General features: G+C 45.1%; 38 protein-coding genes and 1 pseudogene (1 of these 39 running past the window's edge). 31 read left to right on the forward strand and 8 right to left on the reverse strand.

Annotated features, from left to right (window positions below):
• The first annotated feature begins 101 nt into the window (after positions 1–101).
• From MHI55_RS16445 to MHI55_RS16470, 6 genes are all read left to right on the forward strand, one after another.
• Positions 102–1619 (forward strand): histidine kinase, encoded by a 1518-nt coding sequence (locus MHI55_RS16445; RefSeq protein WP_257467833.1) that lies wholly within the window; start codon positions 102–104, stop codon positions 1617–1619.
• Positions 1619–3229, forward strand: a complete 1611-nt coding sequence (locus MHI55_RS16450; protein WP_101313837.1) for a response regulator — start codon at positions 1619–1621, stop codon at positions 3227–3229. Before MHI55_RS16445 ends, MHI55_RS16450 begins: the two co-directional genes overlap by 1 nt.
• 97 nt (positions 3230–3326) lie before the next feature.
• Entirely contained in the window at positions 3327–5558 is a 2232-nt protein-coding gene (locus tag MHI55_RS16455; protein WP_101313838.1) for an FAD-dependent oxidoreductase, read from the forward strand.
• Positions 5559–5575: 17 nt separating this feature from the next.
• On the forward strand, positions 5576–6784 hold the full coding sequence (locus MHI55_RS16460) for an SGNH/GDSL hydrolase family protein (RefSeq protein WP_101313839.1): 1209 nt from the start codon (positions 5576–5578) through the stop codon (positions 6782–6784).
• 307 nt (positions 6785–7091) lie between these two features.
• Positions 7092–12119 carry a hypothetical protein gene (locus tag MHI55_RS16465; protein WP_340386359.1) on the forward strand — a complete coding sequence of 1676 codons (5028 nt, stop codon included), beginning with the start codon at positions 7092–7094 and terminating at the stop codon, positions 12117–12119.
• 338 nt (positions 12120–12457) lie between these two features.
• Positions 12458–13345 carry a cation diffusion facilitator family transporter gene (locus MHI55_RS16470; protein WP_076253149.1) on the forward strand — a complete coding sequence of 296 codons (888 nt, stop codon included), beginning with the start codon at positions 12458–12460 and terminating at the stop codon, positions 13343–13345.
• 128 nt (positions 13346–13473) lie between these two features.
• Here the strand turns inward: MHI55_RS16470 and MHI55_RS16475 are convergent, their stop codons facing one another.
• Positions 13474–13944 (reverse strand): ferritin-like domain-containing protein, encoded by a 471-nt coding sequence (locus MHI55_RS16475; RefSeq protein ID WP_076253150.1) that lies wholly within the window; start codon positions 13942–13944, stop codon positions 13474–13476.
• Positions 13945–14050: 106 nt separating this feature from the next.
• Positions 14051–14491, reverse strand: a complete 441-nt coding sequence (locus tag MHI55_RS16480) for a CBO0543 family protein (protein ID WP_076253151.1) — start codon at positions 14489–14491, stop codon at positions 14051–14053.
• Positions 14492–14654: 163 nt separating this feature from the next.
• Here MHI55_RS16480 and MHI55_RS16485 point away from each other — a divergent pair.
• Positions 14655–14801, forward strand: a pseudogene (locus tag MHI55_RS16485) (hypothetical protein); the annotation flags it as partial.
• A gap of 26 nt (positions 14802–14827) precedes the next feature.
• On the opposite strand, the gene MHI55_RS16490 reads toward MHI55_RS16485, so the two are convergent.
• The gene (locus tag MHI55_RS16490) at positions 14828–16192 is read right to left on the reverse strand and encodes an alkaline phosphatase (RefSeq protein WP_076253152.1); all 1365 of its coding nucleotides are present in this window, start codon (positions 16190–16192) and stop codon (positions 14828–14830) included.
• Between the two features lie 352 nt (positions 16193–16544).
• On the opposite strand from MHI55_RS16490, the gene MHI55_RS16495 reads away from it, so the two are divergent.
• The 5 genes from MHI55_RS16495 to MHI55_RS16515 all read left to right on the forward strand — a co-directional run bounded on the left by MHI55_RS16495 (position 16545) and on the right by MHI55_RS16515 (position 23643).
• Positions 16545–18359, forward strand: a complete 1815-nt coding sequence (locus tag MHI55_RS16495) for a family 43 glycosylhydrolase (RefSeq protein ID WP_076253153.1) — start codon at positions 16545–16547, stop codon at positions 18357–18359.
• Positions 18360–18590: 231 nt separating this feature from the next.
• Positions 18591–18905 (forward strand): metalloregulator ArsR/SmtB family transcription factor, encoded by a 315-nt coding sequence (locus tag MHI55_RS16500; protein ID WP_036615511.1) that lies wholly within the window; start codon positions 18591–18593, stop codon positions 18903–18905.
• The gene (locus MHI55_RS16505) at positions 18902–21358 is read left to right on the forward strand and encodes an FAD-dependent oxidoreductase (protein ID WP_076253154.1); all 2457 of its coding nucleotides are present in this window, start codon (positions 18902–18904) and stop codon (positions 21356–21358) included. The genes MHI55_RS16500 and MHI55_RS16505 overlap by 4 nt, the downstream gene beginning before the upstream one ends.
• 254 nt (positions 21359–21612) lie before the next feature.
• Positions 21613–22431 (forward strand): helix-turn-helix domain-containing protein, encoded by an 819-nt coding sequence (locus MHI55_RS16510; RefSeq protein WP_076253155.1) that lies wholly within the window; start codon positions 21613–21615, stop codon positions 22429–22431.
• Positions 22432–22470: 39 nt separating this feature from the next.
• On the forward strand, positions 22471–23643 hold the full coding sequence (locus MHI55_RS16515) for an MFS transporter (RefSeq protein WP_076253156.1): 1173 nt from the start codon (positions 22471–22473) through the stop codon (positions 23641–23643).
• Positions 23644–23959: 316 nt separating this feature from the next.
• On the opposite strand, the gene MHI55_RS16520 is transcribed toward MHI55_RS16515, so the two are convergent.
• Complete coding sequence (locus MHI55_RS16520) at positions 23960–24769, reverse strand: AraC family transcriptional regulator (RefSeq protein WP_076253157.1); 810 nt, start codon at positions 24767–24769, stop codon at positions 23960–23962.
• Positions 24770–24904: 135 nt separating this feature from the next.
• Between MHI55_RS16520 and MHI55_RS16525 the strand changes: the two genes are divergently transcribed.
• Positions 24905–26326 carry a family 43 glycosylhydrolase gene (locus MHI55_RS16525; protein ID WP_076253158.1) on the forward strand — a complete coding sequence of 474 codons (1422 nt, stop codon included), beginning with the start codon at positions 24905–24907 and terminating at the stop codon, positions 26324–26326.
• Between the two features lie 122 nt (positions 26327–26448).
• Here the strand turns inward: MHI55_RS16525 and MHI55_RS16530 are convergent, their stop codons facing one another.
• On the reverse strand, positions 26449–27363 hold the full coding sequence (locus MHI55_RS16530) for an AraC family transcriptional regulator (protein WP_076253159.1): 915 nt from the start codon (positions 27361–27363) through the stop codon (positions 26449–26451).
• 216 nt (positions 27364–27579) lie between these two features.
• Between MHI55_RS16530 and MHI55_RS16535 the strand changes: the two genes are divergently transcribed.
• The 7 genes from MHI55_RS16535 to MHI55_RS16565 all read left to right on the forward strand — a co-directional run bounded on the left by MHI55_RS16535 (position 27580) and on the right by MHI55_RS16565 (position 37142).
• Positions 27580–28455 (forward strand): fumarylacetoacetate hydrolase family protein, encoded by an 876-nt coding sequence (locus tag MHI55_RS16535; RefSeq protein WP_076253160.1) that lies wholly within the window; start codon positions 27580–27582, stop codon positions 28453–28455.
• 21 nt (positions 28456–28476) lie between these two features.
• A complete protein-coding gene (gene gucD, locus MHI55_RS16540; RefSeq protein WP_036671416.1) occupies positions 28477–29943 on the forward strand; it encodes an alpha-ketoglutaric semialdehyde dehydrogenase GucD in 1467 nt (488 codons plus the stop codon).
• Between the two features lie 16 nt (positions 29944–29959).
• A complete protein-coding gene (locus MHI55_RS16545) occupies positions 29960–31936 on the forward strand; it encodes a YjhG/YagF family D-xylonate dehydratase (RefSeq protein WP_076253161.1) in 1977 nt (658 codons plus the stop codon).
• A gap of 62 nt (positions 31937–31998) precedes the next feature.
• On the forward strand, positions 31999–33615 hold the full coding sequence (locus MHI55_RS16550) for a glycoside hydrolase family 43 protein (RefSeq protein ID WP_083684768.1): 1617 nt from the start codon (positions 31999–32001) through the stop codon (positions 33613–33615).
• A 272-nt stretch (positions 33616–33887) separates the two neighbouring features.
• Complete coding sequence (locus MHI55_RS16555; protein ID WP_076253162.1) at positions 33888–35111, forward strand: sensor histidine kinase; 1224 nt, start codon at positions 33888–33890, stop codon at positions 35109–35111.
• On the forward strand, positions 35108–35755 hold the full coding sequence (locus MHI55_RS16560; protein ID WP_076253163.1) for a response regulator transcription factor: 648 nt from the start codon (positions 35108–35110) through the stop codon (positions 35753–35755). The genes MHI55_RS16555 and MHI55_RS16560 overlap by 4 nt, the downstream gene beginning before the upstream one ends.
• 112 nt (positions 35756–35867) lie before the next feature.
• Positions 35868–37142 carry a choline esterase gene (locus tag MHI55_RS16565; RefSeq protein WP_340386362.1) on the forward strand — a complete coding sequence of 425 codons (1275 nt, stop codon included), beginning with the start codon at positions 35868–35870 and terminating at the stop codon, positions 37140–37142.
• Positions 37143–37306: 164 nt separating this feature from the next.
• On the opposite strand, the gene MHI55_RS16570 is transcribed toward MHI55_RS16565, so the two are convergent.
• The gene (locus tag MHI55_RS16570; RefSeq protein WP_076253164.1) at positions 37307–37663 is read right to left on the reverse strand and encodes a DUF3221 domain-containing protein; all 357 of its coding nucleotides are present in this window, start codon (positions 37661–37663) and stop codon (positions 37307–37309) included.
• A gap of 158 nt (positions 37664–37821) precedes the next feature.
• Between MHI55_RS16570 and MHI55_RS16575 the strand changes: the two genes are divergently transcribed.
• The 3 genes from MHI55_RS16575 (at position 37822) to MHI55_RS16585 (ending at position 39651) form a co-directional block, all read left to right on the forward strand.
• Positions 37822–38124, forward strand: a complete 303-nt coding sequence (locus MHI55_RS16575; RefSeq protein ID WP_340386366.1) for an immunity 53 family protein — start codon at positions 37822–37824, stop codon at positions 38122–38124.
• Positions 38125–38165: 41 nt separating this feature from the next.
• Entirely contained in the window at positions 38166–38900 is a 735-nt protein-coding gene (locus tag MHI55_RS16580) for a hypothetical protein (protein ID WP_076253166.1), read from the forward strand.
• A gap of 376 nt (positions 38901–39276) precedes the next feature.
• A complete protein-coding gene (locus tag MHI55_RS16585; protein ID WP_076253167.1) occupies positions 39277–39651 on the forward strand; it encodes a DUF2750 domain-containing protein in 375 nt (124 codons plus the stop codon).
• A 196-nt stretch (positions 39652–39847) separates the two neighbouring features.
• Here MHI55_RS16585 and MHI55_RS16590 read toward each other — a convergent pair whose 3' ends face one another.
• A complete protein-coding gene (locus MHI55_RS16590) occupies positions 39848–40462 on the reverse strand; it encodes a TetR/AcrR family transcriptional regulator (RefSeq protein ID WP_076253168.1) in 615 nt (204 codons plus the stop codon).
• 176 nt (positions 40463–40638) lie between these two features.
• Here MHI55_RS16590 and MHI55_RS16595 point away from each other — a divergent pair, with 176 nt between their 5' ends.
• Positions 40639–41376, forward strand: a complete 738-nt coding sequence (locus MHI55_RS16595; RefSeq protein ID WP_076210575.1) for an SDR family NAD(P)-dependent oxidoreductase — start codon at positions 40639–40641, stop codon at positions 41374–41376.
• A gap of 131 nt (positions 41377–41507) precedes the next feature.
• Here MHI55_RS16595 and MHI55_RS16600 read toward each other — a convergent pair whose 3' ends face one another.
• On the reverse strand, positions 41508–42380 hold the full coding sequence (locus tag MHI55_RS16600; protein ID WP_340386369.1) for an AraC family transcriptional regulator: 873 nt from the start codon (positions 42378–42380) through the stop codon (positions 41508–41510).
• Between the two features lie 208 nt (positions 42381–42588).
• Here MHI55_RS16600 and MHI55_RS16605 point away from each other — a divergent pair, with 208 nt between their 5' ends.
• The 7 genes from MHI55_RS16605 to MHI55_RS16635 all read left to right on the forward strand — a co-directional run.
• Positions 42589–48975 carry a GDSL-type esterase/lipase family protein gene (locus tag MHI55_RS16605; protein ID WP_076253170.1) on the forward strand — a complete coding sequence of 2129 codons (6387 nt, stop codon included), beginning with the start codon at positions 42589–42591 and terminating at the stop codon, positions 48973–48975.
• Between the two features lie 274 nt (positions 48976–49249).
• Positions 49250–50962, forward strand: a complete 1713-nt coding sequence (locus MHI55_RS16610) for a histidine kinase (protein ID WP_076253171.1) — start codon at positions 49250–49252, stop codon at positions 50960–50962.
• Entirely contained in the window at positions 50959–52365 is a 1407-nt protein-coding gene (locus tag MHI55_RS16615; RefSeq protein ID WP_076253172.1) for a response regulator, read from the forward strand. The genes MHI55_RS16610 and MHI55_RS16615 overlap by 4 nt, the downstream gene beginning before the upstream one ends.
• A gap of 251 nt (positions 52366–52616) precedes the next feature.
• Positions 52617–54353, forward strand: coding sequence for an extracellular solute-binding protein (locus MHI55_RS16620; RefSeq protein ID WP_076253173.1), 1737 nt, complete (start codon positions 52617–52619; stop codon positions 54351–54353).
• A gap of 61 nt (positions 54354–54414) precedes the next feature.
• Positions 54415–55329: an ABC transporter permease subunit gene (locus MHI55_RS16625; protein WP_076253174.1), complete on the forward strand. Its 915-nt coding sequence runs from the start codon at positions 54415–54417 to the stop codon at positions 55327–55329.
• 13 nt (positions 55330–55342) lie between these two features.
• The gene (locus tag MHI55_RS16630) at positions 55343–56236 is read left to right on the forward strand and encodes a carbohydrate ABC transporter permease (protein ID WP_076253175.1); all 894 of its coding nucleotides are present in this window, start codon (positions 55343–55345) and stop codon (positions 56234–56236) included.
• Between the two features lie 22 nt (positions 56237–56258).
• Positions 56259–57671, forward strand: the 5' portion of a protein-coding gene (locus tag MHI55_RS16635) for an alpha-glucosidase (protein ID WP_076253176.1). The gene runs 216 nt beyond the window's last position; the window shows 1413 of its 1629 coding nt (coding positions 1–1413); its start codon is at positions 56259–56261; the stop codon falls past the right edge of the window.

The following is a 57671-nucleotide window of genomic DNA, read 5'->3' on the forward strand; positions in this document are numbered from 1 at the left end:
ATGACATTTTTTACACCAATCAAATATTAGACAAGGTTGACCAGTATTTTACCGTTAATTTTTCCTCTTTCCAGACGATTCTCTTCTCAGTTGAAACATCAGTGAAAGCCAACATTAACAATACCGAAGTGATTAAAAAGCAATTAAGGGAGCTGTATGAACTCAACAGTATTTATGTCAGTAATATTTATTTGATCAAAAGTGATTTATCCATTCTGGGTGGAAGTACACCTACTCGAATATTCGATGAACCTTTATCTGAAAGAGCACCTTTATTTGATGCGGCTGACAAAAATAGAAGGACTACCTTTGTTAGTGAACCTTACAAATCGAAGTATTCTGGCTGGACCGTTACGATGGTTCGATATCTGAACGGTGCTCCGTTTCCTATGGCCATTGCGGTTGATTTGGATCTAAATGCCATTGAAGAAACCTTGTTCAAGATTAATAAACAGGAACAAATGAATCTGGCTCTGATCACTGCGTCAGGTAAGATCATTGCCGGATTTTCTGAAAATAAAGGACCTCTGAATATTCAAGATCATTCTTTTTCGATCGGAGAGACGTCAGCGGAAGAAATTCTGGATACGACAGAAACAAACCTTCAACTGTTTACCAACGATGGTATTCCGGTCTCCCTTTTGAAAAAACCAACGGAGAAGTTCAACTGGACCATCATCTCGATCAACGATGAATCACGCTTAAAAGCAGCGTTGTCCAGATTGGAAACCTATTACCTCGAGCTGCTCGCTGCAGGTCTTCTTTTAAGTTTGTTCATTTCTTTTTTTGTTGCCAAATATATAAGAAAACCACTTTATACGCTCAAAACAAAAATGAAGCAGGTGGAACAAGGTATCCTCACAACGACTATAACGATTAATCGAAACGATGAGTTTGGCGATCTTTCACGGGCATTCGATCGTATGCTTCAGCAAATTGTTGAACTGATTCGCCGAGCTGAACTTCATAATGAACTTGAGCGGAAGCTGGAAATCCAAGTGTTACAGTCTCAAATAAACCCACATTTTCTGTATAACACACTTGGTTCAATCAGCAATGTGATACGTCTCGGACAAATAGAGAAAGTAGATGTGGTGATCGGGTCACTAATTTCATTATTGGAGTATGGGATAGACGATGCATCTGAGAAGGTTTCCCTACGCCAGGAATTACGCAATGTAGCGGACTATATCGAGATCCAGAACATTCGGTATAACCGAAACTTCCACTTGATTGAAGATATTGAAGCAGGACTGATGGATTTTCCTGTTTTTCGAATGCTGCTGCAGCCCCTTGTGGAGAATAGCATCTTCCATGGTTATAACGGAGGGGGAATTGAGGGACCTATTACGATTCATGCGTATAGGGAGGACAGCATCGTCATCATCGAAGTTGTTGATCAAGGCGAGGGAATTCCAGCTGATAAAATAAAGCATATTTTAATCTCAGAACCGAGTGAAGAAGAAGTAAAAAGAAAACGAATCGGGCTGAACAATATTCATGGTCGAATAAGACTCCACTACGGAGATCAATTCGGGCTGGATATCATTAGCATACCTAAGGAAATAACCCGTATACGCGCTGTATTCCCGGCAGAATTGCCAAAAGGAGATGCATAATGGGGAGAGACTATACCTGCTTCATTGTTGACGATGAAGACCTGATCATTCAACGATTGGAATTGTTTTTTAATGAACTCTCTCATAGGGATCGACGATTTGTTCTGGTGGGCAAAGCGAATAATGGGCTGAATGGGATCGAGGAGATCATAAAACTTAAACCGGATATCGTTATATCCGATATTGTAATGCCGCGTATGGATGGCATCTCCATGATTGAGGAGCTCAAGGCGGAGCTCCCCCATACCCAGTACATACTTCTGACCGCCTATTCATCCTTCGAATACGCTCAGCGGGCGATTCAAGCCAACGTATTGGAGTACATTGTAAAGGTTCCGCTGAGGGAAGCCGATTTGAATCGAGCGTTGGATAAGGCAGCCGGAATTTTAAATGAGTTTGAGAAAAAAGAAGCGGAATTTCACTCGTTAAATGTATCCGTGCTTGAAAATAAATACAGAGTCCGCAAGCAATTTTTTAACGAATTGATCCGAGGTGAAATTCCTTCTCATCGGGCATCGGATTTTGCCAATCGCATGCAGTTTCATTTCTTTCAAGCCAACTATTGCTGCTTCATCGTTGAGATGAATACGTACGAAAGTTTCCGAAACGAATACGCGGCCGCAGATCAAAACATCTTGAAGTATGCGATAACAAATATCATCGAAGAAACAGTGATGAATGGTAGCAGTGGCGTAGCTGCGGATCTGTCCGATAATCGTTTTATTGGCTTTTTATCTTGGGAAAATAACCGCAGTGATATGGAAACGGAATATGCTTGTTTATCCTTGGGAGGGCAGATCATCTCTCATTTGCATCAATATTTGAATAAAAGGGTATCTGTCGCTTTTGGTGGTCCGCACCGAGGCTGGGAATCGATCAAACAGGCGTACACGGAAGCTAAAAATGTGAGTGAGGATTTCTATTATCATACCGAAAAAGTTGTAAAAACACCGATGCATCGGTTCCAATACCATAATGACAAAAAAGCAGACTTTCAGAAGAAGCTTGCTGATTTTCTTATACGGCTGAAGAGGAAGATTTCCAAGGAAGAGCTGGATAATGCACTTGCCGATCTGTCGCAATTTGCTACGGACCATAAAATCCACAAGTCCATCATGGTGCCAATGATTAGAGACTTGTACAGAGACATTACCGTGAAATTTAAATCGGGGAATAAGATGGCCATGGAAGTTCCAGACTTCCCCATGGAATTTATGGCTTTTCAGGAGCAGCTCGCCTATATTGGCGACTTCACATTCGAATACGTGCATGCGGGCCAACTGTTACATCGTGCAGAAATTATGAGTGCTATGCATTATATAGAGACAAACCTGAAACAACGTTTAACGCTGGAGGCAATTGCGGAGGAAGTGAATCTAGCGCCGTCGTATTTTAGCAGCTTATTCAAAAAAACAATGAACGAAGGCGTGATCAGCTACATTAACCGTAAAAAAATCCATCTCGCCCTCGAGTTGTTAAACGTTCGAGATTATTCTTTATTGGAATTGTGCGAGGAGGTAGGTATCGTCAATGAAGGGTACTTTTGCAAACTTTTTAAAGAATATACGGGGGATACACCTAAGCAATATCGGATAAAAATGACACGGTAGGAATTCAAATAAGGATACAAAAAAATGTATGATTTTTTCGCGAAATCCTGTAAAAAAAAAGGGGTCAAAACCATTACCATGATAGGAGCATCTAATCATGGAGGTTATCAAAATGGAGCTTATGAAATCAGATGTAACCGTCATAGGTGGAGGAATTGCCGGGATATGCGCTGCCATTGCTGCCGCACGCCAAGGGTTGCTGGTTTCACTTATCAATGATCGGCCAGTTCTGGGTGGAAATGCGAGCAGCGAGGTCAGAGTTCACATTAACGGGTCGGCATATCTCGGAAACAGTCCATCCTATTATGCTCGCGAAGGCGGGTTGGTGGAAGAACTCAAACTGAAGATCTTTCATTATAATCCGTTATACAACAAAAAACTTATGCTTTCACTTTCGGATACGGTCTTGCTTGACATGGTTTATGATGAACCCAACATTTCTCTATTTCTGAATACATGTGTGCATGAAACGGGCATGGAGAACGGCAGAATTCAATGGGTGGAGGGCCTTCAATTGGCTTCCGAAAGAAAATTTCGTTTTGAAAGCCCAACCTATATCGATTGCTCCGGTGATGGAATTGTTGGATACCAAGCAGGTGCTCACTTCCGATGGGGAAGAGAGGCGAAGCATGAATACCAGGAGGAGCTCGCTCCAGAAGTGGCGGATCATTACACCATGGGTGATACGATTCTGTTTCAAGCCCGTGACGTAAACTATTCCGTTCCTTATGAAAGGCCAGGCTTTGCGTATGATATTACGAAGCTAGAGTTTTTTGATAGTATCAGAAAAGGATTAAACCATCGATCTTTTCCAAGGAAAATCAACGGGCTTGGCGGATTGTGGTGGCTGGAATACGGCGGACATATGGATATTATCAAGAATAATGAAGACATCGCGTTGGAACTGCGGAAATTGGTATACGGGATCTGGGATTATATCAAAAATAGCGGTGAGTTTGATGATGTAGACAACCTCATCCTGGATTATGTATGCCCGATTCCGGGAAAGCGGGAGTCGAGGCGGTTTATAGGGGAACACATGCTGTCTCAGAACGATATTACAGAAAAGACTCATTTCGAAGATGCGGTATCCGTCGGAGGTTGGTATATGGATCTGCATGCAAATAAAGGCATCTACGATGAAGGGCCGGCTACCGCGTGGAACTTTGTGCCGGGATTGTATAATATCCCTTTTCGCAGCTTATTTTCACGCAATATTCCTAATCTCATGTTCGCTGGCCGTAATATAAGCGCTACTCATGTGGCTTTTGGGTCTACAAGGGTGATGGCAACTTGTGGTTGTATGGGGCAGGCGGTAGGAACGGCTGCTGCGTTATGCGTAAAATATGATACAGACCCTGCGGCCATCGTCAAAGCGCATATGGGTGAGCTTCAGGCGCAGTTGCTTCGAGACGGGCAAACAATTGTAGGGCTTCAAGAGCCGCTAGATCCTTATTTCGTAGACGGATTAACGATTCGTGCCTCGTCTCAGCGAAGCTATGAACAACTTCATACAACCGAAGAGATCTTCTTGGAGAAAGCGTTATGTTTGGTCTTGCCGATTCAGACATCCGTGGCTGAAAGCGTGCAGATCAAAATTAAAAATAAATCCGAGCATTCGGAAACGTTGCAAGTGAAGCTGTTTGGCGGGGCTCGGAAGGAAAACTATATTCCCACCAGCGAGCTGAAGGGCTACAACTTGGTGATTTCAGCGGGTCACGATGACTGGATTACACTGGACCTCAGCCTCAAGAAGCCAGAAGACGACAAAATCTACATCGTATTGGAAGGTACGGCGAGCCTTGCCGTGTATGGCAATGAAGAGAAAATGACTGGAGCGGTGAGCTTCCTTTATAGACCGGAAGAGCCATCCAGGCTGAAGAAACTTAATAAGAGCATTTGCTTCAAAGATCTGATACCATCCCAGGATATGTATAATCCCGCGAATGTCGTCAACGGTTTCTCCAGACCTTATGGTCTGCCAAACATCTGGATTTCGGAACGTACGGAAGGACAGGAATGGTTGGAATTTGGTTTTGCAAGCCCCAAGAATCTGGATGAAATCCATCTTGTTTTCAATTCGCAGCTGAATTTGGAGCATTTCGATGATCCAATCGAGTCGTTGATTCAAGATTATGATGTGACTTTAACTTTGGAAGACGGAACCGAGAATGAAATTAAAGTCCGTGGGAATTATCTTTCATTGAATAAACATCAGGTGCATGCAGAAGGTGTAACCCAAATCCGGTTTGATTTCTGTGCAACGTATGGTTCGCCTTATTATGAAGTGTTTGCTGTGAAATTTTTTGCTCCTAAAAACGCTAAGTGAGGGCGGGTGAAGTCGTGATGAAGGAATTTTTCCCACGAAGAGGGCTACCTAATGTCATTCAGAAGTTGGAAAATGGGGAAACAGTAACAATCGTTTATTTTGGCGGCAGTAATACACGTTCGAAAGGATACAGGGTCATGACGGCGGATTGGCTGCGAGGACAATATCCCCATGCCGATATCCGCGCTGTGAATGCAGGCATTGATGGAACAGGATCGGACCTCGGTTGCGCCCGTTCAGAGACAGATGTGCTTCGTCATCAGCCTGATCTCGTATTTGTTGAATTCGTTGGCAACGATGGCGGAGTTCCCGAATCCAAGGCGCGGATCGAAGGCATTGTCCGACAGATTCGCAAGCGCAGCCGGTTTATCGATATCCTGTTTGTATATACGATCAAGGAGCGGGATTTGACCTCATTTCAATCCGGCGAATACCAGAAGGGCGCTCTTATGCAAGAGGAAGTCGCCGACTATTACGGTATTCCTTCGATTCATCTGGGCGTAGCGGTCAGTCAATTGGTTTCGGATGGAAAGCTTATTTTTACTTCAAGAGCAGACGTGTCCATCCCCGGAGCCGTTATTTTCACGCATGATTCGATCCATCCGACGATTCCCGAAGGACACCAGATCTACACAGACACCATCATTCGTTCGTTTGAGAAAATGAGCGAACTTCGAGATCACGTGGGAAAAGTCGAACATCACTTGCCGCAGGACCCCTTGGTCCCGGCCAATCCTTGGGAGTATGCAACCATGCTGCCACTGGATCGTCTTACTCATTTTTCCGCAGGATGGTCTTACATGACCTCTGATGATTTTCCTTTAGTGCGTGAGTATGATTGGTTGTTCCCCGGATTATGGCGAGCAGTTGATGCCGGAGAGGCGATCACAGTGGAGTTTGAGGGAACCCACATCGGCTTATTTGATATCGGGGGGCCGGATTCTGGCCGATTGAAGGTGTCGGTGGATGGAGGAGAACCCTTCCTTATTGATCGATTCACGCTCTACAACGATCATAATAGAAATCAATATATTTTCTTGCCGGAGCTACCAAATGGGAAACATACAGTTCGCTTCGAGATCGATCACGAGAAAACTGACAAAGCGGCCGTGTTTGAGGCAAGTGGCAATGAACGAGGTATGGAACATGTTCGGCAACATCCAGCTTGGTATGATCAAACCGTCATTCAGCTTGGAAAATTGTTATTGGTGCAGCCGCCTTTATAATTGATAAGTCCTCTTGGAACACTTGAAAGACCTATATTCTATCTGACTGCAACTGAGCAATCAATTAGGATGTAGGTTTCTTTTTTTACTTAAAATCGTATAAGAAATTCTTAAAATGAAAGAAATTTCACCGTCATGTAACATGCTAAGATAAAAACGACAGAGCGGAATTAGACAGAAGGGGAAGGTTAAGTGCTTTTTTACGATCATTAGAGCAAAAGGTAACTCATTTTTGGAAGCGTTATCATTTTAAGGAGAGGCTGTGAATTGTATGGTCAAAAGGAAGCTGTTTTTCTTCATCGTTTTCATGTTGACGGTCGTAGTTCCTTCCAGCCTGATCGGAATAAGGGCCGCTGATGCGGAGACCTTACCTTATCAGACGATTATCATCGATGACGGGAGTATCAAGATCAATGATGTTGTGACACCTGATGCGGGTAACGAGAACAATGGATATGTGGCTCCAAATTGGACTACAAGCACAGGGGTGAAGGGGTATGATCTTTCCAGCACCAAATATACGAGTACAGCAGGCAGAACGATAACATGGAATCCACGCTTGGAAGCAGGAACCGCGAAAATATCGTTCTATAAGCTGGATTGGGCGGATAAGGCTGATAGCAATGTAAAAATCGAAATTGTTCATAATGGAACAACGGATGTAGTCTTTATGGATCTAAGACCCTCATCTGGCGCTCCCGCAGGGTGGGTTGATTTGGGAGAGTACTATTTTTCTGGAGTTGGTGAAGAATTTGTTCAATTGACCCGGTCTACCGGCACCACAAACACGATCCTTACACGCGCGGATGCGGTTAAGTTCGAAGGAAATATAAAGCAGAAAGAGCCACATAAGACAATCATCATTGATGATGGGAGCCTCACAATTGATCATGTCGTTACGGTTGATTCCGGCAACGCTAATAACGGATTCTCCGCTCCATATTGGAGCACAAGCGCGGGAGTGAAGGGATACAATAATTCCAGTTCCAAATTTACAGACGCTGTAGGTAGAAGCATCACCTGGAATCCACGCTTGGAAGCAGGGACGGCGAGAATATCGTTCTATAAGCTGGATTGGGCGGATAAAGCAGATAGTAATGTGAAAATTGAGATTGTTCATAACGGGATTACGGATGTTAAGTTTATGGATCTAAGACCTTCGTCAGGTCCATCGGTTGGATGGGTGGATCTGGGGGAGTATGAGTTTAGTGGTGATGATAGCGAATTTGTCAGGCTGACTCGAACACAGCCTTCTACGGGTACAATTATTACGCGGGCCGATGCAGTCAAGTTCGAGGGGAATATCCGTCAACAGGCACCACCTTTGCCCCCGCTGCGGAGCCGCACATTAACAAATCTCAGTTACACAGAGAAAGGTAGCATCGAAAATGCAAACTACAAGGCAACCTTCTATGAAGCGGCATGGGATGGGGGAAAATCCATCGTTCGTGACATGTTCTACAAAAACACAGAAACAGGAAACTGGGAGCCAATAAATACTGTGGTGGAAAGACTTGAGGAACAATGGGTTTTATTGGATGGGAATGCGGGGAGCCGAACCAATTACTACGATACGATGAACAAACGCTGGATTACATTCGACGGGGTCCATTTTCCAGACAGCCAGACGGCGGTATTAACCGATGCTACGCATGGCAGTGATTACGATTTTGAAGTGAACTGGTCCATGGCAGGGGATAAACCAGATGTTTCTTTTGCCTTTACACCTCGCCGCGACGGCAATTATGTGATTGGATATCAGTCCTTCACAACAGAGGCAGTCTCGGGCATCAATGAAGTGTTAAATGGATTCAGGTCACATGCCAAAATGGTAGGTACGGTGGAATCAACAAGTTTAAGAGAGCTGAGCGCTCCGATGAGCCTGGTTGAGAAAAAAGATGGTTCAGGAAATCCATTAACGTATGGCGTATTTGTACCTTCGGCAGAGCTTCCGGTTGAATTTGAACCGACGGGAGGTGTTACGAAACAACGGCTTGGCATGAGCCTGGTTAACAACGAAGGCAGCGTGCAGCCAATTCTGTATGCGCCTCAATTAGGGACTTATTCGCAAATGACCGCAGAAAACACCTATCAATTTCATATGGGGCTAATCGCTCAAAAAAGCAATCTATATGAGTCCTACGTGGATATTCTTCGCAATGAGTACGATTATTCGGCATACCGGAAAAATGTGTCAGATCAATCGCTTACTGATGCGATGTTTAATATGATCGATTTGCTTAAAGTTGAGCCACAAGGGGACGACTCTGTGAATTATGTCCCATCACCCAGCGGGTGGTGGAGCCGTGCCAAGGGTTTTATTGATATCGAAAACGAGGATAGCGTCCGAACAAGCTCAAATGCGGTTCTTTTGGGAGCTTATTATTTGACTGGAGATGACCAGCTTTACGATACGAGAGCACTACCGTCCGTCCAGTATGGCGTATCACGAAATGGTATCGGTTGGTCGCCAACGCAGAAAAAAGTATACGGTGTGCCTTCGTTATGGAAAATGGCTACTCTGCCGTTTGATGTTTCAAGTGTCACCGCTGTTCACCAGATGATGGGAACTACAGCTGGTATTGGGGCGCTGGCACAGGAAGAATACCTCGTACGTGACCCGGATCAGAAAGACCGCGGGCCTGTTATTCAACCCCTGATGATGTATCGGATGACGGGAGATGCGCAGTATTTGCAAGCTGCGAAGGATGCAGCCGACAGTTATATCACGCAACATATCGATACGCCAGCATCCGTCGATGTGAGTAAAAATGAGTTCATTTATTATTATAGCAAGCTGTGGATGGAGATCTTGGAGCTATATGAGGAAACTCAGGATCCCAAATACTTGGATGCCGCCTATAAGGAAGCCAAACGCTATGCAACAATGTTTGTTGCTCGTCCAGTTCCTGAAGGTAACGTTACGATTCCTCAGCCGGAGACATATAATTACGCCGAGTCGTTCCATTGGCCGGAAAGTGGTAAATTTCAATATCCAAGACTCAAGCTTCCCGAAGATATTGCCGGAGGTGTTCAAGCGGAGCGTTGGCTTGTTTCACCGAGCGGATTGACGTTTGAAGCAGGAAGTACAACCGGTTATTATCGGATGAATGCTCAGGAAGCTCCGTTCATGCTGAGATTGTCGCTCTATACAGGGGATGAACTGCTGCAGGATATTGCTCATAATGCGGTTATTGGACGATATTCCAGTTATCCAGGTTATTATTATAAAGGCTTCGCCGTTAGCCAACTTGAACCGGACTTTCCTCTGGAAGGCCCAAGCGGGGCTACATCCATCTATTATCACCATATTCCGGGGCAACTCGGGCAAACGATGGATTATTTGATCAGCGAACAATCATTGAAATCAAACGGGAGCATTACGTTTCCTTCCGTATTTGAAACGAATTTTTTATGGTTCAAATATCACCTTTATGGGAATAAACCAGGTCAATTTTATGGTAACTCCGACGTTTGGCTTTGGATGCCCAAGGGGATTATTAAGACCAACCATCCTCAATTGAATTGGATAACGGGTGAGAGCGGGGATAAATTCTACATCGGATTAAGCAATGCATCGTCTGAAGAAGTTCAGACTCCGATTGAATTGAATGAACAGATCATTGGATTCAACCCGGCACAGGATTATACCGTAACGATCATCCGCGACAATGGCACACCAGAGCAAACGGTAATGAGTGGCGGAATCATTCAAACCACGGTTTCAGGCAAGGGCATCACCGCGATCATTGTAGAAGGACTTAACATTAATGTGCCGCTGCATCAGGTTAGAACGGCTGATACATCGGGTGCAAGCTATTTCTTTGATACCCACAGTCCAATTGATGCGGTTAAAGGCATGCTGATGGTTAAGCCCGACGAAACGGTTTATGATGCTTATGTGCAGGCCAAAACGACAAAACCAGCGACAATCCATTATTCCTTGGATGGCGGGGCCACGTACACGACCATCCCAGATACGATATACCCGATGGAATGGTCGATACGAGTGAATGATTTATCCCAAACTTTCACGTATTACGTGGAATCGGAGGGGAAACAGACCCGCAAGCGGACACTTTATCTGCCGGATCAGGTTTCGGAAACTCCAGTCCAACCCGATGGGCAGGATAGTTCAACCATCATCGTGGATAATACGGAGGCGGAGACAGAAGGCGTCTGGATAAGGGATACGACAGCTAACGATTATTATTATGATAACTATGTGTATGCCAAATCTACGACCGGCACAGCAACAAGCAAAATGAGATGGCGGCCTGAGCTGCCGGAAAGTGTCACTTACAGTGTGTATTACAAGATTCCGCAAATCACGGCTGCGAGTGAAAATTGGGCAACAAATGCCTCATTTACCGTTTATTATAGCGGAGGCTCCGAGACGGTGACAGTTGATGAGACAACAGCGAATGGTACTTGGGTGCACCTGGGGGATTATCCTTTTGTTGCAGGCGATAGCGGGTACGTGGAATTAACCAATAAGGCCAACAAGTCCAGAGTCGTTGCCGATGCAATCATGTGGGTGGACCCAAACAGGATACCGCAATTGGAGTCTGCTGTGATCCTGTCCGATCGGAACGAGCTGCAGATGACTCAAACCGCACAACTGAGCGTAACCGGCTATTTGGATAACGGTTTGATCGGTGATCTAACACATGCCGATGTACAGTATTTCGTTGATCGTACGGATCTGGCTGAAGTGAATAGCAGTGGGGTGTTGACCCTTCTTAATCTCGATGGGAACACGGATCACATTGAGGTATGGGCTACGGTCACGATTGACGGTGTGACCTTAACCACAGCACCTTTGAATATCACGATCAGGGACCTAACGGTTATCGTGGACAGTACAAATACAACAGGGTTATACACGACAGAAGGGTCGTGGAGCCAAAGCAATTTAGCCGGATACAAAATTGGGGTTAAATCCCGCTATTCAACAGTTCAAGGATCATCAGCAACGTGGAAAGGCGAGTTTCCAGAGGGGAAATATACGGTCTCGATCTACAAACTTGTCCATACGACAGCAAACGATAACAATGTCAAAGTGGAAGTGAAACATAAAACGGGTACCGAGGTCACCTATATCGATGCAACGGCCGGCTCATCGGGTTGGGTTAATTTGGGAACGTTCGACTTTACGGGTGACGGTAGCGAGTATGTCCGGTTAACCAGAGTTTCGCCTACCACGGTAGACCCGCCAACGCTTCCTGCGGATATGATCTATACGAGGGTTGACGCAGTTATGTTCGAACGGCATTCCGATGATTCGGAGCAGCTTGCCAATGAGCCGCCAGTTGAATCGACACTTTCTGAATAAGGGCAGTGATTTATGAATGGAAGTGGAACAACGGTAAGTGATGTTATACAAATTATTGTAAAATAACATAAAGAGCCGAGTGGATCAAAACGATCCATTTGGCTCTTTGTGTCCAAGTGCAAGAAAGTGTGGTTACAAGGGAAGGCAGTCGGCCACCTTCCTCTTACCACCCATTAATCACTTAAGTTTGCCAAATCCAACTTTTTTGGATGCTCGTAAAAAAATTGCCGCGTTCAGATTATGTTTCGTCACACTCAAAACGTTTCTCTAGACCCACACAAATCTTCAATGGTACCATCATACACGTGCTTGAATTGAAGATTGCAGGAGGATATCATGTGGATCAACTTAAATACGATAATTTAAAGCTGGGGGAGCGCGGAGCTATCATCAGCATTATCGCCTACATATGTTTGACCGTATTAAAACTGATCGTTGGCAGTATGGCCGGATCAGAAGCGCTCAAGGCGGATGGATTAAACAATGCCACCGATATTGTGGCCTCAATAGCTGTACTGATCGGTTTGAAGCTTGCCCAACGCCCAGCCGACACAGATCATACATATGGTCACTGGAGAGCAGAGACCGTTGCGTCACTTGTTGCTTCTTTCATTATGATGGCAGTAGGTTTACAAGTACTGTTTCAAGCCATTGGTTCTGTGTTTCAGGGTAAACATGAATCTCCGGATATCATCGCTGGGTACACAGGCATTTTCTGCGCAGTTATCATGTATCTGGTCTATCGCTATAACAAGAGACTTGCTACTCGTATTAAAAGTCAGGCAGTCATGGCTGCAGCTCGAGATAATATCTCCGATGCCTGGGTGAGCACCGGTACGGTCATTGGGATCGTGGGTTCCCAGTTCGGCCTCCCATGGCTGGACCCTGTAACGGCTGTCATCGTAGGTTTCCTGATCTGCAAGACCGCTTGGGACATTTTCAAGGAAGCCACACATCATCTGACGGATGGTTTTGATGTTGAACTGATTCAGGAGTACAAAAAAACGATTGCCGGAATTGACAGCGTAGAGACAGTTAAAGACGTGAGAGCGCGGAACTATGGCAATAACGTTGTAGTGGATGTTGTCATAACAGTTGATGCTGAGCTGGATCTTCAACAAGCACACGATATCTGTACAGACGTAGAGAACGAGTTAATGGAGGAACATGACGTATACACCGTTCACGTTCATGTGGAACCTGATACGTTGGAAGAGTGCATTTGATAGCAAGTTTATATAAGAGAGACTCAGCAAAGGAAAAAAACCAGTGAGCTTTACTCATTCACTGGTTTTTTGCTGATTTCAATTGTTCATCACTAAAAGAATACGCGCGTTATTTATCCCATACATGACTATCTCGGCAAATTGTAGGTAATCAGATTGTTATATTTATCCGCATGTTTCTGTTCGTCCAGGATGATTCCCCACACCGTGTCTTTATATATGCCATAAGGGAGACCAAACCATATTTTTCTATACTTTTCCACGGCGGCCAATTCACCCTGAAACGCCTTTTGCAGTCCGGCAAGATAAGAGGTGACCGTCTCAACCGGCTCACTGCTTACGCCCGTAATCTCCTGACCTGTCAGATCCTTGTACATGTGGCGGAACATTTGATTATGTCCGCGTTCATCATTGCGGATGCTCGTGATGATGGCAGCCTGATTGGCATCAGGTGACATCTGAATCAGTGAATCATAGAATATCTCATCATTTCTTTCTCCTTGAACAGCCGTTTTGATTAATTCAAGTGCTTCGGCTGATGATGTTGCCCATACCGGAGTAAAAGTGTACCTGTAACCATACGGATATGCCACATACATTACGAATCCCTCCAAGACAAATATGAGTTAAGATATGCACGTATGCCCATCAGCGTTAACCCATATCATCTGCCCTGCCTTATTAGTGGAAAGCTTCAGTAAAACTTCACTTGGTATACCTCAATATTTTACTGTAACCATAAGCAAGAACAAATGGCAGGAGGTATGACAAAAAGGTCCAAAGAATGTTCCATCCATTAAAATAAATGACATGCCCCATTATTTTGGCAACCCATTCGATTAATGTCAGCGACAATGATGCAACAAGAATCGCCAACCATGGCTTGGCGCCTTTTTCTGAAATCATATACATCATCAGGCAACCAGCGATCGGATAGACTCCAAGATCCATTGGAAGAGCAGCCAAGGATTGATTATGAGTATTCGGCAGAATATTCCAGAAGTAATTAAACCCGATATTGTTGATGGATGCTGAAATAGCCACACCAAGTGGATAATATAGAATAAGGATTGTAAAGTTCCGACGCAGAATCCATACACCCAATATAATGGGAATGACCATACCCAACAGAATGTTTCCTAACATGCCATTTTCCTCCAAAGCTTTGTTACTTCTGTAGTTTCACTATAAGCCGCATCAGCATTTATCGGATTTTTCTCACTTCAATACAAGTGGTGTTGTATAAGGTAACCAACTCCATGGGATATAATGCATATTAGCAAATTCGGAATAGGCGTACGCCTTACTCGAAGTGAATGGACAAGTTTCGGTCATGAAAAAAGAAAAGTATAGAACGGCTACGGTTAAGGATGTTCATAAAAAGGTAGAGTGGCATATCAATAAGGATTTTATGAAAAAAATCCCTTCTCTTCGGATGAAAGAAGAGAAGGGATGATCCTAAACTATTGAATTATTGTCGAATTATTGGTGCTTGCTGAGAATATCAAATATGATCTTGGCATTATCTGTGTTGTCGATCAAACCGGCGAAGCGATGACTTGCCGGACCGTAGGCATAGACCGGAACATCTTCACCTGTATGTCCACCTGTTGTCCAGCCGGTAAATGAACGGTTATCAATAATCGCTTCAATAGCATTATCAATCTTTGTTACATCCGCAGTTTGGGCTGCTTCTTTCACCGATTGAATCTCTTCAGGTTTCAACTCCAGTTTCAGATAACTTTTCAGTGTTTCTTCAACCGAAGCACCTTTTGCAATTTGTGCTGCCATGAAGTCAGGTGTACGCAGTGCAGCTTTGATCGGGTCTACGAAGAAGTTGTACTCTCCGTCTTTTCCAAGCGTAAGTCCACCTGTGGAGTGGTCGGCAGTAGCTACGACAAGTGTTTCACCGTCTTTTTTGGCAAAATCAATAGCTGCCTGAAATGCTGCTGCGAAATCATCCATTTCACTCATCGCACCAACGATATCATTATCATGTCCTGCCCAGTCGATCTGGCTGCCTTCGACCATTAGAAAGAATCCTTTGTCGTTCGAACTGAGGCGATCAATCGCTGTATTGGTCATCTCAGCCAATGATGGAGTTGCAGCAGTACGATCAATCAACTTGTCCAGACCTCCGTCCGCAAACAGTCCAAGAACTTGTTGATTCTTATCAGCGAGGAGAGAGGAACGATCCGTCACATAGCTGAATCCGGCCTTCTGGAACTCCTTCGTCAGGTCACGACCCTCGCGTACAAAATTGGATTTCCCTCCACCCAGAAGTACATCCACCTTATGCTTGCCATTAATCAACTCATCATAATAATCGTCCGCAATAGCATCCATATTTTTTCGACTGATATCATGGGCACCAAATGCAGCTGGTGTGGCATGAGTGATCTCCGACGTAGCCACGAGTCCGGTGGCTTTCCCGTTTTCTTTTGCCTGCTCAAGTACGGTTTTGACCTCCTTCTGCTCAGGGTCAACCGCAATGGCCGCATTGTAGGTTTTCACACCCGCCGACATGGCCGTTGCTGCGGAAGCGGAATCCGTTACATTTTGTTTATCATCATCCGGATAGGTCATTTGTGCTCCAACCAGATAAGGGTCGAATACGGTTTTATCCATGCCCTTTGTCGAAGGATCATCTTTCATATAACGGTAGGCAGAAGTATAAGAGCTCCCCATGCCATCCCCAATGAGGAAGATGATGTTCTTGATTTGTTTTTTCTCCACACTTACAGCTTGAACGGCACTTGCTTGTCCTGCAGACAAGAGAGTAGAAGCCGATACAGCCAGAGTCAGCGCTACCGCTGGTAATACTCTTTTGGATAATTTCACAATGATTCCTCCTCGTAATATCTCAACAACAAAAATGAATGCATGAATCTATATTCATTTGTTCATCATTAAGAAGATTAGCATTTATATGTAAATGAACACCAAGAACTTTGTTTACCAGAGGTAAAATAAACAAAATAAAGGGGATGTGATAATTCTTTGCAGGAGGAGCAAGTCAAACATTCCAATCAGGGCAATATATTTCCGGCGAAAAATTCACATGATCTGCAACATACGAGATTATAAAAATATACTCATTCTACTGTTTTTGAAGTATGATACAACATAAGTAGAACGCTTTCATTTTTATATTACTGTTAATATAAAATCAATTTCATTTTCAGGAGGCTCTTTACCATTGACCAAAACAACTCCAAAATATGATGGGTATCTCTTTGTACATTTTATTGGCGAACAACCAGACGGAGAGCAGGTTTATTTCTCCTATAGCGAGGATGGCCTTCACTGGAAGGATCTTAATGGCGGCTCACCTGTGCTGTTTTCAGACCTTGGAGAAAAGGGGGTACGGGACCCGTTTCTGGTTCGTTCAGTCAAGGATAATAAATTTTATCTGATTGCTACGGATCTCCGCATCGCAAGCGGCAAAGGATGGACTCATGCCGTTAATGCCGGGAGCCTTGACGTAATCGTATGGGAATCCAGCAATCTCGTAAACTGGTCATCCCCATGGAACGTTACACTAGGTGTTGAGGGCGCTGGATGTGTCTGGGCACCAGAAGCTGTGTATGATGAAATGGCAGATGAGTTTCTTGTATTCTGGGCTTCTGCGACGCAGGAACCACAGGAGCAAGAACGAAAACAAAAAATATACAGCGCTCGTACAAAAGACTTTCGTACGTTTTCTGCATCAGAAAAATACATTGAGCGGGATAATCATATTATTGATACAACGATTCTTCCTGCGGATGGCTCTTATTATCGATACTCCAAGGATGAAACAACCAAAAACATACGGGTAGAAAAAGGAGACTCTCTCGACAAAGGGGCATTTGTTACACTTCAAGCTCCGGTACTGGAGGCTATGGCAGGTGTGGAGGGACCTCAAATCTTTAAATTCAATGACCGGGAGGAATGGTGCCTGATTGTTGATCGATTTGCTGAAGGCAAGGGTTATCTTCCTCTGCTGACTACAGATCTGGGAAGTGGAGAATTCCGAATCGTCCCTGATGGTGAATTCGATATGGGAACGACTCAAAAGCGGCATGGAAGTGTCCTGCCAATCACAGCTGAGGAGTGCAGCCGGCTTCTCGCGGCTTTTGGGGATGGTCATCAGGTGCTTCCCGGACAATATGCCGATCCTGATGTCGCACAGTTTGGGGATCGTTACTATATGTATCCGACAACAGATGGTTTCGAGGGGTGGTCGGGGACACAGTTCAAAGTGTTTTCTTCTTCTGACTTGAAGCATTGGCAAGATGAAGGTGTTATCCTTGATCTGGGAACAGAGGATGTCGCCTGGGCAACCGGTAATGCCTGGGCACCGGCAATAGCCAACCGTAACGAAAAGTTCTATTTTTATTTCTGCGGCAAAATGCTGAACGGCGAGAGTGCCATCGGCGTTGCTGTAGCAGATACACCGATTGGTCCATTCCTGGCCGAGTCACAGCCTTTAATCACAATGGAGCAGTTGAAACGTCTGGGCATTACTATGGGCCAAGCTATTGATCCCTCCATCTATGTCGAAGATGATGGAAGACCGTATCTGCTATTTGGCAATGGACATGGTGCCATTGTGGAGCTTGGTGAAGACATGATAAGTGTCGTTGAGGACACAATGAGCAATCTGGCGGGCTTGCATGATTTTCGTGAGGCGGTTACCGTGCTGAAGCAGGGTGGACTATACCACTTTACGTGGTCCTGTGATGATACAGGCAGCGAAGACTATCATGTGAATTACGGTACGGCAGAGCAGTTATACGGTCCAATTACCTATCGATACCCAATCCTGAGCAAAAATGTCGAGAAGGGCATGCTGGGCACAGGGCATCACTGTATATTTAATGATTCCGAAACAGTTCAATACCGGATTGCCTATCACCGTTTTGTCACGCCACTATCCAGATTCTCCTCTGGAAAGGGTTATCACCGCGAAATATGTATGGACCCGCTTCTTTTTGGTAAGGACGGACTGATTCAGCCTGTTATACTCTAAAATAAGCAATTCAATTGAATCGCTATTTAATGAAGGCTTGATACAGCATGAATGCCTGTCAAATGTCGCTTTTAGCGGTTTTGGCAGGCATTTTTATCATCCACCTGGAACAAGCAAAGCCGTAGGGTTGAGCGAGTATGCGACTTATTGAACGCATTCAATCCAGAATACATTTGACAGGCGAATCAATAAATCGTATTATTACGATATAACGATTTAGGAGGAATACTTTTGAACACTCCCGCTTTTGACAGTAATAACATTAAACAGTTCGATGAACCAGCTAATCTGCTGAAAGCTTTGTCTCACCCCATTCGTTTATGCATTGTGCGGGGACTGATGATGAAAAAAAAATGTAATGTTTCTTATATGCAGGAATGTCTGGATCTTCCCCAATCAACAGTCTCACAACACCTCCAGAAACTTCGCAGTGCAGGTATTGTTGCTACGGAGCGGAATGGTCTTGAAGTGAACTATGTGCTTGCCGATCAACGGGTTGAACAGATTATCAAAACTTTATTTGAAAAGGATGATTGTGAATCATGAGCAAAAGAGTACTCATTGTTGGCGGTGTAGCTGGAGGTGCATCTGCAGCTGCACGCCTTCGCCGTCTGGATGAACATGCCGAGATTATTATCTTTGAGAAGGGACCCTATATCTCATTTGCCAATTGTGGTTTACCTTATTATATAGGTGGCACAATCGATGATCGAGAGCGTCTGCTGGTGCAAACGCCAAAAGGGATGGCAGATCGCTTTCGTATCGATGTCCGTACAAGAAGTGAGGTCGTAGCTATTGATTCGCAGAAGCGAGTGGTTAAGATACAATCCCAGGAGCGCGGTGCATATGAAGAAAGTTATGACGAGTTGATATTGTCACCAGGTGCAAAACCGATCATTCCCGATCTGCCGGGTAAGGACAATCCGCTAATTTATACCGTACGAAGTATTCCAGATATTGATCGGATCAAAGACCAAGTAAGTTCGTCTAACAACAAGTCTTCGATTGTCATAGGCGGTGGATTTATAGGTGTGGAAATGGCTGAGAATTTAAAGGAAGCTGGTCTGGATGTAACGCTGATTGAGGGGAACGCACAAGTACTCACACCCTATGATACCGAGTTAGCAGCCGCATTAGCACAGGAAATGGAGAATCATGGTGTAAACCTGCTGTTTTCCAAACGTGTTCAGGGATTTCATTCCCTGGAGCAGGGCATAGGGGTTGAACTTGCCGATGGTCATGTGTTGACAGCTGACATGGTTATTCTTGCGATAGGCGTAACGCCGGACACCTATTTTTTGAAAGATAGCGGCGTTTCGCTGGGTGCACGTGGACATATTATCGTAAATGAAGCCTTGGAAAGTAGTGTGCCACATATCTATGCTGTTGGAGATGCCATCGAAGTAACGGAAACCATTCATGGTACGAAGGCAACGATACCACTTGCCGGACCTGCCAACAAACAAGGCCGTATTGTTGCCGACCGTATCGCAGGGCTTCCTTCTACCTATAAAGGGACACAAGGTACGTCCATTATCAAAGTATTTGGAATGACCGCAGCTACGACAGGCAGTAATGAAAAAACACTACAGCGCCTGGGCGTGGACTATCAAACCGTTATCGTACACCCTGCTTCTCATGCATCGTATTATCCGGGTTCAAGCGCAATTACTCTTAAACTGCTGTTTACTCCTGAAGGCATAATTTTAGGCGCACAAGCAGTCGGTTATGATGGAGTGGATAAACGAATTGATGATATTGCTGTAGCCATTCATTTTGGAGGACATGTCCGGGATTTAACAGAGCTTGAACTGTGTTACGCGCCTCCTTATTCGTCTGCCAAAGATCCCGTGAATATGGCTGGATATGCAGCAGAGAATATGATTACCGGACGTGTTCAGACGTACACCTATAATCAACTGGCTGATCGTCAGCCGGGGCGGTCGATACTTCTGGATGTACGCAGTGAAATTGAGCATCAAAATGGTCATATTCCGGACTCAATCTCTATTCCAGTTGATGAGCTTCGTCAACGTTTAGATGAATTAGACCCATCCAAAGAAATTTGGCTATACTGTCAAGTCGGCTTACGTGGTTACACTGCTTCGCAAATTTTGCGTCAGCATGGTTTTAGTGTAAAAAACTTGAGTGGTGGTTATAAAACATACCGTCAAGCCCAGTTTAAGCCTGCTACATTTACTGCTGCAAAAAAAGACCGTCCTGAACCTGTGGAAAAGGAGTCTATTCCCACTGACTCAACACAGCCGCAACGTATTGATCATGAGTTGAACGTGTGCGGATTAAGTTGTCCTGGTCCGCTAATTCAGGTTAAGCAGAAAATGGATCAACTCTCGAACGGGGAAACACTTCGCGTGAAAGCTTCCGATCCAGGATTCTATGAAGATGTCAAAGCATGGGCGACAATGTCGGGTTCCACAATCTTGCAGTTGGAAAGACTGAAAGGCGGTACGATTGAGTCTGTCATTGCTAAAAATACAGCACAACCCGTATCCGATGCCCCAATCAGCGATCCTGCCAGCACGATGGTTGTTTTTAGTGGTGATCTGGACAAAGCGATCGCTTCACTCATTATTGCAAATGGGGCAGCAGCCAGTGGACGGAAAGTAACCCTATTTTTCACTTTTTGGGGATTGAGTATTATTCGCAAGCAGCAGTCGCAGAAGTTATCCAAAAATATGATCGGCCGTATGTTTGATATGATGTTACCTCGCGGGAGCCAGAAGCTTGGCATGTCTAAAATGAATATGCTTGGAGCAGGCCCGAAAATGATCCGTGGTTTGATGAAAAAACATCATGTGCCGTCGTTGGAGGAATTGATTGAGAGCGCAATTGCACAAGGAGTAGAGATCGTTGCCTGCCAAATGTCCATGGATTTAATGGGAATTCAGCGTGAAGAATTAATAGACCAAGTCAAAATTGGTGGCGTAGGTTACTATCTTGGACAAGCATCACAAGCCAATCATAATCTGTTTATTTAAAAAAATTAGTAATGCTGAGCAGGATAATTGAATGCGTACCGAGAGAATGCCACGATGAGTGGCATTTTTTTGTTCAAAAAAAATGAACGTTTCATTCAGAAACGGTTCTTTGACTTACATTTAACAGCAACATAGAGTGATGACAAGGACGGTGGTTGATTTAGCTAGGCAAATGAGAAGCATATACACCCTTGACTTTCCCCTGTACGGGAAACTATATACTCGCATTATGTTAAAAGATTGGAGATGATATGTTGTTCAAAATCAGTGCGTTTTCCAGGCTAAGTAGGGTCTCATTAAAAACACTGCGTTATTATGACCAGATTGGCATACTTAAGCCGAGAAAGGTAGATCACGATACAGGTTACCGTTACTATTCCGCAGATCAGCTTCTCGAGCTTAACCGAATCTTCATTTATAAAGAATTGGGGTTCACGTTGCCACAAATCACACAGCTGTTACAGGAGCATATTACATTGGAGAATATTCAAGGCATGTTTAAGCTAAAAAGAAGCGAAATTCAGCAGATTATCGATACGGAACAAGCCAAACTCGTCCGGATTGAGGAACGCATGCAGCTTATAGAGGAAGAGGGGCACGTCGAAACTGGACAAGAAATTCTAATCAAAGAGGAGGGTGCTCGGCAGTTTCTTTTTCAGACAGGGTGTGGGAGGGAAGAGGAGATCCCGAGTTTATTTCGTCAGTTTGATCAGTCATTAACAAAAGAAATGCGCCAACTGATTGACGGTCCTCAGGTTGTTTTGTGGAAAGAAATCGCAGGACAAGAGGAAGAGTTCGAGTTTGAAATAGGTTACTTCTTAACCTGTGATCTGCGCTCACCTCCCGACCCATTTCAACTGCGGACTCTTCCTGCCGAGCCCATGATGGCCACCATAGCTTATCGTTCCAATGCCACCTTTGCCTGTAAAGCCTGTGTTCATCTAGCTACATGGATTGAGAAGAATAACTATCAGATCAAGGAGAACGGAGCTGGTAGGGAATTATATTTACCCTTATCTCAAGAACAAGATGTACAGTTTATAGAAATACAAATTCCAATATTAAATAGATAACTGAAGAATAGATAACTGAAGAAGACGGAGTGGATTAAAGTGAAAAATAAATGGATTATATATATCTTGGCATTGGCTGTTTTTCTGATCGGAACCCTTGAATACATTATTACAGGAGTCATAGAAATGATCGCCTCAGACTTGAGCGTATCTACTTCCGAAGTGGGTTTACTGGTGACTGTATTCGCTCTGGCAGCGGCCATTATCGCTCCGATTCTCATTGCAATTACAATAAATATGGATCGCAAGAAGTTACTGTTGTCCGCCCTCAGTGTGTTTATTGCCAGCAACGGACTTATGCTTGTTGACCTTTCTTACGAAACTTTACTATGGGTGCGAATTATTCAAGGGGCTAGCGGAGGAGTGGCTACCGTAGTAGCAATGGCCGTATCGACACGACTGGTTGAAAAAGAAAAAAGGGGCAATGCCATCGGCATCATTTTGATGGGGCTAAGCAGTTCGCTAGTGCTCGGTGTCCCATTGGGCACATTTTTTAGTGAAATGTTTGGATGGAGAGTTCTATTTATATTCATTGGATTGTTAAGTGTTCTTCCATTACTTATTATCTACAAAAAGGTTCCGGCAATCAAAGAGGAAGAAAAGATCACCCTCAGAATGCAGCTCTCCATTTTGAAAAATCCACTCATTCTGACTGCCTTGCTTATTACATTATTGTATATCGGCGGCTATTCGACACTGTTCACGTATATTACGCCTTTCTTGCAAGCTACATCCACTCTTTCTATGACCGAGATAAGCGGTGTTCTGTTTCTCGCGGGAATTTGCAGCTTTGTCGGATCAAAAGTGGGCGGACAATTGGCAGATGCAAAGGGATCAAAGTTTACAATTTGTCTAGGCCTTCTGTTACAAGGCGTAACTCTTCTTTTGTTTGCTCTAGCTGGAGTTAATCTTATCATGTTAATCTTGGTTTTAATGATTTTTATGTTAGCAACGTGGAGCATATCTCCGGCCCAGCAACTATATCTGGTTACACTGGCACCTCGTAATCCCGACATTGCCCTTAGCGTAAATACGTCATTTATCCAATTTGGTTTTGCACTGGGATCTGGATTAGGTGGGATTGTGATCAGTCGTACATCTGTCCTGTACTTAAATTGGTTGGGGTTTGGAGCTGTAAGCATTGCTTTACTTCTTGCCATCTTACTATTTAAGAAATCGAGAAGCAGGACTGGAACGCCAGATCCAGTGTAATTTCAGTGATGGGTAATTCTTGCTTATGAGTAAAATAAAAAGAGGATCTCTTCAGCATTCACTGCTCAAGAGATCTTTTTGGTGTATAACAAGGTTATAACGAGAATCACGTGTGATTTGCGTATCACAATATGATAATTGATCAATCATGCTTGAGAATATGTCATTGCATCATACAGTCTAAAACCTTAACTTAAAATGACAGCAGAGAACGCTAACAACCTCGATGACGTTTATACCGATTGGATGGCTAAGGTATGTGTAAACGCGTATTGGACAGAGTGGGAATTTTTCCATAGATCTAAGTACATCCCCCTTAAAAGTGAGATTTATATCCCAAATCTGTTAAGTCAGCCGGGACACCTTCACGTCGTTTATGAAACTGTTTAGGCGAGGAACCGGTCATTTGTTTGAACTGCCTGCAAAAATGCTCGACATTACGGTAACCGCATCGATCGGCAATCTCTGCAACCGTATACAAATGATGTCTGAGATATTCTTTGGCCAAACGTATTCTGCTATGAATAACATCCTCCATACACGAGAGGCCAAACGATTTCTTGTACATCAACTGCAGGTACCCCGGGCTGACGTTTATGATCTTCGCCATTTCTGATATTGTCCAAGGATGGCTGGGACGGTTATGAATTGCCGTTCGAAGCTTCAACAGAGGATAGTGCTGAGGACTAATATCCTCTTGGACACAAGACTCAAGCAATTTATTGAACAAGGTTCGCAGCAGACAATTGATGGATGATTCCCGGTAATCGTTCTGAAAAGAATGCTCTGCAACAAGCAATTGGAACAGCTTATGACAGTATTCCGGATCATCCAGTGGGAAAGGTGTGCCTGGCGGAAGGGAGGTATCGGTTACAAACGGTTCATCACTTTCAAAACGAATCCAATCATTTATATAGCGCTCTGAACAAGCCCGATAATATATTTTTTGATACGGTTTGAAAAGTACAGCACAATGAGCCGGGTATTCCTTAAGTTGTCCATCAACCCAAAACTGGGCAGGGGTCTGTGTAATGACTAATAACCAGGCATCATGCCCTTCAGGGATATCAAAAACAAAATGATTCTGATGTACCGCGTCACATTCAACGTAAAAAATAGATGTCATGGTTCTTCCCCTTTATATTTAAGTTGTAGAAAAGAATAACCCATACACTACTTAAGCTATTTTCTATTATACGAGAGTTATCTTTATTTCATAGAACGAATGTACTATTACAATTATATGAGGAGTGTAGCTGGAATGAACAAGCAGGGGTTCAACCCATATCTTCCATCCTGGGAGTACGTACCTGATAGTGAGCCTTATGTATTCAATGAAAGAGTGTATGTGTATGGTTCACATGACCGTTTTAACGGACATGCCTTCTGTCTGAACGATTATGTATGCTGGTCTGCACCCGTGAATGACCTGGGGAATTGGAGAAATGAAGGGGCGATCTACCGAAAAACAGATGACCCGTTGAATCCGAATGGCCATATGTGCTTGTATGCACCAGATGTTACGCTGGGTCCTGATGGGCGGTATTATCTGTATTATGTGCTGGATAAGGTACCCGTTGTTTCGGTGGCTGTATGTGATGCACCTGCCGGTAAATATGAATTCTACGGTTATGTACAATATGGCGACGGCACTCGTCTGGGTGAAAGAGAAGGGGACGAGCCCCAGTTCGATCCCGGCGTGATGACTGAAGGACAGCACACTTATCTGTATACCGGCTTCTGTGCGGCCGGAGACCAATCAAGACATGGCGCGATGGCCACGATGCTAGGTCCGGATATGCTGACGATTGTGGAAGAACCCATATTCGTAGCACCGAGCGAGCCTTACAGTGAGGGCAGCGGTTATGAGGGCCATGAATTTTTTGAGGCGCCTTCCATTCGGAAGAGAGGTGATACCTACTATCTGGTGTATTCTTCTATCGTTATGCATGAATTATGTTATGCCACCAGTCGATTTCCAAATAAAGGATTTACATATCAGGGCGTCATCGTAAGCAACTGTGATCTCCATATCGACTCCTACAAACCTACTGACAAACCCATGTATTATGGAGGCAATAACCATGGCAGCATTGTGGAGATCAACGGAGACTGGTATGTCTTCTATCACCGTCATACCAATGGGGACGCATTCAACCGGCAGGGCTGTATTGAGAAGATATCTTTTGCAGAGGACGGCAGCATTCCTCAGGTGGAAATGACCTCCTCTGGTCCAAGTGGGAGACCGCTTGAAGGAAAAGGCGAGTACCCCGCATATCTTGCATGTAATCTTTTGACCAAAGATGATCAGAAGTACACTGGAGGTTTTGGAGCAGGAGCCTGGCTGGACAGCCGCTTTCCAAAGATCACCCAGGATGGTAGAGACGGTGATGAAGAAGTCGGATATATCGCCAATATGGTTGAATCCGCAACGGCAGGTTTTAAATACTTTGATTGCCGAGGAATTCGCCAGGTCTCGATCAAGGTACGGGGATATTGTCACGGGGTATTTGAGGTCAAAACCGCATGGGACGGTCCTGTCCTGGGTACAATCCCGGTACATTTCACCAATCATTGGAAACCCTATTCAGTCGAGATGACCATTCCGGATGGTATACAAGCTTTGTATTTTACGTACAGAGGTTCTGGAAGTGCAAGCCTTGCATCATTTATTTTAGCGTAATCCTCAAACACATGATCTAAGCAATCCAGACAAAACAAAGCAGCTGCTGGTCATCCAGTAGCTGTTTTGTTGACCGATCAGCCTATGCGGCTCAGATAGTTGGTTTTTTTATGATTAAACTTTTAGTCATCCGCATCGTTGGCTTCTCCGGCCTGTTGCGAATGGCTGCGATATTCGCTTGGCGCGATGCCTGTCCACCGCTTGAACTGGCGGCTGAAATGCGCATTGGTCTTATAACCCAGCATCATCGCAATATGGTCTATGTTCAAGTCGGTTTGCTTTAACAGCCGCTGCGCTTCGTTCAGAAGGGTTTCGGATAGAAACTTGCGTGGAGCGATGCCGTATACCTCCCGAAAAATACGATTAACCTGTGACGGGCTTATGCTCAGCGATTTGGCAATGTCCTGAATCCAGGTTCGATCGCTCTCCTGAATTTCCCCGTGAAGATGGATATACCTTACCGAATCCTCAATGTGCTCAGCAATCTGATGGGCAATGGTTTCTTTTCTCGACAACGTAACGGATGCTTGCTGAGATAACTGACCGACCAGGGAACCGAGCAGTTCAAACACGGCGGCGTGTACCTTCATTTGTTTGGAGGAAGATAGCGAGCTAGACAAATGCTCTGTAGCCAAACTATACAAGGTAGACAGGGAAGGGGAGAGCCCCAGAGCCAAATTCGAATTTGCCGGATAATAGATGTCTTTGCAACGGTTAAGTTCTCTGCAAAAGGATGTATCGTGTATGCTGAAATGCACAGAAAAATAAGTGAACCCCTCTGGTCCGGCTCCGGTGCAAGAGTGGGTCATACCAGGCCGGATGAACAGAAGGTCGCCAACCGACTGCCGATAAGACTGCCCGTTGACAACCATGTTCATCTGCCCGTCCATCATCCAGTGCACTTCATACATTGAATGTTCATGAGACGGATAAGTCCAGCTGGAATCTACTTTTCTTGCATGCAGCCCCAATAATTGAAAAGACATGCGAACATCGGGCAGACGCCCTAAATACACAGCATCCAAAAGCTTGGTCACAGCAAACCAACCCCCTTGTACTATTCTATATACCAACATCCTGTCATCGGATTGTCCTCGTAAATTATCTTTAGTTTAATGGATCTAACCTCATCTTAACAGAAAAAAATGCGTGAAAAGGGTAAATCGTCGGAGTGATTAGAACATCGTCATGAACCATAGCGGGTGCTATGGTAGTATTATCAACCCGATGGGGAAAAATGGAGGCAAGCTTGAATGAGAATTATTCGATTTCTGGACGGACAACAGAAGTGGCTGGCAGCCGTTACGGATGATGAACAAGCGTATCGTTTGCCACAAGCAGATTTTATGACTTTGATCTATCAAGCAAGAAAGCAGGGGATTTCTCCAGTTCAACTTGTTGAAAGCGCTTTTAAACCGTTAAACAAGTTAACTGACGATTGGACTTCCTTACATCTACTCACTCCATTGGAAGCTCCGGAAGTATGGGCCGCGGGTGTGACTTATCAGCGCAGCCGGGAAGCGCGAAATTATGAAGCAACGGAAGGCAAGCTGGATGCAAAGACCTTTTACGATAAAGTTTACGATGCCGAAAGACCGGAGATCTTTTTTAAATCTACAGCAGCCCGCACCATCGGGCCCAATGAGGCTGTCACACTTCGCAGCGATTCCAATTGGCAGATCCCGGAGCCTGAGCTGGGGTTGGTGCTTGCCGCGGATGGCAGCATTGTGGGATACATCGTTGGTAATGACATGAGCTGCCGCGATATTGAAGGGGAGAATCCGCTGTATCTACCGCAAGCAAAAATGTGGCGCAATTCCTGCTCGATAGGGCCAGCCATTCGTCTAGCGGAAACGGTGCAAAATCCATATGCGTTCAACATCGTCTGCGAAATATATCGCGAAGGTGAAATAGTTGTCAAAAGCGAGGCAAGCACAAGTGAGTTAAACCGAAAACTCGATGAGCTGGTCTCTTTTCTGGCCAGAGATAACGATCTCTTTGACGGTACGGTGTTATTAACAGGCACAAGCATCGTGCCACCCAATGATTTTACACTTGCACCCGGGGACCGCATTGAAATATCCATTAGCGATATCGGGACACTTATTAATCCAGTCATTTCAAACTAATGTACAAGGAGGATGAATGCAATGACCACATTTCAGGTAGAGCAGACATACAGCAATTACATTAACGGAGAATGGGTGAAGGCGACATCCGGTGAAACCGAACCGAGCATCAACCCGGCGAATCGGAAGGAGGTAGTTGGCTACGTACCCACCTCAGGCGTAGAGGATCTGAACCGGGCTGTTGCAGCCGCGAAGGAAGCAGCAAAAGATTGGCGGAGGTTATCGGGCGCGGAACGCGGAAACTATCTATTTCAAGCAGCCAATGTGCTGGAACGCCGGGCCGATGAAGTTGCAGAGGCGATGACCAGGGAAATGGGCAAAACACTCCCAGAAGCTAAAGGAGAGACACTGCGCGGTGTAGCAATCTTAAGGTATTACGCCGGAGAAGGCATGCGAAAAACCGGGGATGTCATTCCATCAACGGACAGCGAAGCACTGATGTTTACGACTCGCGTACCCCTTGGCGTTGTTGGGGTTATTGCTCCTTGGAATTTCCCGGTAGCCATTCCGATTTGGAAAACGGCTCCGGCCTTGATTTACGGCAATACGGTTGTGTTGAAGCCTGCTCAGGAAACTGCGGTCACTGCGGCTAAAGTAATGGAGTGTTTTGAAGAGGCGGGCATTCCGGCAGGCGTTCTTAATCTGGTATGCGGCAGAGGCTCAGTGATCGGATCTGCACTTGCTGAGCATCCGGATGTGGGCGGAATAACGTTCACAGGTTCCAATGAAGTGGGCAAACGGGTCGGCGGCGCAGCACTGGCACGTGGGGCCAAGTATCAACTTGAAATGGGTGGGAAAAACCCGATTATTATCGCGGCTGACGCTGACCTGGATTTGGCTGTGGAAGCCACGATCAGCGGTGGGTTGAAATCGACCGGGCAAAAATGTACGGCCACCAGCAAGGTCATTATTGAACGAAAAGTATACGATGCCTTCAAAGAAAAGCTGCTCTCGCAAATCCAGGAAATTCGGCTGGGTGACGGCATGTCTTCTGGAAGCTGGATGGGTCCATGTGCAAGCGAAGGACAGCTCAATACCGTGCTGAGTTATATTCAAAAAGGCCAAGATGAAGGTGCCGTTCTGCTCACTGGTGGAAAAAGAGGGGACGGTCCGGGATTAGAAGAGGGATTCTATGTGCAGCCGACCGTATTTGAAGGGGTCGAATCCCATATGTCCATCGCCCGGGAAGAAATTTTTGGCCCGGTTCTGGCCTTGATTGCGGTAGATTCCCTGGAGGAAGCCATCGAAGCGGCTAATGATAGCGATTATGGCTTGAGTGCTTCCATCTATACACAGAACGTCGGAGCCATGTTGTCTTTCATCCGGGACATGGATGCAGGACTGGTCAGAATTAATGCAGAAACAGCCGGCGTAGAGCTGCAGGCTCCGTTTGGCGGAATGAAGATGTCAAGTTCACACTCCAGAGAACAGGGGCAAGCGGCTATCGAGTTTTTCACGGCCATCAAAACGGTCTTTGTGAAGTCATAAACTGTGGGAGGCTATCATGTACGAACAGATTACGTCGATTATGGGAGAGACCGCGTCCAACTGCTTCGATATCATAGCACATGCTCCAGGGGCTGCCGGACGTCTGCCTTTAACGGATGATTTGCTGCGGAATGCTCCAAGCGGCGACTTGTTTGGCATGTCCCAGAATGTTGGAATGGGCTGGAAGCCCGGGGAATTGAACGGAAAACAATATCTGATCTTAAGTACGCAAGGTGGCATACGCAATGAAGATGGCAGCCCGGCAGCACTCGGTTACCATACGGGTCACTGGGAGGTCGGCCTGCTGATGAAGGCTGCCGCAGAAGAACTGTCAAGCCGGGGAGGAATCCCGTTTGCTGGATATGTCAGCGATCCGTGTGACGGCAGATCTCAGGGGACAACCGGCATGTTTGACTCGCTTCCGTACCGGAACGATGCCGCTATGGTATTTCGCAGACTGATTCGCTCGCTGCCAACACGTAAAGGCGTGCTTGGTGTCGCCACTTGTGACAAAGGCCTTCCAGCGATGATGCTCGCGCTTGCCGGCATGCCGCAATTGCCTGGCGTAATCGTTCCCGGTGGCGTCACACTTCCGCCTACCGATGGAGAGGACGCCGGTAAAATTCAGACCATCGGTGCACGGTACGTCAACGGGGAACTTTCTCTGGAAATGGCGTCGGATTTAGGATGCCGAGCTTGTGCTACACCGGGAGGAGGCTGTCAGTTTCTAGGTACCGCGGCTACAGCCCAGGTTGTAGCCGAGGCAATGGGTATGACAGTGCCACATGCCGCGCTTGCACCTTCCGGGCAGCCGATCTGGTTTGAAATGGCGCGCCAATCGTCACGTGCACTCATCCATATGGAGTCTCAGGGGATGAGGATGGCAGACATCGTCACGGATGCATCCATTCGCAATGCGATGACCGTCCATGCTGCGTTTGGAGGATCGACCAATCTGCTTCTTCACATACCGGCGATTGCCCATGCAGCGGGTTTAACCGTACCCACGGTACAGGACTGGATACAGGTCAACAAAAATGTTCCGCGGCTGGTTAGTGCCCTGCCAAACGGACCGATCTTTTATCCGACCATACGTGTCTTTCAGGCAGGAGGTGTACCGGAGGTCATGCTACACCTCAGACAGCTTGGTCTGTTGGATGAGTCTGTACCAACGGTTACAGGTACTTCATTGGGTCAGGTACTGGACTGGTGGGAATCGTCGGAACGCCGTCATCTCATGCGGAAGCAGTTAAAAGAGCAGGACGGCATCGATCCGGACAGTGTCATCATGAGTGTAGAACACGCTCAGCGGCTTGGAATCTCATCGACTGTAACATTTCCAACCGGGAATATCGCTCCAGAAGGTTCTGTCATCAAATCCACCTCTATTGATCCTGCTGTGCTGGATGAGCATGGCGTATACCGTCATCGTGGCAGAGCAAAGGTGTTTACCACCGAACGTGAGGCGATCCATGCGATTAAGACCGGAGGTATTCTGGCTGGCGACGTTGTTGTGCTTCTCGGGCGAGGTCCATCGGGAACCGGGATGGAGGAGACGTACCAGCTTACATCTGCGCTTAAACATTTGCCTTTTGGCAAATACGTGTCACTGATTACGGATGCCCGGTTCTCCGGTGTTTCCACCGGAGCGTGTATTGGTCATGTTGGCCCCGAAGCGCTGGCAGGCGGACCGATTGGCAAGCTGCGGAACGGAGACCTGATTGACATCGAGGTTGATCGTAACACACTGGAGGGTAGCATTAACTTTGTCGGAGAAGGAGAGCTGGCGTTTTCGCCGGAAGAAGGTGCTCTCATCCTGGCACAAAGGCCCTTCCATCCGGATATGAGACCTGATGAAGCTTTGCCGGATGATACAAAGCTCTGGGCTGCATTGCAATCGGTCAGCGGTGGGACTTGGAGAGGGAATGTATATGATGTCGAGCGGATCATAACCGCCCTGGAAGCCGGCAAAAAAGCGCTAGGCTGGTACTGATATCCACCTTTCTTATATCTGTTGTTGTACAGATCATCACTTTCATACCGGAGGTTTCTTCCATGAATAAGATCCAGAAAATGATCACCAATCCCATCCTTCCCGGTTTCCATCCCGATCCGTCCATCTGCCGAGCAGGGGAGGATTATTATATCGCTACTTCCACCTTTGAATGGTTCCCTGGTGTACGGATTCACCATTCTCGGGATCTGGTTCATTGGCGACCCATCGCTTCTCCGCTGACTCGTGTAACGCAGTTGAACATGGAGGGCAACATTAATTCCGGAGGCGTATGGGCACCCTGTCTTAGTTACGACAACGGTGTGTTTTACCTGATCTACACCGATGTTAAAAGCCGGGTAGGCGCTTTTAAAGATACCCACAATTACCTTGTGACAGCAACGGATATCGAGGGCCCTTGGTCCGATCCGGTGTATCTGAACAGCAGCGGTTTTGATCCTTCCCTGTTTCATGATGAAGACGGGCGTAAGTGGCTGGTCAATATGATATGGGATCATCGTAAGGGCAAAAATCGGTTTGCAGGCATCGTTCTTCAGGAATATTCCGTCCAGGAACATAAGCTGATCGGACCGGCCGTTAACATATTTAAGGGAACAGAATTAGGCCTGACCGAAGCACCCCACCTGTATAAACACAACGACTATTATTATCTCATTACGGCTGAAGGTGGAACCGGTTATGAGCATGCGGTTACCTCAGCACGTTCCCGTACGTTACAAGGTCCTTATGAGGTCGATCCTGCCAATCCGATCCTCACTTCATACGGCAGACCGGATTTAGCTCTGCAAAAGGCAGGCCACGGTAGTCTGGTCGAAACGCATACCGGCGAATGGTACATGGCTCATCTGGTCGGACGACCCGTTCAGCACAAATATTGCATTCTTGGACGTGAGACCGCACTTCAGCCATGTACGTGGAGTGAGGACGGCTGGCTGAGACTTGCGAGCGGTGACCGATATCCGGAGGTTCAGGTGCCTGCACCGATGAACCAGTCCCATCCGTTTGAGCCGATTGTTGAAATGGATCATTTCGATCACTTTGAGCTTCGGCATGATTGGAATACACTTCGCATTCCACCCGATTCGACTTGGCTCAGCTTGACGGAACGCCCCGGTTACTTACGCTTGCACGGCATGGAGTCGATGAGTTCAACGCACAGGCAAAGCATGATCGCACGGAGACTTCAGGCCTTGGAGTGTGAAGCCGAGACGTGTCTGGAATTTGCGCCGGACCATCCACAGCAAATGGCAGGATTGATTTTGTACTACGATACCCAGGACTATCTCTACTTACGTGTAACTTATCATGAAGAGAAAGAGCACTGCCTGGGGATTATTCAGTCCAAATACGGGGTATACGACGAACTGCTGGAGGATATTCCGCTAGATTCGGTGAGCACGCTCCGTTTAAAGGCTGTGGTGGATCAAGATCGCGCCCGCTTTTATTATTCGTTAAATAGTGATTCATCCTGGAATACAGCAGGCGAGTGGGTTGATATCACACATCTGTCCGATGAATCTCCGGAGTATATCCGGTTTACGGGAACCTATATCGGTCTTTGTGTGCAGGATCTAGGTGGAACCCGAAAACATGCCGATTTTGATTACTTTAAATATAAAGAAACAAAGCATGCAGCTGGTGTATTGGAAAACATGTGACGGTCTTTTTGGAAGGAGCAGAGGACCATGAAATGAAATTGGGTAGTATAGCAGCAGAATAGAGGAATACATGCTCACAGAAGAAATGGATGATGGGATAGTGCGGGGCGGTAAGGCTGCGTGGAATTGTGACGATTCTGCTGGGGCTGGACTTCGAGACACTTCGTACATTAACATAGATGGAGTGAGTCAATGATCGGTACAGTAATGTACCGTTTTTTTTGTGTTTAGAGAGATTGTTTTGAGATAGTACTTGATAGAGGTGATCAAGCATGAGTGATTATTCGAAAGACAAACCGTATACAAGCTCCCGATCTGATATTCAAAATGTTCTGCGTGATTCTCGTCTGCCTGCTTTGATCTGGGGTATTCTGATTTATTTTTCTGCATTGTACTCCCAGCTACCGATGTTGCCCACATGGTTTGAATTTATGATGTTTACAGCTCTCATTCTGGTTCACGTTCTGCTGCATTGGTATGCAGGATACGTTGTCGATCGAAGACCCTGGATTTATTTTGTGACACAAGGATGTATTGTCTGGGGGTGTGCGTTATTCATGCCTAATGCTCATTCTCTCATTTTTGTAAGTCTATTGACGGCTTTGGCCGGTCAGAGTATTGGCGTATACGCTCAACGGATGAAGGTGCTTCTGGTATGTACCTTTTACTGTACCTTGTTTTCTGTCTCCCTGGTTTGGCTCGGGACTACCGAGGATTTGCCATCTACAGTACCATCGCTCTTCTTCATCATGTTTTTCGTAATCGGCTATGCTGCTTTGTTCTATAAACAAGTTCGTGCCAAATTGCGGACCCAGTCGTTTTTACGTGAGTTGGAACGAGCGCACAGGAAAGTTGAGGAGCTAACGATTGCCAATGAACGTCAAAGGATGGCCCGTGATTTACATGATACCTTGGCACAAGGGCTGGCAGGTCTCATCATGCAGCTTGATGCCGTAGATGCGCATTTAGAAAATGATAATAACCACCGTGCCCACGAGATTGTTCAGTTGTCAAAAGCCCAAGCCAAGCGCACGCTTTCAGAAGCGAGAAGCGCAATTGACGACTTGCGTTCGTATTCTGCAGAGGTCATAAATATTTCTAAAGCGGTGAAGGAAGAGGCTGAACATTTCTCACAAATGACAGGGATTCGTATTGTCACTCGGTTATCGATGCCCCATCTGGTGGTGCCGAAGTTGATCTTCGAACATAGCTTACATATCATCCGAGAATGCTTGGCCAATACAGCTAAATATGCTAATGCTACGAATGTAGAAGTCGTGGTTGCTGCGCGGGAAAACGAAATCGAGCTAAGCATAACGGATGACGGAATAGGGTTCGATACCAACCTCATCGAGAAACAATGCGGTAGTTATGGTCTAATTGGCTTATATGAACGAACCCGAATTATGGGCGGGGAGATCGAAATTGAAAGCGGAAAGCAAGGAACCCAAGTTTCTGTTCGCATCCCATTACAACAGGAGGAAACCAACGTATGACAATCAAGATTCTTATCGTGGACGACCATTTCGTCGTTCGGGAGGGACTTAAGCTGATCCTGGAAACCAATCAAAGGTACGAGGTAGTTGCAGAAGCATCTAACGGTATGGAAGCGATTCGATGGGTAGATACTTACAAGCCGGACATTATTCTATTGGATCTAAACATGCCTGAAATGGGTGGCCTTGATACCATGACAGCGCTCAGAGCTAAAGGAATGGATATACCGATCATTATTTTGACTACATATAACGAGGATGAAATGATGATCCGCGGGCTGGCTTTAGGTGCTAAAGGGTATTTGCTAAAGGACACGGGAAGAGAGATGATATTTCGTTCGATTGATGCAGCGATGCGGGGAGAAACGTTGCTACTTCCGGAGATCAGCGAGAAAGTATTTGCTCACAAGACATCAGAAAAGGCGAAAGAATCATCCTCGACGAGGATATCTCTCACAGACAAAGAGCTAATCGTGCTTCAAGCAATTGCCCGTGGCTCTCGAAGTAAAGAAATCGGCTTTGATATGGGCATATCCGAACGGACTGTAAAGACTCATTTAACGAGTATCTACAATAAATTGGGTGTGGATTCGAGACCGCAGGCCGTCGCCGTCGCGGTGGAGCGTGGAATATTGCATTTATAATCTAACATTTCATAGATTTGCCCGATCGTACACTGGGGACTTGCCCTTTTGTACGATTTTTTATTTTTCTCCTCCGTTTATGATAGTTGCATGAATACAAATTGGAGGAAAAATGATGAAAAAAAGACTGACAACGATTCTGGCAACTGTTATCTCACTGACCATGCTATCCGCCTGCAGTAGCACTAGTAGCGGGACTTCCACACAGGAGGAAATTCCGAAACCTGAAAATAGCGTTGCTTCCGCACAGAATGAGTTTCCGAAACCGATGGGAAGTTATACGGTCGGGCGTACACAGATGGACTTCAAGTACACAGCATCAGACCATTCAGAAAGAGAACTGACGGCATTATTTTTCTATCCGTCCGACAGTAATGAGGGCAAGCCGACGGCAGAATATGCATTTCCGGAGTTTCATTCACTGAGGGATAAGCTTTTGGTTAGATTAGGGGGCACAGCGGGTGGTGAGCAGCTTTTTGATTCCAATTTCAAGACGTGGTCTTACGACGATCTGGCCTTGTCTGAAAAGGAAAAACAATATCCGGTTTTATTCTTTGTTCATGGCGCAGGCGCTTACCCACAGCAAGGCACTTTGTTCGCTCAAGACCTGGCAAGTGCTGGCTATATTGTGGTATCCATTGGCCATGCCGAAAGTGGTGTGTACAAACTTAAAGATGGACGAACGGTTGGGTTGTCAGAGAAATTTATGGACGAAGTAACGAAATACGGAATGGAAGCGGCCACCCTAACACCACCTGAAATTGTGACTGAGAAGCTTGAGGAAGAAGAAGCTATTGAAATTGCTCGCAAATTAACTTCGGCGCCTGAAGCAGTCAAGTTTGCAAAATATGCCGTTTTACAGAGCGAGGATATTCGATATGTTGCAGATAACTTGTACAAAATGAATACAGGTGACATGGAATCCATATTTAAAGGCAGATTACAGCTTGATCTCGGTATGGGTGTGTTCGGACATTCTTTTGGAGGAACGACAGCGGCAATTGTTAGCCGTGACGATGACCGATTTGTCGGCGCTGTAAACCTTGACGGTAATATGTTAGGTGCCTTGGATAGCGATTTTAAGAAACCTTTCATGCAGCTTAGCACCGTGCTAGCCTATAACACGAATGCATTTCTCCTTGAATCCAACAGTAAGGACACCTACTTTGCCATTATTGATAATGTAGTCCATGGTGACTTCTCCGATTCCTTGTTTACAACTACGGATAAAAAATCCAGAGGAACCCGAGACGCGATGGAACAGCGCAACATCATCACTTCTTATACAAAGGCGTTCTTTGATAAATATATGTTGAAAAAGGATACGGATATTGACAGCCTTACCTTTGACGGCGTAGAGATGATTAAGAAACCTCAAAAGCCTTAGTATTGATTTGCCTGGAGTTTTCAGAAGGGGTAACGAGAGAAGAGGGCGGACGGATTTAACCGCACGAGATTTAACTCCGAACTCTTGAAACCAAAATGGTAAAAAGACCATACGTTCGTGGAAACGTTAAGGTCTTTTTATCGTTTTGAACAATCGAAGAATTCTTAGCCTATTTGTTCAATACTCACAACCGTTCTAATGGGTGGCGAGGGTTCTAGTTGGTCAAAGCCAGCAGTGATTCTTACTCTTTGCCCTACTTCAAATGTTTCATATGTTTCTCTATCGACCAAATAATACGAAGCTTCCTGGTCTTGTGCTAGTTCTATAAAATCCTCAAGATTTCCATTCTCCAGGTCTTCCTTACTTATATTTTGTAGTACAAGAAATTTGTACTTGTCATTTTCATCTGTTTTAAATACTACAGTGCCATCGAAAACTGGATAATTCTCTTTCTCATCCTTGTTAGAACAGCCCGCAAGTATAATCATACTAATGAATATAAACAATATTATTTTTTTCATAATAACCTCCTTGATTCCCCTTGCTTTTAAGTATACCCTATATAAAAAAAGCAAATTATTACTAAAAGGTAATTCATACGAAAAAAGTATGAAACATGGCATGAGGACCCCTTTAAATAAATAGTTCCTAGAGTAGAAAAAACTAAAAAGAGGTCACGATGATGGATATCCTAAAATGGATTCAAAGCTGGTATTATGAAAACTGTGACGGAGATTGGGAGCATTCATACGGTGTGCGAATTGATACGGTGGATAATCCTGGTTGGTCTGTCGAAATCGATTTGACGGATACCTATTTAGAAGATGCGCCATTTGATTCGATTGAAGAAGAGAGAACTGAAGAAGATTGGTTCTACTGTATCGTGAGAGATGGAGTGTTTCACAGTGCAGGGGGAGCAAAAAATTTAGAAGAGATGCTTAATTGCTTCAAAAATTGGGCTTCAAGTTTGGATAGAAGTTAATAATGCACTTACCATCGGGAGTAATCTAAGGAGAGAACCAGATGTATCTAAAAGGATTCAATTTGGATTTACCGTATATTGTAGATGATGAAAATATTGAATCTATAATGAAAAAACAAAAATGTGAGTACAACGAAGCTACGAAATTAGATTATGCGTTGAATTGGAAATGGAAAAGACGCTCTTTTAGTTTGGAAACTCGCTGTATTACAGCGATGTATGAACGTCTGTTGGGGAAATACAAAACGAAAGATTGTTGGAAAGTCCTAATAGAGTGTGTAGAAAACATTACGGATGAACGTATTGTTAACGTTTCTGGTGTGTGTTCGGTACCGATCCAATTTAGTTTGAATGACTTTAGTGGAAAAAATGAGTTGGAGAAAAAAAAGGCTACGCTTCGCCTGCTAATGGAAGGCATAGAGAAACTTGCTCTAAGTAAAAATTGGGATATTGATCCGTTTAAGGAGATAGCTTTGCAAATAGAGGAGTTAGATTATGTAAATGAATGGACTTGGAAAAAAGACGTGAAGAGCCCTAATAAAAAGTACAATGCTAGAGTCATTTGTCATCATAATGTAGATAGCATGGATATATTCCTATCTATTTTACAACGTGATGATGGTACGCAAGTACATTTAGAGAAGGTCATATCAGAACAACCAGATGAATTTGCCTATGCTGAACATCTAGGTGAACTTACATGGATATCTGATTTTGAAGTTGCTTTAATTAATAAAAGAGGTACTGAAAAATTTTCTGCAACCCTAGAACATTAATTATTTTGCCTCTAGAAAACATTGTCGAATCCTCTATTAAGAAGACTATAACAAAATCTGCAGTAAAAGCAATCAAAAAGGGAACGTCGTCTGCCGCAAAGAAAATGGGATGGTCAGGAAAACAAGTTAGACTTACAGAGTAGCAAATGATGATAAGGTTTCAACTTCATTGCGAGGTGAAATCAAAAGTGATCTAAATATAATATGAGCAAGAAACACAAAAATGTAAGAGTCCTCAGGGGATACCAATGCAGCATAAACGTGGTTACAAGGTAAGAAGAGGTTACGAAAACAGTGTTTAAAATATTCAAAAACTATAAGATGTAATACAGATACGATATCAAATGAAAATGATAAAACATGATTAGGAGGAAATATGAATCAAAAAGAATTGGAATCTGTTATCAATCGCCCTGCAAATATTCGTTATGAATACTTCATCAAAAAAGTAGTAGATACAGAGGAAGTGTGGGGTCTTTATGAGAATGGATGGTCAGTTACTGAAGATGAGAAAGGCAACAAATCACTTCCATTTTGGCCTAAAAAAGAATTCGCGGAGTACTGTGCAACCGATGATTGGGAGATTTATTCAAGTGAACGTATTGATTTGTACGAATTCATAGACGAATTTCTGCCAAACTTAAAGACAGAGGGTTACAAACCATCAATATTCTTTAATAAAGTTGATTCTGCTGTACTAGATGTCGAGATACTAATTGAAGATTTGAAGGCAGAACTCGAAAGATATTAATCTCATTTGGACAAATTTAAGCTACGGACAATACCATTGTGTCATCTCCGATTGGACAATAAATAATTGTGATTTGTGAAATTGGCTATTCAATAAGGATTGCTGTGATGCATATAAGGTAACATATAGTCCCATTAGAAGTCGCTAATATAGCGACTTTTTATGTATGCATCTAATTTAATCAACTTACTCGAGATCATGATTCAAACGTGTTACCGACATAATGAAAAGAGTGAATATGCGTTTTGGTGAGTTCAATCACGTTTTTGATAAATGCCTCGCGTGACTCACGATATCCGCTTAATATCCAATTGTTCAACAGCCCAAAAAAACCGTAGGCGGTATAGTATTTGAAATAGTCCATGTTAACTGGCGAGTTGTTGATCGTCTCAAAGACAAATTGCTCCTGATAGATTTTGAGTATGGTTTGTGGAAAGCCTGTATGTAAACCAGGTAACGTATCATCGTATTGAATCAGTTCGAAGAAGTCACGGTGTTCGTAGATATAATCCACGATTTGAAAAGATTCGGCATCCAGCTTGTTTGTTGAAACCTTTTGACCGTGCCAATAGGGTTTACCTACTGCGCCCCTCAATCCTTCGAGTGTCATACTCAACAACTCTTCGGCGAGAATATATTTATCCTGGTAGTGTAAATAAAACGTGCTGCGATTATAACCCGCCTGATCAACGATGTCTTTGACAGAAACACCATGGAATCCTTTTTTCTTAATGAGCTGAATCAGAGCAGTTTTTAGGTGCTCCTTGGTTCGATTACGATGTTGAGATGTCACAATAAGTTCATTATTCATTCAAGAAAACTCCTATAAATATAGACATAGTTTTATAAAGTGTCTACGAGGTAGACACTTGGTCACATCTTAATGATTGGATTGTTACAATTTTAAGCATAGAATTAGTTTTGTAAACATCATATAGCACTATTTATATAGGCGCTATTCAAAATATTATACTGGGGGATTTATTCATGGGCAAACTTCAAGATAAAGTTGCAGTCATCACAGGAGGAGCATCCGGGATTGGTGCAGCGACAGCTCGCTTATTCGTTTCCGAAGGAGCTAAAGTGGTCTTGGTGGATCTGAATGAAGAAAAAGGCAAGGCGTTTGAGCAGGAACTGAAAGCGCTTAAAGCAGAGGCTCTTTTTATTAAAGCAAACATAACAAGTGAAGAAGAGGTTTCTGAGATTTTCAAACAAACCGTAGAAGCATTTGGTCAAGTCGATATCGTATTCAACAATGCGGGAATTGGACGTGTTCATCCGACGCATGAGCTTGATTATGCCGAATGGCGCAATACGGTCAATGTTGATCTGGACGGCGTATTCTTGGTCGCTCGTGAATCGATCCGCGAAATGCTGAAAATTGGCGGAGGCACAATCGTTAACACGGCGTCCATGTACGGATGGGTTGGTTCGCCTGGTTCAGCAGCCTACAATGCAGCTAAAGGCGGCGTTGTGAATCTGACTCGTTCACTCGCGCTCGAGTATGCTGAGCAGAATATTCGGGTGAACTCCCTTTGCCCAGGCTTTATCGATACACCGATTATCCCGGAAGAGAGCAAGCAAGCACTTTCTGCGGCAACACCGATGAAACGTCTGGGTCAAGCAGAAGAGATGGCCAAAGCCGTTCTGTTCCTAGCTAGTGACGATTCTTCATATATGACAGGAAACAGCTTGATCATAGACGGAGGATACACCGCTCAATAATTGCAGCAATTGTCGAAGCACACAAGAAAGAATATAGTTCCATTAAAAGTCGCTATTCTAGCGGCTTTTTTTATTGTATTGGTATAAGAGCAGTTCCCGAGCCAAGGACATCTAGCAAACAGCGAGTTTAGCTACTCATAATAGATGGCCTCATAAGGAAACTCTAACTTATTCAAACGATATTCTTTGGGAGACATGGACATATATTGACGAAAAACTTTGCCGAAGTAGCTGGGACTCTCAAAGCCGCAATGTTGGCCAATTTGAGAAATCGGAAGTTCCGTTGTGCGGAGTAGCCGGATTGCAACCTCAATGCGTCTGTCTTTGAGATAGGCTAACGGTGATGTTTTCTCGGATTTCTGAAATAACCTGCACAAATAGTGTTTATTGATATCGCAATGGCTGGCTAGAAGATCCAACGTCAATGGAGATGCATAATTCTCTCGAATGAACTTTTTACATTTCTCAATTGTTGTTATGGAAAGGGCACCGATATCCTTCTCCGCATCCCGACTCGTCTGTACCAGGATAAGCAACCACCGATAGACTTGCATGGACAAGCGATACTTGTCCGTAACTTTCTCTTGATGAATCAAATGGATAATTTGCCATAACTCTTGAATCAAGGGAGAGTCCGCGTTTCGTCGAATGACATGTCCCTCATTATCATGCATCATATCCCAAATTCGGTTAGCTTCATCCCCGCGAATGTTGATCCATATAAATTCCCATGGTTCGTTGTTCTCTTGTTTATAGTAATAGCAATGTTCTCCTGCGATTTTGACAAGTAGGGCATGCCCCTTCGGTAAAGGGAGCGTTTGATTGTCAATATCCAGATAACCCTGGCCATTAAGCGTGTATTGAAAAACGACGTGCCCCGGGTCCGGTCTATCATCACTTGGACAACAATATTCCTCGCTAGAAACGATCTGCCATCCAATAGAGTCCAGTGTCATGATTGATGTATCGTCATTACGAAAAGCATAAGAAACCGTATGAACCATCGTTTCATCTCCTTCCTAAAAAAGTCAATTATCTTATATAATACGTCACATTTTTTAGATTGTCTGTCTTTTTTTAGACCTGTAAGATAAATGTAAGCGGTAACATAAAAAGGAGGTGGCTGTAAATTGTGTTCATATGACAACAAGCTGGGCAGGATCGAACTGATGATTCTAAAAATGAATTTTTAGATAAGGAGGAGTTAATCGAATGATCCGAAGAACTGTTTCCATCCAGAAATCGATGTTTGTATCTTTTTTAGCACTCCTTATGGTTATTTCACTGGCTGTTCCTCCGGCACCGATGCGTGCAGAGTCATCATCAAACGGCCTGCCGGGTCGCCAAGCAGAATACCTGAACCGGAGTTTGGTTGCGGTTCTTGTAGACAACGGCGTTTTTTTAAGCTGGAGGTATTTAAACAACGACCCAGATGATATCGCTTTCAATATATATAAAAATGGAACCAAAGTGAACGCATCACCCATAAGCGATGTGACGAACTATGTGGACACCACTGGTTTCGACAGCTCGCAATATCAGATCTCCACCGTTATTGAAGGCAAAGAGCAGATGCAGCCGGAGGTTGTATCAGTCTGGCATAACGATTATCTCCCTATCCCGCTCGATAAACCGGCCGATGGCCGGACTAAGGATGGTGGAACTTACTCCTATTATGCAGGAGATGCTTCCGTAGCTGACTTGGATGGGGATGGCGAATATGAAATTGTTTTCCTGTGGAGTCCGAGCAATTCCAAGGACAATTCGCAGGCCGGTTATACCGGCAATGTCTATATCGATGCTATCAAACTGGACGGCACAAAGCTGTGGAGAATTGACCTGGGAGTCAACATCCGCGCCGGAGCGCATTATACGCAGTTAATGGTGTATGACCTCGATGGCAACGGAAGGGCTGAGGTTGTTGTCAAGACGGCGGACGGCACAAAGGATGGCCAAGGCACAGTCATTGGTGATGGCACGAAGGATTATCGCAACGACGGCGGATACATATTGTCAGGTCCAGAATATCTCACACTGTTTAACGGTGAGACTGGCGCGGCTGTATCCACTGTGAATTATGATCCGCCAAGAGGCAACGTCAACGATTGGGGTGACGGCTATGGCAACCGTGTAGATCGGTTCCTTGGCGCGATTGCTTATCTGGACGGTACGAAGCCAAGTGTCGTGATGAGCCGGGGTTATTATACCCGCACAGTGCTTGTTGCTTATGATTATGTTGGCGGGGAACTCGTCAAACGCTGGACGTTCGACACAAACGAAGCAGGATCACAATATCAATCACAAGGCAACCATAATCTAAGTGTGCTGGATGTCGACAAGGACGGCAAGGACGAAATTATGTTTGGCGCCTTGGCCATTGACGATGACGGCAGCTTGCTGTACAGCACCGGACTCGGACACGGTGATGCTATGCATGCCGGCCAGCTCAATCCGAACCGGGAGGGCTATCAGGTCGTAAGTGTGCATGAGCATTCGGATGCGGCATACGGACTGGAGATGCGCGATGCGGCAACAGGTGAAATCCTTTGGGGTGAGAAAACAGGTTTTGACACCGGTCGCGGGATGTCGGCGGACATTGATCCGAACTATCCGGGTTACGAATCATGGGCCACGACCGTTACCAACGGGCAAAGTGTCCCAGTAACCAATACTTATTCAGCTGCCGGAGAGGCTATCTACACTGTGGACGAAGGGCCCAAAACCGCCAATTTCGCCATCTGGTGGGATGGAGATCTTCAGCGGGAGCTATTGGACCATGAGTGGGATAATAGCACAGCCAAAGGAATTCCGCTCATCTATAAGTGGGATTACCAAAACAAAAAGCTGAATGAAATCTTCCGGGCAACCGGTACGTTAACGAACAACCATACCAAAGGCAATCCGGCACTTCAGGCGGACATTCTGGGCGACTGGCGTGAGGAGCTTCTGCTGCGGAGCGAAGATAGTTCGGAGTATCGTCTCTACACAACGACCATTCCTTCAGACTATCGCATCCCTACGCTGATGCAGGACCCTGTGTATCGACTTGGCGTAGCCTGGCAAAATGTAGCCTACAACCAGCCGCCTCATACCGGCTTTTATCTTGGAGCGGAAGCTACAGCATTCCCTAAAGCCGATCTGGCGCTGACTCGCGAAGCTGAAATGCCGGAGCCGGTCTACCGCTTTAATTTCGGTACAGAGACTGCGTCAGGAAGTACGAACATACAGGATACGCTCTACGCACAAGATCCGGGATACGGCTTCAAGGATACAAGTGGTGTTACGGTAGGGGCAAACCAGGTTTCGGTCGCGGCAGGCACGACATTTGCCGTTGATCTGCCCAATACAAACTATAAGGTGACGCTGCGATTGGGCAATGATGCAAATGACTCGAACGTTGGAGTCAAATCCGAATTCGTCCAGAAGCTCGCCGTAACCAATGTGACAGCAGGAGCACCACTGGAGTATTCCTATGATATTGCTGTGGTGGATGGACAGCTCGATCTTATATTCACGGGTACAGCCATAGACATCCAAGACGTCATCATCGAGAAATATCCAGAGAAAGCGGCTGGTGCGGCAACAACGATCTATATGGCTGGTGATTCAACCATGCAATCTTATAGTGAAGCGCAGGCTCCTCAAGAAGGATGGGGCCAGCAGTTCGGACGTTATTTCTCCAATGGGGCAGTCGTCGTGAACGATGCGATCGGTGGCCGAAGCAGTAAATCCTTTATGGTAGACGGTCGTTTGGATACAATCCTGCAACGAATTAAGCCGGGGGACTTTTTCTTCATTTCCTTTGGTCATAACGACGCTAGTGCAGGGATACCGGACCGGTATGCATCCCCTGAGGATTATAAGATCTACTTAACTCGTTATGTAAACGGTGCCAAACAGCGCGGCGCTACACCCGTATTGCTCACTCCGGTTGGACGCAGAGATTTCAACACGGTGACTCAGGAGTTCAACGTCAGCTTCCCAGCATACGTGCAGGCTGCCAAAGAAGTGGCAGAAGAGCTTGACGTGCCGCTGATTGATCTGAGCAAGTTAAGTATTGCGTACTACGACAAAATTGGTAATACAGCTACGGAAAAAGTATTCCTATACGCTAATCCGGGTGAATATCCGAAATACCCGAATGGAATCAACGATAATACCCATTTCAGCAGCTATGGTGCACAGAAAATTGCCGGACTCGTTGCTGGTGCAGTCAAAGACATGGAGCTGAGTATCTCATCACTGGTCATTGACCCAGATATTACCGAGCCAGAACCAGAGCCAGAAACCCAGCTCTATGAGGAGGATTTTGAAGGCGACGCTGCCAACTACCAGTATGCGATGGTCAATGCTACGGGTATCGCAGGAACCATGGCGGGAACGGTAGTTGAACAGTCCGGAAATAAGGTACTATCCGTCGCGGGTTCCGGATCGGGCAATCGGGCCAAGGTATTCCGTCTGTTTGATGCCGTGAACGGCGATCAGGTGAACGTGAACTTTGACTGGCAATCCGGTAATGTGAGTGCATATCCATCAGAAGGTCACCTCACAATACAGGATTCTAACGAAAATGCCCTTTTCACGCTGTTTACCAAAACCGGAAGCACCAAAATTCATTATTATGTCGGTGCATATAATCCGGACTACGGCGCGGGTGATACAGCCATACCTGAAGGGGGAACGGCTACAGATATTTCCAAGAACCAGTGGGTCAATGTGGATGCTACCGTTAATTTTGCCGAGAAAACACTTGATCTGACATTAACGAACCTAGCGAATCCGACACTTACACAAACGATTCAAGATATCCCACTGAGTTCCGCCGCATATGCGGACAACGTCAGATCCATGCGGTTCCTGGGCACGAGAAAAGGCGGTGGAGGCACGTTGAACTGGACTACCCAGATCGACAACGTGCGAATTGAAGGCACTCAGCTCTCTTCAGAGGGTGGCGATCAGACTGCATTGATCGCTCTGTATGATGAGATCAAAGCACTAGATCTGTCAGATTATACAGATGCGTCGAAGGCCGTGGTGAACCGGGCTTTGGTAGCTGCGGAAGCCATTTTCAATACGGAAGCTACCCAAGCTCAAGTTGACCATACGTTTAACATGTTAACTGTTGCGAAGGATTCTTTGACAAGTGAAGCGAGCGAAGAGATAAACGAATACAAATTTGACTTTGGTTCTGGTGGCGCAGCCGACGGATACATTAAAGTAGATGCCAAAAGAGCATACATCGAAGGCAACGGGTACGGCTTTGCTGATACTGCACTGACCAAAGATGAGAACCGGGAAACCGGAGATTTGCTTAAGGAAGATTTCACACGAGTAAATGGTACCTCTTTCCTGGTGGAAATGGAGCCGGCGAATTACCGGGTAACGATGACCATCGGAGATGCAGAGGAATCAACCAGCGCAAATGTCGTTGTAGAGCAGATGACAAAGCTGCCGCTGACAAGCATTGCCAAGGGCGAATTCAAAGAAATCACGTATGACATTGCCCTGATCGATGGGGTGTTTAACTTCAACTTTACCGGAAATGCACCGAAGATCAATGCGATGAAGCTGGAGCGCCTGCCAGATCACAGTGCAAGCGATAAACCGGTTATTTATCTGGCCAGCGATTCGACTGTGGCCAATTACGCGGAAAACTATCGTCCGCAAGCAGGCTGGGGAGAAACATTGGGTGGATATTTTGATCCAAATGAAGTCAGTATTGATAACCGGGCAGTTGGAGGTTTGAGCAGCAAAACCTTCCTGGTCGGTGGATATCTTAACGATATTTTACTCGACATTCAAGAAGGCGATTATCTGTTCATGCAGTGGTCTCATAACGATTCCACACCTTCACGTCCAGAGCGTTATCTGACACCAGAGCAATTTAAGGTATATCTGAAAGAATACATTAACGGTGCTCTGCAGAGAGGGGCAATTCCAGTTCTGGTCACGCCAGTGAATCGTCGTGATTTTACCGGAGAAGTGCTGAACAAAAGCTTCCCGGAATACGTACAGGCGATGAAAGAAACGGCGCAGGAAACGGAAACGCTTATCATCGATCTGAACCAAGCCAGTTGGGAGCATTTCCAGGAGCTTGGCACTGAAGGAACCAAATCGATATTCATGTGGGTAGGCACAACGGAAGACAATACACATTTGCAAATGAACGGTGCAATCAAGGTTTCTGAACTCGTGGCACGTCTTGTGAAGGAATTGAATACTCCGCTATCTGATTTTGTCACGCTGGAAGGGGAATCTCCGGAACAGAAGGCTCCGCATACTACGGCAACTGTGGAAGGAGAATCGCAGAACGACTGGTATACTTCTCCAGTCCAAGTAACCTTCACAGCAAGCGATGAAGATTCCGATATCGAAGGGACCTATTATCAAATCAATGGTGGCGAAACGGTGAGTGGCACACAGTTGACCCTAACTGAAGAAGGTACACATACCATCACCTACTGGAGCGTCGATGTTGACGGTAACAAAGAGAGTGAACAGTCTTTGTCCATATCCATTGATCTCGTACCTCCAACCATTGAAATTCATGGTCAAACCGAATACACCATTGATCAGCATGTGGAAATTGGCTATACAGCCTCCGATTCGGTATCCGGTGTGGAAGAACCGGAGGGTGTGCTTCTCGACACTCCTGCGTATACACTGGAACCCGGCCTGAACCAGGTTACGGCAACGGTCTCCGATTTGGCTGGCTGGGAACAGACGGTAGAATATCGTTTTGGCGTTATTGCTACATTCGACAGCCTGATCAATCTGACCAACGTCTTTGCAGATGAATCGACTGATCCTAATGCTGGTGTTCTTGCTGATCAGCTCACAAACACGTTGGAGCAGGCCAAACAGGCAGCAAACAATCGTGAAGGAGCAAAAGCGCGTCAATTGCTTGTATCCTACGGTAATGACGTTCAAGCAGCTAGAGGAACCGTATTTACGGATGAGCAGGCAAGTGTGCTGATTAAGTGGGAGGAATGGCTCCATCAGACAACGCCACTTGCAAACGGTGCCCCAGGCACTCCGGTGTTATCTGATAATAATGGTTACGACACGGGGCTCAAAGACGGCGACTACACGATCACGATGAATCTATGGTGGGGTAATAACGGCAATCAGTTCAAACTGTATGAGAACGGTGAATTGATTAAAGAAATTTCTCTGGTCGATCAATCCCCGTCCGCCCAATCTGTTCAAGTTGATATTACTGGAAAGAAAAATGGCACCTATATCTATACTGGAGAATTGATCAATGCACTGGGTTCAACCATGAGTGTTCCACTGACAGTCATCGTCACGGATGCTTCCCCGGGGCAAGCTGTTCTGTCGAACGACAACTGGGACGGTGACGGCAACTATAATGTCACAATGAATCTGTGGTGGGGAACAAACGCAACCGAATACGAACTTTACGAAAATGGTGTATCGATTGACACACAAATGCTGCAATCTCATTCTCCTGGTGCACAGTCTGCGGTTACCTCAATCTCTGGAAGGGTACCTGGAATCTACGAGTATGAAGCTGTACTTCGTAATTCTTCAGGGGAAACCAGATCACACAAATTAAATGTGACGGTACGAGAGTAGACTGAAATGTTCGAGCATTCCATTAACAAGAAGTGATACAACTGAAGTAAGGTACGCATACAAAAGTGCTATTCCTCATCATTTTGAGGAGTAGCACTTTTTATATATGCACAGTATGAAAGCGTTTGACTTATTTGAATATCAATCTATAATGATGAAAGGAAATTGGACTTGGACAGGATACAGACAGCCTGTCCGCTTGAATGTATATTCAGAGCAAGCTTCCATACGCAGGAGGCTTGCTGTTTCATTTTCAGAAGGAGAATAGGTTCCCATGACACTTAAAAAAAGAATATTTTTACTGTTCTTTCTCAGTGCGTTTATCCCCTTTATCAGTATATTTGCGATTTCTTATTATACGATCGACTCCATTTTCGCAAATAAGATCGATGATGGTATCCGTAGCAATTTACAGCAGGTGACATCCTCATTGGAGAATTCCATCACCAATCTGAATCATGTGACGCAACAATTATCTTACAGGGGTACTTTAGGCAAAAGAATGGATGAATTCTTGAATCCGTCCTCCGATATCTTCGAACTGATTGAGGCCAGGGACGAATTAAAAAACGAGTTAAGTGTTGTGACCTTCACCAATCCTAATATCGGATTGACCCTATATTACTTTCAAAAAGAAGGTACTACTCAGTTCGGCAACTTTCCGATTAAGGATCGTTTCTCTCCTGAGTCTCTGCCTGTGCTCTTCCAAACCTATGGCATTAAGTACTATGGCCCCCATATGAGTATGAACCGATTTGATGATCAACTCGTTCTGTCTGCTATGCGCAAAGTGCAACTATCCGAGAGGAACGACGTGTTCATTTACGTAGAATCAGGCTTTCGCCTCACTCAAGATATCTTGGGCTACAATCAATACAACGGCGCATTATCTCATCTCATCCTGGATGGTGAGGGAAACATTGTGTACAGTGAAATACCGGAAGCCATGAAGGTAGGGGAGAATTTCTCCAGCTTAACAGTAGATCCTGCCAAAGACGGGATATCCCGCGGGTATCACTGGTTCAAGGAGGATTCCTCACAGAAATGGAGTGTCGTATCGGTCATTTCGCAGTCTCAATATCAACAGGAGAAAAACCAGTGGTTGCTTCAAATTTTGCTGGTCGCTTTATTTTTCCTCGGCTTTACCGTGTTTCTCGCTTGGCTTCTGTGGAAGATGGTCTACAAACCACTCGGTCTGTTTCATTCGGAGATCAATGGAATGTCCAAGAATCCACAAACAAAAGGGAGCCGAGCTCGCACTCAGATTCCCGAATTTGATTTTCTGTTGGGTGAATTTTCGAATATGCAGCATCAGATTGGTGACCTCTTCAAGGAAGTTCAGCAGAAAGAGAAGATTCGTGCAGACCTGGAAGTGGAAAAGCTACTCTATCAGATCAACCCGCACTTTCTAATGAATACGCTCGATACGGTACACTGGTTGGCCGTCATGAACGGACAAGGGGAGATCGACAAGCTGGTACAATCGTTGAACAAGCTGCTCTATTACAATCTAGGCAAATTAGGGCAAGTATCCACTATGGAAGAGGAGATCGATGCCCTAAGACAGTATCTAATTTTGCAGCAAATTCGCTATGACTTTGAATTTGACGTCCGCATTACTGCAGATGAACAAGTACTTCAAATTCCTGTGCCCCGCTTTATTCTGCAACCGCTGGTTGAAAATTCGTTATATCATGGATTAAGTGACGAAGGTTTTATTCAGATTGAAGTGACATGCACTTCAACGTTGAACATTATGATACAAGATAATGGTGCAGGTATGACTGAGGAAACCATTCATAATCTGCTGAACAATCGTGAAGCTGAACAACAAAAAGTAGGGATGGGCATCGGTCTCAATTATGTTCACCGCATGTTAAAGGCACAGTACGGGGACCAAGCACAACTGGTGATCGAGAGTGAATTGGGAACAGGGACAAGCATACTGCTCGTATTGCCTATTAAAGGAGAAGATATCTCGGCATGATTAAGGTATTGATTGTAGATGATGATAAGCTGGTACGCAAAGGCATTAGCTCTGCGATGCCATGGAACGAGTTCAACATGGAGGTTGTAGGAGAGGCCAGCAACGGGGCGAAAGCGCTGGATTTCCTAAAAACCCAACCAGTCGATCTGATGCTAACGGATCTTGCGATGCCCGTCATGTCAGGGATTGAACTGATGCGAGCTGCGAGGCAGCTCTATCCAGAACTTCATATTGTTGTGTTAACACTGCATCAGGATTTCGATTATATCCAGGAAGCGCTAAGACTCGGAGCCATCGATTATATAGCCAAAGTGCAGCTGGAGAAAGAGCAATTCGAACATGTTCTGCAACGGATTCATACCCGAATTAACGGGTTGACAAGCACGATAAGAAAGATGCCATCGCTGGATGAAATCAATGTCCATTATCGAAATGTGTATGCACTTGTTTCACAGGATCGTAAATCAGAGCAGAAGTGGCCAATGGAGCTAACTGCGCATGAAGATGAGATTAGATGGGAGGTTGAGCGTAATAGCTGCATGTGGGCTGCACCCCCGTCCGAAGAGGATCAACTATTTCATCAATTGAAGGAAGGCCTGCATCACGTTCCCCAGTGTACGTTGTTAGTTTTGTCTGATGTACAAGAGCGAACATGGTCGCAAATCAAAAACTGGATTAGGAATTATACAGAGACGACTTTATTCTATGCGTACAATCCCAATAACCAAGTCATTACCATTTCCATGAATGAAGAAGATACATTTTCAAAAGAACCGCAGGATGAGGACCTTGACCGGATTAAACAAAGTTGGTTCCAAACCCCATGGACCCACCATGACAGTTACTACAATCAACTCATTGATCAGTTTATATCCTTACGATTACATAAAGGTCAGTTGATGGGATTGCTGTACTCAATCGTGATGGAATGGAACCACCTTTTTGCCCAAACTACGCTTGGAAGAATCGCGATGATCCATTCTTTCGAGTCTTGGTACGAGGTTGAAGAATGGATCAAACAGACTGCTGCAAGCATTCGCAAGGCTGATGAACAGACTTCGTACTCACAGGAAATCATCGATGCCGTGAAAAAAGCAGTGATGATCGTGCAGCAGGATTTGGAACAGGCCTATACAGCTTCAGGTCTCTCCCAACAACTCAATATCAGCCGAAGTTACTTCAGTCAATGTTTCAAAGATCTGATGGGGAAAACCTTTAATGAGTACTCCCGCTTCATCCGGGTAGAGAAATCCAAAGAGTACTTGCTCAATACGAATAATACGATTTTCTGGATTGCGGAGCGAGTGGGTTATACGGATGAAAAATATTTCAGCCGGATTTTCCGCGAACTGACAGGTCTTCTGCCAAGCGAATATCGGCAGCTAGGTAGAGGAAATAAATAGCCGACAGCTTCCTGTTTTAGGAGCTGCCGGCTTTTGTTTTGATCGAGAAGAGGGGTAGATAGACAAATGTTAGTCAGTAGGTAGGGTAAATGATCACAAGTTAACCATACTTCATCATACGGACTGAAAACTGTAACCATTTCTCTATCCAAACGGACGTGTAATCCCTATCTCGATTGGCCTTCACTTCATTTTATAATGAAAGCGCAAACAAATATATTGAACATCAGAATAAAGGGGAATCGAACTAGATGAGAACAAAATGGTCTATGAAAAGCAAACGGGTGACAAAGCGTCTGGCCGTGCTGTCCATGTCCGCCTTGATGGTTGCAGCCCTAGCGGCATGCGGAGGCACTTCCAATCCTCCTACTGCAGAGGAAGCAGGCAAATATGAGGTAACGCCTGGAGATCCGTTCAGTGCCTATAAAGACGAAATTACCGTAACCATGGGACGGGTAACCACAGCCAACCCAAAACTGCCGACTGGTGATACCTATGAGAACAACGCATATACTCGGCTGGTCAAAGACACGTTTAACGCTCAGATTACAGATCAATTTGAAGCCAATGGTGAAGATTATAGTCGTCAAGTATCGCTTGCCATCGCATCCGGGGAATTGCCTGACATGATGCGTGTTGATTCCAAAGATGAACTGAAAGAGCTGGTGGATAACGACCTGATTGAGGATCTGACATCCATTTACGATCAATATGCCACGGATAATATCAAGCAAATGTACGATTCCTACGACGGCCGAGCATTAGACAATGCAACGATTGATGGACGTTTGATGGGACTTCCGGCGACTTCCCTGGATTCCGCACCAACGATGGTTTGGGTCCGTCAAGATTGGCTGGATCTGCTGGGGATTCAACTTGATGCAGATGGAGACGGCGCCATTTCGCTGAATGAGGTGGAGCAAACAGCACTGGAATTCCTGAAAAGAGATCCTGGTCAATCCGGGAACCCGGTAGGTATTCCATTTGTGAACACGATGAATACAACAGATTATAATGGCTCTGCTTATACGATGCTGGGTGTGGCCTCAACCGAGGGAGCCTTCCCGCAATATTGGATGAATGGTGAAGACGGCAAAATCGTGTATGGTTCCACAACAGAAGAAACGAAGAAAATGCTGGGTACCATGGCGGATTGGTTCAAGAATGGTATTATCGACCCGCAATTCGGAACCCGCACGTTTGATGATATTACCGCACTCTACGCCAATGGCCAAAGCGGTATTGCCTTTGGACCGTGGCATATCCCTGACTGGGGACTGATCAGTGCAAAACAGATGGATAAAAATGCGAAATTCTCGGCTTATACGCTGGAAGATGCAGACGGCAAGGTCAACGTGGCGCATGCCAATCCATCCAATCAGTTTATCGTGGTGAGAAAGGGTTATGAACACCCTGAACTGGCCGTTAAGATTGTAAACCTGTTCTACGATAAACTGGCCAATGATAAAGATGCCGCAACAACCATGCCGGAAGCTGCCAAATATCAGGAGACCGGGGTAGACGGATCTACGAGACCTTTTAATATCGAAGTCAACTCGGCTACATCGCTGCTGGATGATTACTCTGATGTTGTTCGAGGAATCAAAGGAGAGATTTCCCTGGATGAGGTTCGCACTACCGAATCGAAGAACAATATCGGAAGCATCAAAACCTATTTGAGCGACATGGATACGGATGATGTGACTGCTTGGTCAAAATATCATTCGCGGATCAACGGAGTGGGACTAATCGACAAACTGACACAAGAAAGCAAATTTGTATGGATGACACCTGCTTTCTCTGGCACTACACCAAGCATGAAACAGACGTGGGCCAATCTGACGAAGTTGGAACAGGAATCGTTTATCAAAATCATAACGGGTTCAGAATCGCTCGATTACTTCGATACATTCGTGAGCAACTGGAAGAAACAGGGTGGTGATCAAGTCATTCAGGAAATTGAAGACGAGATCGCATCGAAACAATAATATCCATGAAAAGTGGAAGGGCTGCGATACGCAGCCTTTCTTCAACGAAAGGGGTTCATCCATGAAACAGGGGAATTTGAAAGCGCGAGGGCGGCTCGGCCCAGGTGCCATGTACCATATGATGATGATTCCGGGCATTTTATTTTTGCTTGTATTCAGCTATGTTCCAATGGTCGGTATCATTACAGCGTTTCAGGATTATATACCGGCCAAGGGCATGTTCGGCTCTGAATTTGTAGGCTTGAAGCATTTTATGTATATGTTCAAGCTGCCGGATATCGCGCAGGTCGTCAGCAATACGTTGGTGATTGCGATTGGCAAGATTCTGCTCGGAACGATGATGGCCATCATTTTTTCCGTTTTATTAAATGAAATTCGTATCAAATACGTTAAAAAATCCGTGCAGACGATTGTTTATCTGCCACACTTTCTATCCTGGGTTGTTCTGGCATCCGTCGTTGTCAACATGTTCAGTCTGGATGGTATTGTGAATCAAATGTTGGCATTTTTTGGCCTCGAAAATATTAATTTCCTTGGCAGTAACACCTGGTTCCAGCCACTGATTATAGGAACTGATGTATGGAAAGAATTTGGTTACAGTTCCATCGTCTATCTGGCTGCCATTACGTCCATTGATCCCGGTCTGTATGAAGCGGCAGGAATGGATGGAGCCAGTTGGTGGAGAAAAGTATGGCATATTACATTGCCAGGCATGCTGCCTATTATTCTGCTCATGGGCGTAATGAGCTTGACCAACATTCTGAGCGCCGGTTTCGATCAAGTCTATAATCTGTATAACCCGGTTGTCTATGAGTCAGGCGACATTCTGGATACTTATGTCTATCGGATCGGTCTTGTTGGGCGACAGTATAGCTTCGGTACAGCTGTTGGTTTGTTCAAGTCCGTAATCGGCATTGTTTTGCTCTTGTCTGCCAACCAGTTAGCCAAAAAATATACGGATCGAAAAATATTCTAAGGAGGCCAAACCTGTGTCCTATTCTGCAAACTTCAAAGATCGAATTGGCCGGTTTGTCATCTATGCCATCGTCATCGTGCTGGCATTGGTCTGCCTTCTTCCGTTATGGAATATCGTCGCCATTTCATTCAGCAGCAGCGAGGCGGTATCCGCAAATGCAGTAGGTCTCGTTCCGGTCAATTTTACAACAGCGGCTTATACCAAAATTATTGATGATGCACAGTTCTGGCGTTCCTTTGGCATATCTGTTCTACGTGTCGCGCTTACTCTTGTGCTTAACATGATTTTGATTATTTTAATGGCTTATCCGCTATCCAAATCGAAGAGGGATTTCAAAGGCAGAAACATTTATATGAATATCATGATTTTTGCCATGTTGTTTAGCGGAGGCATGATTCCGAGTTACCTGCTGATCAAAAACCTGGACATGCTGAATACGATATGGGCACTCGTTCTGCCAGGCGCTGTCCCCATATTCAGTGTCATTCTCGTGATGAATTTCTTCTCCGCTGTACCTAAGGCGCTTGAAGAAGCAGCATTCATCGATGGAGCAAATCCCATTCAGGTCTTGTTCAAAGTGTATGTCCCTGTGTCCATTCCTGCGCTGGCGACAGTCGCCTTGTTCAGTATCGTGGGTACATGGAATGACTTCTTCAGTGGTTTGATCTATATGACCAAAGTTAGCAATTACCCGCTAATGACCTATATTCAGTCCCTTAACGTGAATATTGCCGATTTGCTTCAAGCTGGCACCAATTCCAGTGAACTCAGCAACCTGACTGAAATTTCGAACAAAAACCTGAACGCAGCCAAAATCGTAGTTGCTGTTATCCCGCTATTGCTGATTTATCCCTTGCTGCAAAAATACTTTGTGACTGGCATTGTCGTAGGATCGGTCAAAGAATAGCCTTAGAAAGGTTGAATGGAACATGGAAAATAAAAAATGGTGGAAAGAAACTGTTGTATATCAAATATATCCACGCAGCTTTCAAGATCGAAACGGTGATGGAATCGGAGACTTGGAGGGCATTGTGTCTCGATTGGATTATTTGCAGCAACTCGGCATTGGTGCGATCTGGTTATCACCTGTCTGCAAGTCTCCTCAAGATGATTACGGATATGATATTTCAGATTATCAGGACATCGATCCGATGTTTGGGTCTTTGGAAGATATGGAAACGTTAATTCTTGAAGCCAAGAAACGAGACATTCGGATCATCATGGATTTGGTGTTGAACCATACCTCGGATGAACATCCCTGGTTTCTAGAAGCCAAAAAAGGTAAAGACAATCCTTACCATGACTACTACGTCTGGAGAGATGGTGTTGAAGGAACGCCTCCGAACGACTTGGGGTCTACCTTCAGTGGTTCAGCCTGGGAATGGGTGCCTGAGATCGGGCAATATTATTTGCATCTTTTTTCCGTAAAACAGCCTGATCTCAATTGGGAAAACCCCAAAGTCCGGCAGGAGATATACAACATGATCAATTGGTGGATCGACAAGGGTGTGGGTGGTTTTCGACTTGACGTGATCGACTTAATTGGTAAAGAACCGGATTTGAAAATTACGGGAAACGGACCTAATCTGCATAAATACATCAGGGAACTGAGCAAGGAGACGTTTCAAAAAACAGAAGACCTGCTTACGGTTGGAGAAACATGGGGCGCCACTCCGGAAATCGCCAAACTGTATAGCAACCCAGACGGCAGTGAATTTTCAATGGTATTCCAATTTGAACACATCAGTTTGGATGAACAAGAAGGCAAAGGAAAGTGGGATCTTAAACCTTTGGATGTGATGGCATTAAAAAAAGTGCTGTCCAAGTGGCAAACGGAGCTCAAGGGTGATGCTTGGAACAGTCTGTTCTGGAATAACCATGACTTGCCTCGAATCGTATCACGTTGGGGAAATGATGGAGAATTCAGAGTTGAATCAGCTAAAATGTTGGCTACCCTTCTTCATGGCATGCAAGGTACGCCTTACATATATCAAGGTGAAGAGCTGGGTATGACGAATGTTCAATATGCGATCGAGGATTATCGGGATATTGAATTACTCAACTTTTATAAGGAAAGAATGGGGAAAGGTTATCCTGAACAAAGCGTGATGGAGTCGATCTACGCCAAGGGACGTGATAATGCACGCACACCTATGCAATGGGATACTTCAGATAACGCGGGTTTTACACAAGGGGAACCTTGGATTACGGTGAATCCAAATTATAAGCAGATCCATGCCGAGGAAAGTTTGAATAATCCCGAATCCATATTCCATTATTACCGGAAGTTAATTCAATTACGAAAAGATCATGAAGTCATTGTATATGGTGATTATGAGCTG

It is taken from the genome of Paenibacillus sp. FSL E2-0151 (assembly GCF_037993015.1).
Classification (GTDB): Bacteria; Bacillota; Bacilli; order Paenibacillales; family Paenibacillaceae; genus Paenibacillus; species Paenibacillus amylolyticus.

Excerpts from the sequence above, each read along its gene's own strand:
- MHI55_RS16450 (WP_101313837.1), top strand. The coding sequence starts at position 1,619 with ATGGGGAGAGACTATACCTGCTTCATTGTTGACGATGAAGACCTGATC.
- MHI55_RS16455 (WP_101313838.1), top strand. The coding sequence starts at position 3,327 with ATGGAGGTTATCAAAATGGAGCTTATGAAATCAGATGTAACCGTCATA.
- MHI55_RS16460 (WP_101313839.1), top strand. The coding sequence starts at position 5,576 with ATGAAGGAATTTTTCCCACGAAGAGGGCTACCTAATGTCATTCAGAAG.
- MHI55_RS16465 (WP_340386359.1), top strand. The coding sequence starts at position 7,092 with ATGTTGACGGTCGTAGTTCCTTCCAGCCTGATCGGAATAAGGGCCGCT.
- MHI55_RS16475 (WP_076253150.1), bottom strand. The coding sequence starts at position 13,944 with ATGTATGTGGCATATCCGTATGGTTACAGGTACACTTTTACTCCGGTA.
- MHI55_RS16480 (WP_076253151.1), bottom strand. The coding sequence starts at position 14,491 with ATGTTAGGAAACATTCTGTTGGGTATGGTCATTCCCATTATATTGGGT.
- MHI55_RS16505 (WP_076253154.1), top strand. The coding sequence starts at position 18,902 with ATGAGCAAAAGAGTACTCATTGTTGGCGGTGTAGCTGGAGGTGCATCT.
- MHI55_RS16520 (WP_076253157.1), bottom strand. The coding sequence starts at position 24,769 with ATGACATCTATTTTTTACGTTGAATGTGACGCGGTACATCAGAATCAT.
- MHI55_RS16525 (WP_076253158.1), top strand. The coding sequence starts at position 24,905 with ATGAACAAGCAGGGGTTCAACCCATATCTTCCATCCTGGGAGTACGTA.
- MHI55_RS16535 (WP_076253160.1), top strand. The coding sequence starts at position 27,580 with ATGAGAATTATTCGATTTCTGGACGGACAACAGAAGTGGCTGGCAGCC.
- gucD (WP_036671416.1), top strand. The coding sequence starts at position 28,477 with ATGACCACATTTCAGGTAGAGCAGACATACAGCAATTACATTAACGGA.
- MHI55_RS16545 (WP_076253161.1), top strand. The coding sequence starts at position 29,960 with ATGTACGAACAGATTACGTCGATTATGGGAGAGACCGCGTCCAACTGC.
- MHI55_RS16550 (WP_083684768.1), top strand. The coding sequence starts at position 31,999 with ATGAATAAGATCCAGAAAATGATCACCAATCCCATCCTTCCCGGTTTC.
- MHI55_RS16555 (WP_076253162.1), top strand. The coding sequence starts at position 33,888 with ATGAGTGATTATTCGAAAGACAAACCGTATACAAGCTCCCGATCTGAT.
- MHI55_RS16560 (WP_076253163.1), top strand. The coding sequence starts at position 35,108 with ATGACAATCAAGATTCTTATCGTGGACGACCATTTCGTCGTTCGGGAG.
- MHI55_RS16565 (WP_340386362.1), top strand. The coding sequence starts at position 35,868 with ATGATGAAAAAAAGACTGACAACGATTCTGGCAACTGTTATCTCACTG.
- MHI55_RS16570 (WP_076253164.1), bottom strand. The coding sequence starts at position 37,663 with ATGAAAAAAATAATATTGTTTATATTCATTAGTATGATTATACTTGCG.
- MHI55_RS16575 (WP_340386366.1), top strand. The coding sequence starts at position 37,822 with ATGATGGATATCCTAAAATGGATTCAAAGCTGGTATTATGAAAACTGT.
- MHI55_RS16580 (WP_076253166.1), top strand. The coding sequence starts at position 38,166 with ATGTATCTAAAAGGATTCAATTTGGATTTACCGTATATTGTAGATGAT.
- MHI55_RS16585 (WP_076253167.1), top strand. The coding sequence starts at position 39,277 with ATGAATCAAAAAGAATTGGAATCTGTTATCAATCGCCCTGCAAATATT.
- MHI55_RS16590 (WP_076253168.1), bottom strand. The coding sequence starts at position 40,462 with ATGAATAATGAACTTATTGTGACATCTCAACATCGTAATCGAACCAAG.
- MHI55_RS16595 (WP_076210575.1), top strand. The coding sequence starts at position 40,639 with ATGGGCAAACTTCAAGATAAAGTTGCAGTCATCACAGGAGGAGCATCC.
- MHI55_RS16600 (WP_340386369.1), bottom strand. The coding sequence starts at position 42,380 with ATGGTTCATACGGTTTCTTATGCTTTTCGTAATGACGATACATCAATC.
- MHI55_RS16605 (WP_076253170.1), top strand. The coding sequence starts at position 42,589 with ATGATCCGAAGAACTGTTTCCATCCAGAAATCGATGTTTGTATCTTTT.
- MHI55_RS16610 (WP_076253171.1), top strand. The coding sequence starts at position 49,250 with ATGACACTTAAAAAAAGAATATTTTTACTGTTCTTTCTCAGTGCGTTT.
- MHI55_RS16615 (WP_076253172.1), top strand. The coding sequence starts at position 50,959 with ATGATTAAGGTATTGATTGTAGATGATGATAAGCTGGTACGCAAAGGC.
- MHI55_RS16620 (WP_076253173.1), top strand. The coding sequence starts at position 52,617 with ATGAGAACAAAATGGTCTATGAAAAGCAAACGGGTGACAAAGCGTCTG.
- MHI55_RS16625 (WP_076253174.1), top strand. The coding sequence starts at position 54,415 with ATGAAACAGGGGAATTTGAAAGCGCGAGGGCGGCTCGGCCCAGGTGCC.